Source organism: Caulobacter sp. GW821-FHT09B08 (genome assembly GCF_059418225.1).
In genome coordinates this window covers 1,224,414-1,278,540 of record NZ_JBWKPL010000001.1, presented here as the reverse complement: position 1 = coordinate 1,278,540, position 54,127 = coordinate 1,224,414, and the positions used below count along the sequence as shown (strand labels likewise).

The 54,127-nt window shown below is 69.6% G+C and carries 59 protein-coding genes (1 of these 59 running past the window's edge); 28 read left to right on the top strand and 31 right to left on the bottom strand.

The annotated features are described in order from the left end of the window. Positions 1-38 precede the first annotated feature (38 nt). Positions 39-908: a bifunctional DNA-formamidopyrimidine glycosylase/DNA-(apurinic or apyrimidinic site) lyase gene (mutM, locus tag AC07OA_RS06080; RefSeq protein ID WP_494662859.1), complete on the bottom strand. Its 870-nt coding sequence runs from the start codon at positions 906-908 to the stop codon at positions 39-41. A gap of 143 nt (positions 909-1,051) precedes the next feature. On the opposite strand from mutM, the gene AC07OA_RS06075 reads away from it, so the two are divergent. Together AC07OA_RS06075 and AC07OA_RS06070 are read left to right on the top strand one after the other, a co-directional pair. Beyond that, complete coding sequence (locus AC07OA_RS06075) at positions 1,052-1,810, top strand: class I SAM-dependent methyltransferase (RefSeq protein ID WP_494662858.1); 759 nt, start codon at positions 1,052-1,054, stop codon at positions 1,808-1,810. A 46-nt stretch (positions 1,811-1,856) separates the two neighbouring features. Further along, a complete protein-coding gene (locus tag AC07OA_RS06070) occupies positions 1,857-2,648 on the top strand; it encodes an alpha/beta fold hydrolase (protein WP_494662857.1) in 792 nt (263 codons plus the stop codon). On the opposite strand, the gene AC07OA_RS06065 is transcribed toward AC07OA_RS06070, so the two are convergent. From AC07OA_RS06065 to AC07OA_RS06055, 3 genes are read right to left on the bottom strand one after another with little or no spacing between them, the layout of a single operon-like run. After that, on the bottom strand, positions 2,645-3,184 hold the full coding sequence (locus AC07OA_RS06065; RefSeq protein WP_494662856.1) for a GNAT family N-acetyltransferase: 540 nt from the start codon (positions 3,182-3,184) through the stop codon (positions 2,645-2,647). The two genes, AC07OA_RS06070 and AC07OA_RS06065, sit on opposite strands and share 4 nt — an antisense overlap. A 4-nt stretch (positions 3,185-3,188) precedes the next feature. After that, positions 3,189-3,821, bottom strand: coding sequence for a dihydrofolate reductase family protein (locus AC07OA_RS06060; protein ID WP_494662855.1), 633 nt, complete (start codon positions 3,819-3,821; stop codon positions 3,189-3,191). Positions 3,822-3,866: 45 nt separating this feature from the next. Then, positions 3,867-4,649, bottom strand: coding sequence for a barstar family protein (locus AC07OA_RS06055; protein WP_494662854.1), 783 nt, complete (start codon positions 4,647-4,649; stop codon positions 3,867-3,869). Positions 4,650-5,199: 550 nt separating this feature from the next. On the opposite strand from AC07OA_RS06055, the gene ubiB reads away from it, so the two are divergent. Further along, positions 5,200-6,705 (top strand): 2-polyprenylphenol 6-hydroxylase, encoded by a 1,506-nt coding sequence (gene ubiB, locus AC07OA_RS06050; protein ID WP_494662853.1) that lies wholly within the window; start codon positions 5,200-5,202, stop codon positions 6,703-6,705. Positions 6,706-6,810: 105 nt separating this feature from the next. On the opposite strand, the gene AC07OA_RS06045 is transcribed toward ubiB, so the two are convergent. After that, positions 6,811-7,389: a hypothetical protein gene (locus AC07OA_RS06045; protein WP_494662852.1), complete on the bottom strand. Its 579-nt coding sequence runs from the start codon at positions 7,387-7,389 to the stop codon at positions 6,811-6,813. 179 nt (positions 7,390-7,568) lie between these two features. Between AC07OA_RS06045 and coaBC the strand changes: the two genes are divergently transcribed. From coaBC to AC07OA_RS06025, 4 genes are all read left to right on the top strand, one after another. Beyond that, a complete protein-coding gene (gene coaBC, locus AC07OA_RS06040) occupies positions 7,569-8,762 on the top strand; it encodes a bifunctional phosphopantothenoylcysteine decarboxylase/phosphopantothenate--cysteine ligase CoaBC (protein ID WP_494662851.1) in 1,194 nt (397 codons plus the stop codon). Positions 8,763-8,775: 13 nt separating this feature from the next. Beyond that, positions 8,776-9,234: a dUTP diphosphatase gene (dut, locus tag AC07OA_RS06035; RefSeq protein WP_494662850.1), complete on the top strand. Its 459-nt coding sequence runs from the start codon at positions 8,776-8,778 to the stop codon at positions 9,232-9,234. 58 nt (positions 9,235-9,292) lie between these two features. Beyond that, on the top strand, positions 9,293-9,376 hold the full coding sequence (locus AC07OA_RS06030; protein ID WP_494662929.1) for a hypothetical protein: 84 nt from the start codon (positions 9,293-9,295) through the stop codon (positions 9,374-9,376). Between the two features lie 97 nt (positions 9,377-9,473). Beyond that, the gene (locus AC07OA_RS06025; RefSeq protein WP_494662849.1) at positions 9,474-10,571 is read left to right on the top strand and encodes a 3-deoxy-7-phosphoheptulonate synthase; all 1,098 of its coding nucleotides are present in this window, start codon (positions 9,474-9,476) and stop codon (positions 10,569-10,571) included. 39 nt (positions 10,572-10,610) lie between these two features. Here the strand turns inward: AC07OA_RS06025 and AC07OA_RS06020 are convergent, their stop codons facing one another. Beyond that, positions 10,611-10,727: a hypothetical protein gene (locus AC07OA_RS06020; RefSeq protein WP_494662848.1), complete on the bottom strand. Its 117-nt coding sequence runs from the start codon at positions 10,725-10,727 to the stop codon at positions 10,611-10,613. A 386-nt stretch (positions 10,728-11,113) separates the two neighbouring features. On the opposite strand from AC07OA_RS06020, the gene AC07OA_RS06015 reads away from it, so the two are divergent. From AC07OA_RS06015 to AC07OA_RS06000, 4 genes are all read left to right on the top strand, one after another. Further along, on the top strand, positions 11,114-12,910 hold the full coding sequence (locus tag AC07OA_RS06015) for a methyl-accepting chemotaxis protein (RefSeq protein ID WP_494662847.1): 1,797 nt from the start codon (positions 11,114-11,116) through the stop codon (positions 12,908-12,910). Between the two features lie 141 nt (positions 12,911-13,051). Further along, a complete protein-coding gene (locus AC07OA_RS06010) occupies positions 13,052-14,167 on the top strand; it encodes an HlyD family secretion protein (protein WP_494662846.1) in 1,116 nt (371 codons plus the stop codon). A 24-nt stretch (positions 14,168-14,191) separates the two neighbouring features. Next, positions 14,192-15,796 carry a DHA2 family efflux MFS transporter permease subunit gene (locus AC07OA_RS06005; RefSeq protein WP_494662845.1) on the top strand — a complete coding sequence of 535 codons (1,605 nt, stop codon included), beginning with the start codon at positions 14,192-14,194 and terminating at the stop codon, positions 15,794-15,796. Then, positions 15,796-16,404: a TetR/AcrR family transcriptional regulator gene (locus AC07OA_RS06000; RefSeq protein ID WP_494662844.1), complete on the top strand. Its 609-nt coding sequence runs from the start codon at positions 15,796-15,798 to the stop codon at positions 16,402-16,404. Before AC07OA_RS06005 ends, AC07OA_RS06000 begins: the two co-directional genes overlap by 1 nt. A gap of 53 nt (positions 16,405-16,457) precedes the next feature. Here the strand turns inward: AC07OA_RS06000 and AC07OA_RS05995 are convergent, their stop codons facing one another. The 7 genes from AC07OA_RS05995 to AC07OA_RS05965 form a co-directional block, all read right to left on the bottom strand. Continuing rightward, positions 16,458-17,273 (bottom strand): enoyl-ACP reductase FabI, encoded by an 816-nt coding sequence (locus AC07OA_RS05995; protein ID WP_494662843.1) that lies wholly within the window; start codon positions 17,271-17,273, stop codon positions 16,458-16,460. 62 nt (positions 17,274-17,335) lie between these two features. Beyond that, positions 17,336-19,279 carry an O-linked N-acetylglucosamine transferase, SPINDLY family protein gene (locus AC07OA_RS05990; RefSeq protein ID WP_494662842.1) on the bottom strand — a complete coding sequence of 648 codons (1,944 nt, stop codon included), beginning with the start codon at positions 19,277-19,279 and terminating at the stop codon, positions 17,336-17,338. 10 nt (positions 19,280-19,289) lie between these two features. Next, positions 19,290-20,207, bottom strand: coding sequence for a phytanoyl-CoA dioxygenase family protein (locus tag AC07OA_RS05985; RefSeq protein WP_494662841.1), 918 nt, complete (start codon positions 20,205-20,207; stop codon positions 19,290-19,292). 14 nt (positions 20,208-20,221) lie between these two features. Further along, positions 20,222-21,205 carry a hypothetical protein gene (locus AC07OA_RS05980; RefSeq protein WP_494662840.1) on the bottom strand — a complete coding sequence of 328 codons (984 nt, stop codon included), beginning with the start codon at positions 21,203-21,205 and terminating at the stop codon, positions 20,222-20,224. Between the two features lie 2 nt (positions 21,206-21,207). Next, positions 21,208-22,425: a beta-ketoacyl-ACP synthase I gene (fabB, locus tag AC07OA_RS05975; RefSeq protein WP_494662839.1), complete on the bottom strand. Its 1,218-nt coding sequence runs from the start codon at positions 22,423-22,425 to the stop codon at positions 21,208-21,210. A 66-nt stretch (positions 22,426-22,491) separates the two neighbouring features. Next, positions 22,492-23,007, bottom strand: coding sequence for a 3-hydroxyacyl-[acyl-carrier-protein] dehydratase FabA (gene fabA, locus AC07OA_RS05970; protein WP_494662838.1), 516 nt, complete (start codon positions 23,005-23,007; stop codon positions 22,492-22,494). 101 nt (positions 23,008-23,108) lie between these two features. Continuing rightward, positions 23,109-23,636, bottom strand: a complete 528-nt coding sequence (locus AC07OA_RS05965) for an SH3 domain-containing protein (RefSeq protein WP_494662837.1) — start codon at positions 23,634-23,636, stop codon at positions 23,109-23,111. Positions 23,637-23,738: 102 nt separating this feature from the next. Here AC07OA_RS05965 and AC07OA_RS05960 point away from each other — a divergent pair, with 102 nt between their 5' ends. Further along, a complete protein-coding gene (locus AC07OA_RS05960) occupies positions 23,739-24,725 on the top strand; it encodes a 2-hydroxyacid dehydrogenase (RefSeq protein WP_494662836.1) in 987 nt (328 codons plus the stop codon). Between the two features lie 148 nt (positions 24,726-24,873). Here the strand turns inward: AC07OA_RS05960 and AC07OA_RS05955 are convergent, their stop codons facing one another. The 3 genes from AC07OA_RS05955 to AC07OA_RS05945 all read right to left on the bottom strand — a co-directional run bounded on the left by AC07OA_RS05955 (position 24,874) and on the right by AC07OA_RS05945 (position 26,628). Then, positions 24,874-25,281: a retropepsin-like aspartic protease gene (locus tag AC07OA_RS05955; protein WP_494662928.1), complete on the bottom strand. Its 408-nt coding sequence runs from the start codon at positions 25,279-25,281 to the stop codon at positions 24,874-24,876. Between the two features lie 18 nt (positions 25,282-25,299). Continuing rightward, positions 25,300-25,533, bottom strand: a complete 234-nt coding sequence (locus tag AC07OA_RS05950; RefSeq protein ID WP_494662835.1) for a hypothetical protein — start codon at positions 25,531-25,533, stop codon at positions 25,300-25,302. A gap of 357 nt (positions 25,534-25,890) precedes the next feature. Then, complete coding sequence (locus AC07OA_RS05945; RefSeq protein WP_494662834.1) at positions 25,891-26,628, bottom strand: HesA/MoeB/ThiF family protein; 738 nt, start codon at positions 26,626-26,628, stop codon at positions 25,891-25,893. Positions 26,629-26,647: 19 nt separating this feature from the next. On the opposite strand from AC07OA_RS05945, the gene hslV reads away from it, so the two are divergent. Continuing rightward, on the top strand, positions 26,648-27,244 hold the full coding sequence (hslV, locus tag AC07OA_RS05940) for an ATP-dependent protease subunit HslV (RefSeq protein ID WP_494662833.1): 597 nt from the start codon (positions 26,648-26,650) through the stop codon (positions 27,242-27,244). Next, positions 27,245-28,540, top strand: coding sequence for an ATP-dependent protease ATPase subunit HslU (hslU, locus tag AC07OA_RS05935; protein WP_494662832.1), 1,296 nt, complete (start codon positions 27,245-27,247; stop codon positions 28,538-28,540). Here the strand turns inward: hslU and AC07OA_RS05930 are convergent. From AC07OA_RS05930 to AC07OA_RS05920, 3 genes are read right to left on the bottom strand one after another with little or no spacing between them, the layout of a single operon-like run. Then, positions 28,530-29,609, bottom strand: coding sequence for a DUF2252 family protein (locus AC07OA_RS05930; protein WP_494662831.1), 1,080 nt, complete (start codon positions 29,607-29,609; stop codon positions 28,530-28,532). The two genes, hslU and AC07OA_RS05930, sit on opposite strands and share 11 nt — an antisense overlap. 56 nt (positions 29,610-29,665) lie before the next feature. Then, positions 29,666-30,547: a methylated-DNA--[protein]-cysteine S-methyltransferase gene (locus tag AC07OA_RS05925; RefSeq protein ID WP_494662830.1), complete on the bottom strand. Its 882-nt coding sequence runs from the start codon at positions 30,545-30,547 to the stop codon at positions 29,666-29,668. 52 nt (positions 30,548-30,599) lie between these two features. Then, positions 30,600-31,076 (bottom strand): DUF2244 domain-containing protein, encoded by a 477-nt coding sequence (locus tag AC07OA_RS05920; protein ID WP_494662829.1) that lies wholly within the window; start codon positions 31,074-31,076, stop codon positions 30,600-30,602. 65 nt (positions 31,077-31,141) lie between these two features. On the opposite strand from AC07OA_RS05920, the gene nth reads away from it, so the two are divergent. Then, positions 31,142-31,852, top strand: a complete 711-nt coding sequence (nth, locus tag AC07OA_RS05915; protein WP_494662828.1) for an endonuclease III — start codon at positions 31,142-31,144, stop codon at positions 31,850-31,852. A gap of 141 nt (positions 31,853-31,993) precedes the next feature. Here the strand turns inward: nth and AC07OA_RS05910 are convergent, their stop codons facing one another. Beyond that, positions 31,994-32,845 (bottom strand): ATP-grasp domain-containing protein, encoded by an 852-nt coding sequence (locus AC07OA_RS05910; protein WP_494662827.1) that lies wholly within the window; start codon positions 32,843-32,845, stop codon positions 31,994-31,996. Positions 32,846-32,949: 104 nt separating this feature from the next. On the opposite strand from AC07OA_RS05910, the gene AC07OA_RS05905 reads away from it, so the two are divergent. From AC07OA_RS05905 to AC07OA_RS05880, 6 genes are read left to right on the top strand one after another with little or no spacing between them, the layout of a single operon-like run. After that, complete coding sequence (locus AC07OA_RS05905) at positions 32,950-33,939, top strand: adenosine kinase (RefSeq protein ID WP_494662826.1); 990 nt, start codon at positions 32,950-32,952, stop codon at positions 33,937-33,939. Positions 33,940-33,962: 23 nt separating this feature from the next. Continuing rightward, positions 33,963-34,553: an imidazoleglycerol-phosphate dehydratase HisB gene (hisB, locus tag AC07OA_RS05900; RefSeq protein ID WP_035081145.1), complete on the top strand. Its 591-nt coding sequence runs from the start codon at positions 33,963-33,965 to the stop codon at positions 34,551-34,553. A gap of 13 nt (positions 34,554-34,566) precedes the next feature. Continuing rightward, entirely contained in the window at positions 34,567-35,208 is a 642-nt protein-coding gene (gene hisH, locus AC07OA_RS05895; RefSeq protein WP_494662825.1) for an imidazole glycerol phosphate synthase subunit HisH, read from the top strand. Further along, a complete protein-coding gene (hisA, locus tag AC07OA_RS05890; RefSeq protein WP_494662824.1) occupies positions 35,196-35,930 on the top strand; it encodes a 1-(5-phosphoribosyl)-5-[(5-phosphoribosylamino)methylideneamino]imidazole-4-carboxamide isomerase in 735 nt (244 codons plus the stop codon). Before hisH ends, hisA begins: the two co-directional genes overlap by 13 nt. Next, positions 35,930-36,715, top strand: a complete 786-nt coding sequence (hisF, locus tag AC07OA_RS05885; protein WP_494662823.1) for an imidazole glycerol phosphate synthase subunit HisF — start codon at positions 35,930-35,932, stop codon at positions 36,713-36,715. The genes hisA and hisF overlap by 1 nt, the downstream gene beginning before the upstream one ends. Further along, positions 36,712-37,038, top strand: coding sequence for a phosphoribosyl-ATP diphosphatase (locus AC07OA_RS05880; RefSeq protein WP_494662822.1), 327 nt, complete (start codon positions 36,712-36,714; stop codon positions 37,036-37,038). The genes hisF and AC07OA_RS05880 overlap by 4 nt, the downstream gene beginning before the upstream one ends. 147 nt (positions 37,039-37,185) lie before the next feature. On the opposite strand, the gene AC07OA_RS05875 is transcribed toward AC07OA_RS05880, so the two are convergent. The 3 genes from AC07OA_RS05875 to timA are packed head-to-tail and all read right to left on the bottom strand — an operon-like array spanning position 37,186 to position 39,534. Continuing rightward, positions 37,186-37,761 carry a Smr/MutS family protein gene (locus AC07OA_RS05875; RefSeq protein ID WP_494662821.1) on the bottom strand — a complete coding sequence of 192 codons (576 nt, stop codon included), beginning with the start codon at positions 37,759-37,761 and terminating at the stop codon, positions 37,186-37,188. A 4-nt stretch (positions 37,762-37,765) separates the two neighbouring features. After that, entirely contained in the window at positions 37,766-38,935 is a 1,170-nt protein-coding gene (mltA, locus tag AC07OA_RS05870; RefSeq protein WP_494662820.1) for a murein transglycosylase A, read from the bottom strand. Continuing rightward, positions 38,935-39,534 carry a TIM44-related membrane protein TimA gene (gene timA / locus AC07OA_RS05865; protein ID WP_494662819.1) on the bottom strand — a complete coding sequence of 200 codons (600 nt, stop codon included), beginning with the start codon at positions 39,532-39,534 and terminating at the stop codon, positions 38,935-38,937. The genes mltA and timA overlap by 1 nt, the downstream gene beginning before the upstream one ends. 162 nt (positions 39,535-39,696) lie before the next feature. Between timA and secB the strand changes: the two genes are divergently transcribed. Beyond that, a complete protein-coding gene (gene secB, locus AC07OA_RS05860; protein WP_494662818.1) occupies positions 39,697-40,191 on the top strand; it encodes a protein-export chaperone SecB in 495 nt (164 codons plus the stop codon). A gap of 193 nt (positions 40,192-40,384) precedes the next feature. Here the strand turns inward: secB and AC07OA_RS05855 are convergent, their stop codons facing one another. Then, on the bottom strand, positions 40,385-41,071 hold the full coding sequence (locus AC07OA_RS05855; RefSeq protein ID WP_165916658.1) for a response regulator transcription factor: 687 nt from the start codon (positions 41,069-41,071) through the stop codon (positions 40,385-40,387). 89 nt (positions 41,072-41,160) lie between these two features. On the opposite strand from AC07OA_RS05855, the gene AC07OA_RS05850 reads away from it, so the two are divergent. After that, on the top strand, positions 41,161-41,667 hold the full coding sequence (locus AC07OA_RS05850) for a L,D-transpeptidase family protein (RefSeq protein ID WP_494662927.1): 507 nt from the start codon (positions 41,161-41,163) through the stop codon (positions 41,665-41,667). On the opposite strand, the gene AC07OA_RS05845 is transcribed toward AC07OA_RS05850, so the two are convergent. Beyond that, a complete protein-coding gene (locus tag AC07OA_RS05845; protein WP_494662817.1) occupies positions 41,664-42,308 on the bottom strand; it encodes a YggS family pyridoxal phosphate-dependent enzyme in 645 nt (214 codons plus the stop codon). The genes AC07OA_RS05850 and AC07OA_RS05845 overlap by 4 nt on opposite strands. Here AC07OA_RS05845 and AC07OA_RS05840 point away from each other — a divergent pair. After that, a complete protein-coding gene (locus tag AC07OA_RS05840) occupies positions 42,307-42,936 on the top strand; it encodes a thiamine phosphate synthase (protein ID WP_494662816.1) in 630 nt (209 codons plus the stop codon). The genes AC07OA_RS05845 and AC07OA_RS05840 overlap by 2 nt on opposite strands. A gap of 6 nt (positions 42,937-42,942) precedes the next feature. Here the strand turns inward: AC07OA_RS05840 and AC07OA_RS05835 are convergent, their stop codons facing one another. Further along, a complete protein-coding gene (locus AC07OA_RS05835) occupies positions 42,943-43,380 on the bottom strand; it encodes an NtrZ family periplasmic regulatory protein (protein ID WP_494662815.1) in 438 nt (145 codons plus the stop codon). A gap of 240 nt (positions 43,381-43,620) precedes the next feature. On the opposite strand from AC07OA_RS05835, the gene AC07OA_RS05830 reads away from it, so the two are divergent. From AC07OA_RS05830 to holA, 4 genes are all read left to right on the top strand, one after another. Beyond that, the gene (locus AC07OA_RS05830; protein ID WP_494662814.1) at positions 43,621-44,154 is read left to right on the top strand and encodes a DUF3576 domain-containing protein; all 534 of its coding nucleotides are present in this window, start codon (positions 43,621-43,623) and stop codon (positions 44,152-44,154) included. Between the two features lie 166 nt (positions 44,155-44,320). After that, positions 44,321-46,906 carry a leucine--tRNA ligase gene (gene leuS, locus AC07OA_RS05825; RefSeq protein WP_494662813.1) on the top strand — a complete coding sequence of 862 codons (2,586 nt, stop codon included), beginning with the start codon at positions 44,321-44,323 and terminating at the stop codon, positions 46,904-46,906. 3 nt (positions 46,907-46,909) lie between these two features. Further along, positions 46,910-47,419 carry an LPS assembly lipoprotein LptE gene (gene lptE, locus AC07OA_RS05820; protein WP_494662812.1) on the top strand — a complete coding sequence of 170 codons (510 nt, stop codon included), beginning with the start codon at positions 46,910-46,912 and terminating at the stop codon, positions 47,417-47,419. 31 nt (positions 47,420-47,450) lie between these two features. Further along, positions 47,451-48,503, top strand: a complete 1,053-nt coding sequence (gene holA, locus AC07OA_RS05815) for a DNA polymerase III subunit delta (protein ID WP_494662811.1) — start codon at positions 47,451-47,453, stop codon at positions 48,501-48,503. A 499-nt stretch (positions 48,504-49,002) separates the two neighbouring features. On the opposite strand, the gene AC07OA_RS05810 is transcribed toward holA, so the two are convergent. From AC07OA_RS05810 to mnmE, 5 genes are all read right to left on the bottom strand, one after another. Next, entirely contained in the window at positions 49,003-49,896 is an 894-nt protein-coding gene (locus tag AC07OA_RS05810; protein WP_494662810.1) for a ParB/RepB/Spo0J family partition protein, read from the bottom strand. Between the two features lie 86 nt (positions 49,897-49,982). After that, positions 49,983-50,789, bottom strand: a complete 807-nt coding sequence (locus AC07OA_RS05805) for a ParA family protein (RefSeq protein ID WP_494662809.1) — start codon at positions 50,787-50,789, stop codon at positions 49,983-49,985. Further along, the gene (rsmG, locus tag AC07OA_RS05800) at positions 50,779-51,435 is read right to left on the bottom strand and encodes a 16S rRNA (guanine(527)-N(7))-methyltransferase RsmG (protein WP_494662808.1); all 657 of its coding nucleotides are present in this window, start codon (positions 51,433-51,435) and stop codon (positions 50,779-50,781) included. The genes AC07OA_RS05805 and rsmG overlap by 11 nt, the downstream gene beginning before the upstream one ends. Next, on the bottom strand, positions 51,435-53,291 hold the full coding sequence (mnmG, locus tag AC07OA_RS05795) for a tRNA uridine-5-carboxymethylaminomethyl(34) synthesis enzyme MnmG (protein ID WP_494662807.1): 1,857 nt from the start codon (positions 53,289-53,291) through the stop codon (positions 51,435-51,437). Before mnmG ends, rsmG begins: the two co-directional genes overlap by 1 nt. Positions 53,292-53,472: 181 nt before the next feature. After that, positions 53,473-54,127 carry the final stretch of a tRNA uridine-5-carboxymethylaminomethyl(34) synthesis GTPase MnmE gene (mnmE, locus tag AC07OA_RS05790; protein ID WP_494662806.1) on the bottom strand. Its footprint extends 689 nt past the window's final position, so only the last 655 of its 1,344 coding nucleotides appear in the window; its start codon lies beyond the right edge, outside the window; the stop codon is at positions 53,473-53,475.

The following is a 54,127-nucleotide window of genomic DNA, read 5'->3' as shown; positions in this document are numbered from 1 at the left end:
CTGATACAGTCAAGCTTGCCGGTCCCGTACCCGGCCCTTCAGACCTGGCAGACCGGACAGAAGAAGGTCGAGCGGCCGGCCTGGACCTCGCGGCCGATCACGCCCCTGCAGCCGGGCGTCGGGCAGGACTGGCCCTCGCGGTCGTAGACCCGGAACCGGTGCTGGAAATAGCCCAGGGCCCCGTCGGCCGCCGCGAAGTCCTTGAGGGACGAGCCGCCCACCTCGACCGCCTCGACCAGCACGTCCTTGATCGCCGTGGTCAGCGGCCCCAGCCGCTTGCCGGCGATCATGCCCGACGGCTTGAACGGCGAGATGTGGGCGCGATGCAGGGCTTCGCAGACATAGATGTTGCCCAGGCCCGCCACGGTCTTCTGGTCCAGCAGCAGGGTCTTGGGGCCCTGCTTGCGGCCGTTGAAGGCCTTGACCAGGGTCTTGGCGTCGAAGGCCTCGCTCAGCGGTTCGGGGCCCATGGTCGCGAACCACGGGTGGCGGTCGACCCGGTCGGTGGCGATCAGGTCCATGAAGCCGAAGCGGCGGGGATCGTAATAGGTGACCGTGGCGCCGTCTTCGGTCTCGAAGACCACATGGGCGTGCTTGTCGTCGGGCGTGACCTCGCGGGCAAAGTCGCCGGGACGGACAGCGCGCTCGGACGAGGGCGCGGCGATCTCGAACCTTCCGGTCATGCCCAGGTGCATCACCAGGGTGTCGCCGCGATCCAGCGGGGCCAGCAGGTACTTGGCCCGGCGGTCCAGCCGCAGGATCCTGGCTCCCGTCAGGCGCTGGACGAAACCCTCGGGCAGGGGAAAGCGCAGGTCGGGCCGGTTGGCGCGCACGCGGGACAGGCGCGCGCCGCTCAGCACCGGCTCCAGGCCTCGGCGCACGGTCTCGACTTCGGGCAGTTCGGGCAAGGAAGACCTCGGCTCTGTCTTGGGGCGACAGATATCGGGCATACCGGCGGCCGTTCCTAGGGCGCCGCGCGCAAAACCGGTGACGGACGAACCCTGACGGTTATAAGAGCCGGACGAACCGCCCACCGACCTCGAGCGATGACATGACCAAGGCCTCCGCCACCTTCGGATTCAAGGACGTCGACGCTTCGGCCAAGGCCGGGCTGGTGCGCGGGGTGTTCGACCGGGTCGCCAAGAACTACGACCTGATGAACGACGTGATGAGCGGCGGGGTGCACCGGCTGTGGAAGGACGCGGTCGCCGCGCGCCTGAACCCGCAGCCGGGCGAGATCATCGTCGACTGCGCCGGCGGCACCGGCGACATGGCCCGCCGCTTCGCCAAGATGGCCCGTCAGGCCCAGGAACGCCGGGGCGGCCCGGACGCCGCCGTCCACATCATCGACTACAACGCCGAGATGATCGCCGCCGGCATCGAGAAGGGCGGCGCGCCCGAGATCACCTGGACCGTGGGCGACGCACAGCGCCTGCCGTTGCCCGACGCCTATGCCGACGCCTATGTGATCTCGTTCGGCATCCGCAACGTCACCGACATCGACGCGGCCCTGCGCGAGGCGCGCCGGGTGCTGAAGCCCGGCGGCCGCTTCATCTGCCTGGAATTCTCCAAGCCGGTGACCGAGGCCCTGTCCAAGGCCTATGACGCCTATTCCTTCAAGCTGATCCCGCAGTTCGGCGAGTGGCTGGCCAAGGACCGCGACGCCTATCAGTACCTGGTCGAGAGCATCCGCCGCTTCCCCGACCAGAAGACCTTCGCGGGGATGATGGAAAACGCCGGCTTCAAGCGGGTGACGATCACCAACTTCACCGGCGGCGTGGCGGCCATGCACCAGGGCTGGGCGCTCTAGGAAACCGGCTGGACATGACCCGGGGTCAACGGGCTACGGCGCGGCCATGACCGACCTGCAGATCCACGACCGCCTGATCGAAACGCCCCGGGGCCGCCTCTTCGCGCGTCGCTGGGACAAAGGCGAACCCAGCCCCGGCGCGCCGCTCGTCCTGCTGCACGACAGCACCGGCTCGGTCGAGCAGTGGCGCGACCTGCCCGAACGCCTGGTGGAAGCCACCGGCCGGTCCGTCATCGCCTATGACCGCCTGGGCTTCGGCAGGTCCGATCCGCATCCGGGGCGGCTGAACCCCGATTTCATCCACGACGAGGCCCATTCGGGGCTTGCCTATGTGCGGGAGGCCTTCGGGGTGACGCGCATGGTCCTGCTGGGCCACAGCGTCGGCGGCGGCATGGCCATGGCCTGCGGGGCGGCCTATCCCGAAGCGACCGACGGGGTGATCGCCATCTCGGCCCAGGCCTTTCGCGAAGACCGGACCGTGGCGGGCGTGCAGGCGGCCAGGATCGCTTTCCAGGCCGAGGACCAGGTCGCGCGCGTGGCCCGCTATCACGGCGACAAGGCCCGCTGGGTGCTGGACGCCTGGATCGAGACCTGGCTGGCGCCGTCCTTCGCCGACTGGACTCTGGACGCCGACCTGCGCCGGCTGCGCGCCCCGGTCCTGGCGATCCACGGCGACCAGGACGAATACGGCTCGGTGGCCCATCCCCAGCGGATCGTCCGCGAGGCGGGCGGTCCGGCCGAGCTGGTCATCCTGGAGGGCGGGCGCCACATGCCGCATCGGGAGCAGCCGGATCTGATCCTGAAGCTGGTCGGCGACTTCGTGCGCGGCGCCCCCTAAAGCGCGGGCCGGGTCAGGGCGTAACAGCAGCTCGGCCCGGCGATCTCGCCCAGCTGTGGGCGCGCCTCCCAGTTCTCCAGCGTCGCCTCGTGAACGAGCCCGGCCTTGCGCAGGACGGCGGCCGAGGCGGCGTTATCGGGATGGCAGGTGGCCCAGACGCGGAAGATCCCGGGCTGGGCGATGGTCCAGGCGACCACCGCGCGGGCGGCCTCGCTGGCCAGGCCCCGCCCCCAGAACGCTTCGCCCAGCACATAGCCGAAATCGGCCTTGGGCGGCGACAGCCGTAGCTCCAGGACCCCGGCCAGCTTGCCCGAGGCCGTTTCGATCAGCGCCCAGGGAAAGGCCGAGCCGGACGCCCAGCAGGCCTCGCAGCGCTCGGCGAAGGCCAGGCTCTCGCCCACGTCGCGATGGGTTTCGAAGGTCATGAACCGCGTCGGCGCGGCCTCGCCCGCATAGCGGAAGATGTCTGCCGCATCGGCCCGCTCGACCGGGCGGAGATGCAGTCGCTCGGTGCGAAATGCCTCGGGAGCCCGCATGCGGTCAGCGCGTCAGCACGATGTGGGTCACCAGCTCCATCGGGACCACCTCGGCCACCCGGTAGCCCAGGCCCGGCAGATCGAGATCCGCGAACAGGGACTCGCCGCGCCCCAGGACGACCGGCGCCTGGGCCAGGTGCAGCTCGTCGATGGCGCCCGCCCGCAGATATTGGCGCACCGTAGAGACGCCGCCGCCGATCTTCACGTCCAGGTCGCCCGCCGCGGCCTTGGCCTGGGCCAGGGCGGACTCGATGCCGTCGGTGACGAAATGGAAGGTGGTGCCGCCCTCCATCACGATGGGGTCGCGGGGGTGATGGGTCAGGACGAAGGTCGGCGCGTGATAGGGCGGATCGTCGCCCCACCAGCCCTTCCAGTCGGGTCCGCCCCAGTCGTCGCCGGCCGGGCCGAACATGTTGCGGCCGATGATGAAGGCGCCGAAGCCCTTCATCGCCGCGTCGGCGAATCGGTCGTCGGTCCCGCCGTCCTGGCCGGTCATCGCCCGAAAGGCGCGGGTCGGATAGAACCAGCCGTGCAGGGCCTGGCCGCCCTTGCCCAGCGGATGCTCCAGGCTCTGGTCGAGGCCGGCCCCGAAACCGTCGATCGACACCGCGAACCCCGCCGCGCGCACCTTGCCCATGGGGCCTCCGTTTGAATTCGACGCCTGGACGAACGGCCCGTGGACCTAGGCCATCCGGATAACGATATTCGACAACGGCCGCGCGGCGATGTCTTCCATCATTTCGTGGAGGGAACGCGTTCCGCCAGGTCGCCGCAAAGCCTTGAGCGCGCCGGAATTGAGAAAGACCAGTTGCACCTCTCCGGGCCAACCCGGCCCGCCGCCGCTTACGGCGTCCCAGAAGGCGTCCATGTTTCGCCCGAAGAGGTGTCCGTTTTCGGGTCGAGCAGCGTCGAGGTAGCGCTGCCAGAACGCCTCGACGCTCGCGACACCGGCGCAGTCGACGGTCACCATCGGCATTTCGCTCTTGTCGCGAGCTTGGCTTTCCGCGCGATCATCGTCGGGAACGAGTTTCGCAGAGACGCAGTAGGCCAGGAAATCCGCGCCATAGGCAGGTTCGAGCAGAACCAGCTTGGCTGTTCCCGCCTCAAGTCTGATCAGCTGCCTGTCGCGGAAGGCGTCATACTTCGAGTGATACTCGGCGGCGGCCGATTGGTGCGGCCGCAGGAAGAGCGCCTCCAAATTCGCGAGCATCTCGCCTGCCGACAGGCCGACCTCTTCGAAGTCCGGGCCGGAAGCCACCTGGAGCTCGGAGATGGTGTTCCCTTCCCGGAAGCCGTCCATGCAGAGGGCCTCCACGCCATCGAGTTCCAACGTGAAGCGCCGCCCGTCGACATGCGTCAATCCGAGCAAAGCCCGCCCCTCGCCGACGGCGATCGCCCTCAATTGGCCGTCATGCAGGCCGGTCAGCGGGCCGGTCAGCGGGCCGATTAGGCTGGGTAGCGTCATGCGCCCGACTTGACGGGCCCGCCGGGTCGCCGTCAATGACCGTGACGGGTGGAGAGCGGACGTCGGTCTAGACACTCGCCGTCATCGTTCCTACGCTCCTGCCCAAATGCAAAATAACCCTTGGTTCGCTCGCATCGGCTTCGTGCTCATCCCGATCACCATGCGCGGGTTCTTGTTCGCCTTCGGAATGATCTCCATGGCGGTATATCTTTGCAACGCTGGTGGCGAGTTCCTTGATCTTGGCGATGGTCTTCGCGCCACGATCTTTATTCCACTAGGGTTCCTCGTTGGCCTCGCGTACGTAGTCATCGGCCTATTTAAGTCCCGCCCGTTCCGGCGGTAGATGAGAAGTCTGATCACTAGGTGCGCAACGGGTCGACGCGAACCCTTTCCCGCTAGAAGCAGCGCCTCCGGCCAGCCTTTTCGCATCCCTCGGCCGACCGCCGGGCGAAAGCGGCCTTGACCCGGGCGCGCGGAGCGGGCTTTCAGGCCGGACGATGATCTTCACCGCGACTCCGCTTCGCCGTTCGCCCGCCGAGACCTCCGCCGCATGAGCCGGGTCGCCGCGGGTCTGCGCCTGATCGCCGTCGGTTGGCGCCTGGTCCGGGCCGACGCCCTGATCCCGCGCGAGGTCGAGCCCCTGCTGCCGCCGTCGGCGCGCCTGGCCGGGCGGGCGCTGCGGCTGTTCTCCGGCGGCGCGGCGCGCAAGGGCCGGCCGGGCGAGCGCCTGGCGCGGGTGCTGGAGCGCCAGGGACCGGCCGCCATCAAGATGGGCCAGTTCCTGTCGACCCGGGCCGACATCTTCGGCGCCGACTTCGCCGAGGACCTGTCGCACCTGAAGGACCGCCTGCCGGCCTTCCCGCTGGAGACGGCCAAGGCCGAGATCGAGCGCGGCCTGCAGGCGCCGCTCGACACCCTTTACGCCAGTTTCGACGCCTCCATCGCGGCCGCCTCCCTGGCCCAGGCCCATTCGGCCACCCTGCTGGACGGAACCCGGGTGGCCGTGAAGGTGCTGCGCCCCGGGGTCGAGCGCCAAGTGGCCGACGACACCGCCGCCTTGCGGCTGGCCGCAGACCTGGCCGAACGCCTGGTTCCCGCCGCCCGCCGCCTCAAGCCCCGCGAGTTCGTCGAGGTGGTGATCCGGGCCCTGGACCTGGAACTGGACCTGCGCTTCGAGGCCGCCGGCTGCGCCGAGCTGGGCCAGGCCATGAAGGCCGATCCCTACATGCGCGCGCCGGACGTGGTGTGGGACGGGGTCGGCAAGCGCTTCCTGACCCTGGGTTGGGCGCCGGGCATGGCCCTGTCGGACCCCGCCGCCCTGAAGCAGGAGGGCCTGGACCGCAAGACCCTGGCCGAGAACGTGACGCGCGGCTTCCTGGCCCAGGCCCTGGACCACGGCCTGTTCCACGCCGACCTGCACGAGGGCAACCTGTTCGTCAGCGCCCCGGCCTCCATCGTCGCGGTCGACTACGGCATACTGGGGCGCCTGGGTCCGGGCGAGCGCAAGTACCTGGCCGAGATCCTCTACGGCTTCCTCAATCGCGACTATCCGCGCGTGGCCGCGATCCATTTCGACGCCGGCTACGTGCCCGCCCACCAGGACCGCGACGCCTTCGCCCAGGCCCTGCGGGCGGTGGGCGAGCCGGTGTTCGGCCGCGACGCCTCGGGCGTGTCGATGGGCAAGCTGCTGGCCCAGCTGTTCGAGATCACCGCCCTGTTCGACATGGCCCTGCGCCCCGAGCTCGTCCTCCTCCAGAAGACCATGGTCACCGTCGAGGGCGTGGCCCGCCGCATCGACCCCAGCCACGACCTCTGGGCCGCCGCCGACCCCGTGGTGCGCCGCTGGATCGGCCGCGAGCTGTCGCCCGCCGCCCGCATCCGCGACTTCGCCGAGGAGGCGACGCGGGCGCTGAAGGCCATGGCCCGCCTGGCCGAGGCGCCCCCTGCCCCGGCCGTCGCGGTGGTCGAGACGACGCGCACTCGACCACTGCTGTGGTTCCTGGCGGGCGCGGCGGTGGCGACCCTGGCCTTCGCGGTCGGGGCTTGGCTCGTTTAAGACCCTGTCGGCACGCCGACTGGCTCCTTACCCCCTCACCCTCCCAACCGCTTCGTGGTCGGGCCCCTCCCTCTCCCTATGGGAGAGGGTTTTCTCAGGCGCAGCCTAGCTGTCGCTGCTGCTGGAACCCCGATCCCGCGAGGCGGTGCTTCGCCGGCCGCCGCCGGCCTTCTGCTGGGTCCAATAGGCTTCACCGTCGTCGGGCTTGAACATGGTGCGCGGCGCGCCTGTCTTGGTGACCACCGCGAAGACATTGCCCTTGGGGTCGTAGATCAGGGTGTCGCCATTGGACCGCTGCAGGGTCTGGACGCCCGCCGGCGGGTGGCCGACGAAGGCGTGGACCTTGCGGACATAGTCGTCGACATCGGTGGCGGCGAACTGGTCGCCGAAGCGCTCGAAGCCGCGCTGGGCCGCCTCCTCGGCGGTGCGCGTGCGGTTGGCGGCCCACATCGGCTTGCCGGCGATCTTGGGCACGGGCGCGTCGCGCGGATCGGCCCGCCGCTCGGACCGCGCCGCACCGCCGTCGTAAGATGGCGGATCACGATCCGAAGCCGGCTCGGCCGAGGCGATCCGGTCGCCCTTGGCCGCCTTCACCGCCGAGGCCCCGCCGTCGCAGGCGGCCACGCCGAGGGCCAGGCCCAGGACGGCCACGGCGGAAAGCCAGGACGCGCACCGTATCGTCATGCTCGATCTCCAGGTTTATTTTCTACTTTAACGATTAGGAACGAAAAAAGAACGCCTGTCGAGTCCTCGTTAAGGATTTTCTTCGTGGGGGCTTACGCTGACGGCCGCGTCGCTCTATGCGCCTGGAGACGCGCCAAGGACCTACCCGTCCAGGCGAGGCGCGGGACGGAGACCACACCGTGAGCGACAAGCGGGTTCTTCTGATCGTCGGCGGCGGCGTGGCCGCCTACAAGGCGCTGGAGCTGACGCGCCTGCTGCGCAAGGCCGGCGTCGGCGTGCGGCCGATCCTGACAAAGGCGGGCGCGGAATTCGTCACCGCCCTCTCCCTCTCGGCGCTTGCCGAGGACAAGGTCTATTCGGAGCTGTTCTCGCTGACCGACGAGGCCGAGATGGGCCACATCGAGCTGTCGCGCTCGGCCGACCTGGTCGTGGTGGCGCCCGCCACGGCCGACCTGATCGCCAAGGCGGCCAACGGCCTGGCCGGGGATTTGGCCTCGACCACCCTGCTGGCCACCGACAAGCCCGTGCTGATGGCGCCCGCCATGAACGTGCGGATGTGGCTGCATCCGGCCACCCAGCGCAATATCGCCACCCTTAAGGCCGACGGCGTCGCCTTCGTCGGCCCCGACGAGGGCGCCATGGCCTGCGGCGAGTTCGGCCCGGGGCGCCTGGCCGAGCCGCCGGTGATCTTCGACGCCATCATGGCCGCGCTCGAAGGGCCCGCCGCCAAGCCCCTGGCCGGCAAGCACGCCCTGGTCACCGCCGGCCCGACCTTCGAGGCCATCGACCCGGTGCGCGGCATCACCAACCGCTCCAGCGGGCGGCAGGGCTACGCCATCGCCGGCGCCCTGGCGAAACTGGGCGCGCGGGTCACCCTGGTCAGCGGCCCGGTGTCGCTGGCGACGCCCCTGGGCGTGGACCGGGTGGACGTCGAGAGCGCGCGCGACATGCTGGCCGCCTGCGAGGCGGCCCTGCCGGCCGACGTCGGGGTGTTCGTGGCCGCCGTCGCCGACTGGCGCATCGACGAGGTGTTCGGGACCAAGCTGAAGAAGGACAAGCACGGCCCGCCCGCCCTGACCTTCGTGGAGAACCCCGACATCCTGGCCACCCTGTCGGCCACCGGACCCCGGCGCCCGAAGCTGGTTATCGGCTTCGCGGCCGAGACCAACGACGTCGAGAAACACGCCCGCGCCAAGCTGGCGCGCAAGGGCTGCGACTGGATCATCGCCAACGACGTCACCGAGCCCGGCGTGATGGGCGGCGACGAGAACGCCGTCCTGCTGATCTCCAAGGACAAGACCGAACGCTGGACGCGGGCCGCCAAGGATTCCGTGGCCCACGACCTCGCCCAACGCATCGCCCGATACCTCTAGAAACGAGCCCTTCATGACCACGCCGCACATCCCCGTCGTCCAGCTGGATCACGCCCAGGGCCTGCCCCTGCCCGCCTACGAGACCGACGGCGCGGCCGGCATGGACCTGCGGGCGGCGGTGGCAGAGGACGCGCCCCTGACCCTGAAGCCGGGCTCGCGCTTCATGGTCCCCACGGGCCTGGCCTTCGCCCTGCCCCACGGCTTCGAGGCCCAGGTGCGGCCGCGCTCGGGCCTGGCGGCCAAGGCCGGCGTCACGTGCCTGAACACCCCCGGCACCATCGACAGCGACTATCGCGGCGAGGTGAAGGTGATCCTGATCAATCTGGGCGAGGAAGACTTCGTCATCCGCCGGGGCGACCGCATCGCCCAGCTGGTGATCGCTCCGGTGGTCCAGGCCTCGTGGGGCCTGACCACCAGCCTGGACGAGACCACGCGCGGCGCGGGCGGCTTCGGCTCGACCGGCGGGCGCTGACCGGGATCGGAAAACTCAGGGCGTGACTCGCGAGAAACTTGCCTCTAGGGTCGCGCCCATGATCCTCGCCGCCAGCCAACAGCTGTTTTGGTATTTTAGCTATCCGACGCCTCTGGCGCCGGGAAGGGATCGTTCGGCCTGAAATCAGGCTCCAAGAACACCTTTCACCAGCCGCCAGGGGTTCCCCGGGCGGCTTTTTTGATGGCCGCCGGACCTCCCGACCTTCCAGGAGTTACGCCGTGCCTTCCTCGACCGCCCCCAATATCGTCTCGCTGCCCGTCCCCACCGACGACCTGCGGATAAAACAGCTGCAGACCCTCAGCCCGCCCGCCCAGGTGATCGGCGAGGCGCCGGCCACCTCGTCCATCGCCGAGGTCGTGGGCGACGCCCGCCAAGCCGTGCATGAGGTGCTGAACGGCCGCGACGACCGGCTGGTGGTGGTGATCGGCCCCTGCTCGATCCACGACCCCAAGGCCGCCCTGGAATACGCCCGCCGCCTGGCCGTCGAGCGCGAGCGCCATGCGGGCGAGCTGGAAGTGATCATGCGGGTCTATTTCGAGAAGCCCCGCACCACGGTGGGCTGGAAGGGCCTGATCAACGACCCGGATCTGGACGGCGGCTTCCGCATCAACGAGGGCCTGCGCCTGGCGCGGCGGGTGCTGCTGGACGTCAGCGCCCAGGGCCTGCCGGCGGCCTGCGAGTTCCTGGACGTCACCACCCCGCAATACATCGCCGACCTGGTGGCCTGGGGCGCGATCGGCGCCCGCACCACCGAGAGCCAGATCCACCGCGAGATGGCCTCGGGCCTCTCCTGCCCGGTCGGCTTCAAGAACGGCACCAACGGCGACGTGAAGGTGGCCATCGACGCGGTGACCGCCGCGGCTCAGCCGCACCATTTCCTGGCCGTGACCAAGGAAGGCCGCGCCGCCATCGCCACCACCACGGGCAACGCCGACAGCCACGTGGTGCTGCGCGGCGGCAAGACGCCCAACTACGACGCCGAAAGCGTGGCGGCCGTGGCGCAGGCCCTGACCAAGGCGGGCCTGGCGCCGCGCGTGATGGTGGACGCCAGCCACGCCAACAGCGGCAAGAACCATGAGAACCAGCCGGCCGTCGTGGCCGACATCGCCGCCCAGGTGGCGACCGGCGCCTCGCCCATCATGGGCGTGATGATCGAGAGCAATCTGGTGGCGGGCCGCCAGGACATCGTGCCCGGTCAGCCCCTGACCTACGGTCAGTCGGTCACCGACGCCTGCGTCGACTGGGAAACCTCGGTGCGGATGCTGGACGAACTGGCGGCGTCCGTGCGGGCCGGACGCGAGGCGCGGGCGCGCTAAGGCAAGACTTCGTCGGTCGCTCCTCCAGGGGAGCGGCCGTCAGCCGCCGTGCAGGGCCGGCGACATCGCCAGATAGCCGCCGAAGCCGGCCGCGAAGGCGGCGGCCGCCAGCCACAGGACGGGGCGGAACATGGACAGCGGACCGTGGGCGTTCATCGGGCGTTTCCTGAGCGGCGGCGCGGAACATACGGTTCCACGTCTGGAAATACGCGCGCGCGGCTCCCCCGGTTGCGCCGGCGCGTGAAGATTCTTGCCGCGATTCGCCCTTTACGCGAAGCGGCCCGTCAGGACGCGCTTTCAGGTCGAAACTCGACGCGCCCGAATAACGACGTTCTAGTTTTCAAACAAGCGAAGTACTGTTCTACGACAGTCGCTGCGGCGATCCGCCGCATGAGGAGGAAATCCCTGTCTCGGTAGGCGCTTTCCGCGCCTGTTCGCAACGGTTGGTACGCCTTTACCTGAAGGAAAAGGCGAATGTTCGTTTTGTTAAGGATGTCCGGACCAGAAGTCCCTCGCAACACGTTCGCCAGGGATCGCGGGACATGCTGAACAACCTCAAGGTAGCGCGCAAACTCTTGATCGCTTTCGCGATCCTCGTCGCGGCCGTGGCCACCGCCGGCGCCCTGGTGTGGAGCGGCCTGTCGACCATCCGCCAGGTCACCGCCCTCAACGAGCACAGCTACGCCTATGTGGGCACGGTCGACGAGACCTTGATGGCCCTGGTCGAACAGCAGAACGCCGCGCGCGGCTATGTGGCCAGCCTGGATCCGTCCTTCGTCGAGAAGTACGACAAGCAACAGGCCGCGTACGACAAGCAGTTCAAAGCCCTGATGGACGGGGTGGAGAGCGACGACGAGAAGGCCCGCGCCACCGCCCTGGCCGCCGCCGTCGACACCTTCCGCGCCGAGACCCGCGCCCAGATCGCCGCCGCCGGCGACCCGACCCAGCTGGAAACCACCCGCGCGGGCGTCGCCAAGGCCGGCCGCCTGACCGAGATCCGCAAGGTGCTCAAGGCCGTGCGCGACAACGAGCAGGCCCAGCTGGCCGAGCGCTCCAAGGACCAGGCCAAGGCCTTCGTCGCCGCCAACGCCGCCCTGGCCGTCGGCGGGGCCCTGGCCGTGGGCATCGCCGTCCTGATGGGCTGGCTGCTGACCGGCGCCATCGCCGCGCCCATCGCCGCCATGACCGCCGCCATGCGCCGCCTGGCCGACGGCGACAACACCGTCGCCGTGCCCGCCGTCGGCCGCAAGGACGAGGTGGGCGCCATGGCCGACGCCGTCCTGACTTTCAAGGACGCCGCCATCGAGAAGCTGCGCGTCGAGGGCCAGGCCGCCGAGCAGCGCCAGCAGGCCGAGGACGAGCGCCAGGCCAACGAGGCCGGCCGCGCCGCCGCCGCCCGCGAGCAGTCGGCCGTGGTCGACAGCCTGGGCCAGGCCCTGGAGCACCTGGCGCAGGGCGACCTGACCTATCGCCTGACCCAGACCTTCCCGGCCAGCTATCGCAAGCTGCAGGACGACTTCAACGCCGCCCTCGGCCGCCTGCAGGAGACCATGACGGTGATCACCGGCGCGGTGCAGGGCATCCGCTCGGGCTCGGGCGAGATCAGCCACGCCGCCGACGACCTGTCGCGCCGCACCGAGCAACAGGCCGCCGGCCTGGAAGAGACCGCCGCCGCCCTGGACGAGATCGTCGCCACCGTGCGCCGCACGGCCCAAGGGACCAGCGAGGCCGACCAGGCCGTCAAGGCCGCCCGCGCGGACGCCGAGACCGCCGGCCAAGTGGTCGAGCGCGCCATCAAGGCCATGACCGAGATCGAGTCCTCGTCGCAGCAGGTCAGCCAGATCATCGGCGTCATCGACGAGATCGCCTTCCAGACCAATCTTCTGGCGCTCAACGCCGGGGTCGAGGCCGCCCGTGCGGGCGACGCCGGCCGCGGCTTCGCGGTGGTGGCCCAGGAAGTCCGCGCCCTGGCCCAACGGTCCGCCGAGGCCGCCAAGGAGATCAAGACCCTGATCTCGACCTCCTCCCAGCAGGTGGGCGCGGGGGTGGAGCTGGTCGGCGAGACCGGCGAGGCCCTGCAGCGGATCGCCGCCGGCGTCGTGCAGATCAACCGCACCGTCGGCGAGATCGCCGCCTCGGCCCAGGAACAGGCCGTCGGCCTGCAGCAGATCAACACCGCCGTGAACCAGATGGACCAGGCCACGCAGCAGAACGCGGCCATGGTCGAGGAGAGCACCGCCGCCAGTCACTCGCTGTCCAACGAGGCCTCGGAACTGCAGCGGCTGGTCGGTCGCTTCCGCATCGAGGACGCCCCGTCGCGGAGCGTCCGCGCGGCGTGATGACGCGGCGCCAAGACAAGGTAGGGACTTTGATCGGGCGTTAAGTTGATTTTTGGACGGGTGCGTCCATTTATCCCTTGCCCGGGACGAAACGCCGATATATCGCCCCGGTCCATCGAACTGTTTTCGGGATCGAAGTCCATGGCCGCCGCGTCGAAGAAGAAGCTGGTTCCCCTGATCGTCGGCGGCGTCGCCCTGACGGCGCTGGTCGTGGGCGGCGGGCTGTGGTTCGTCGACAAGCAGCGCTACGAGACCACCGACAACGCCTTCGTCCAAGCCGACACCGTGCAGGTCAGCCCGCAGGTCTCCGGCTATGTGGTCGAAGTGCTGGTGGCCGACAACCAGCGGGTCGAGGCCGGCCAGGTCGTGGCCCGCATCGACCCCGCCCCCGCCCAGGCCAAGCTGGACCAGGCCATCGCCAACGCCCAGGCCCTGGAAGCGGCCATCAAGGGCGTCGACGACAAGGCCGCCCTGGAACAGGCCATGATCGCCCAGCGCGCCGCCGGCGTCGCCTCGGCCCAGGCCGACCAGGGCCGCGCCAAGGCCGACCTGATCCGCTACGACGCCCTGGCCAAGCAGGGCTGGGTCTCGGCCCAGAAGGTCCAGACCACCCAGGCCAGCGCCGCCCAGTCGGCCGCCGCCGTGCAGAGCGCCCAGGCCGCCCTGGAAGCCGAACGCCGCAGCGCCGAGTCGCTGGGCTCGGCCCGCGCCCAGACCGTGGCCCAGGCCGCCGCCGCCCGCGCCGCCGTCGAGCAGGCCCGCATCGACCTGGACCGCACCGTGATCCGCGCCCCCGCCGGCGGCGTGGTCGGCGCCCGGTCCTTGCGCCCCGGCCAGTTGGTCTCGCCGGGCGTGGCCCTGATGTCGATCGTCCCGGTCGGCCAGGGCTATATCGTCGCCAACTTCAAGGAGACCCAAGTGGCCCGCCTGCGCGTGGGCCAGCCGGTCGAGATCCAGGCCGACGCCTTCGGCAAGGCCAAGATCCACGGCAAGGTCGACAGCTTCGCCCCGGCCACCGGCCAGGAGTTCGCCCTGATCCCGGTCGAGAACGCCGTGGGCAACTTCACCAAGATCACCCAGCGCCTGCCGGTGAAGATCGTCGTCGAGAAGTCCCAGCTGGGCGCGGCCCTGCGTCCGGGCCTGTCGGTCGACGTCAAGGTCGACGTGCGCGATCGCTCGGGCCCGACCTTCGCCGAGGCCGGCCAGCCCAACACGCCCCAGTACGCCCAGAAAACCCCGGCGGGCCAGGCGCGCTAAGGCGCGCCGGACAGGATCGTCGCCATGACCGACGCCGCCCTCCCCACCCAAACCCCACTTGGCCAGGCCGCCGCGCCACCCAAGCCTGAAGTCGACTGGACCAAGCTGTTCCTCGGCTTCGGGGCAATGGTCATCGGCCAGTTCATGGCCATCCTGGACATCCAGATCGTGGCGGCCTCCCTGCCGCAGATCCAGGCCGGGGTGGGCGCCAGCGCCGACCAGGTCAGCTGGATCCAGACCGCCTATCTGATCCCCGAGGTCGTGATGATCCCGCTGTCGGGATATCTGTCGCGGCTGTGGGGCACCCAGCGCGTCTACCTGATCTCGTGCGCCGGCTTCATCGTGATGAGCGTGCTGACGGGTCTTAGCTCGTCCATCGACATGATGATCATCACCCGGGCCCTGCAGGGCTTCATCGGCGGGGCCATGATCCCCACGGTGTTCGCCGTGGCCTTCACCGCCTTCCCGCCCGAGCGGCGGGTGACGGCCAGCGTGATCATGGGCCTGATCGTCACCCTGGCCCCGACCGTCGGCCCCACCCTGGGCGGCCACCTGACCGAGGCCCTGTCCTGGCGCTGGCTGTTCTTCATCAACGTGCCCACCGGCATCGTCGTGCTGTTCGGCGTGGCCCGCTGGGGCCAGTTCGACAAGGGCGACCCCAGCCTGGCCAAGGGCTTCGACTGGTTCGGCCTGGCCGTGATGGCCACCTTCCTGATGAGCATGCAGTTCGTGCTGGAGGAAGGCTCCAAGGACGGCTGGTTCGAGGACACCGGCATCCTGTTCCTGACCGTGCTGGCGGTGATCACCGGCGTGGTCTTCGTCTGGCGGTCGCTGACCTACAACAACCCCATCGTCGAGCTGCGCGCCTTCGCCAACCGCAACTTCTCGATCGGCGTGGTGATGACGGCGATGTCGGGGGCCAGCCTGTTCGGCGGCACCTTCCTGATGCCGCAGTTCCTGGGCCGGGTGCGGCACTATTCGGCCTCGGAAGTGGGCACCACCATGGTGGTCTCGGGCCTGTCGATGTTCGCCACCGGCCCTCTGGCCGGGCGGCTGGTGCGAGGCATCGATCCGCGCATTCCGCTGTTCATCGGCTTCATGCTGGCCGGCTGGGGCATGTACATGGCCCATGGCGTGACCAAGGACTGGGGCTTCTGGCAGTTCGCCGGCGTCCAGGCCTGCCGGGGCGTGGGCGTGATGATCGCCATGATCGCCACCCAGCAGGTGACGATGAGCACCCTGCCGCCCAGCATGGTCAAGAACGCCTCGGGCCTGGTGAACCTTGCCCGCAATACCGGCGGGGCCATCGGCCTGGCCCTGCTGGCCACGGCGATCACCAACCAGACGGCCCTCTACTACATGGGCCTGTCGGACGAACTGAGCCAGGGCGACCAGCGCATGGCCGCCATGATGCAGGGCCTGGCCGCGCGCATGACCCAGCTGGGCGTGGCTGACCCCGACGGGGCGGCGCGCAAGGCGATCGGCGGCATGTTGCAGCAGCAGGCGACGGTTCTGGCCTTCGGCGACAGTTTCACCATGTTGGCCATTGGCTGCGTCGGGGCCGCCGTGATCTCCCTTCTGGCCAAGCCGGTGAAGAACGCCCCTCCTCCCCCTTCGGACGCTCACTAATGCCAAGAGTTGCGGGACAGATCGACGTCGCCAAGACCGAGGCCATCCTCGACGCCGCCGTCGAGGTGATCGGCCAGCGCGGCCTCTCCGCGCCCATGGAGGCCATCGCCAAGCGGGCCGAGGTCTCCAAGCAGACGGTCTACAACCACTACGGCTCCAAGGCCGAGCTGGTGCGGGCCCTGATGGCTCGCCGCGTGGCGATGATCACCGCGCCCCTGCGCGATCCGGGCGCCATCGACAATCCGCGCGAGGCCCTGGAGGCCTTCGCCCGCTCGATGCTGGAGACGGTGGCCACCACCAAGGCCTACGCCATCATGCGCGTGGTGATCCAGGGCGCGGGCGAGATGCCCGACGTGGCCCGCGAGGTGTTCGAGGCCGGCCCCCGCCAGACCCGCCGCCAGCTGTCGCTGTTCCTGGCCGAGGAGCACCGGCTGGGCCGACTGAAGGTCGAGGATCCCGACCAGGCGGCCGAGTTCTTCGGCGGCATGGTGCTAAGCCACCACCAGCTGCGCAGCCTCCTGGGTCTGCCGTCGGAAAAGACCCCCGAGGAATTCGCCGCCCTGGCCACCGAGGCGGCCGAACGGTTCATGCGGGCCTACGCGGTCTAAAGAAAAAGGCCCCGCCGGTGAGCGGGGCCTTCATCGTTTTCAGGCTTCGAAACCTAGGCTTCCGCCTCGTCCGGCATGCCCATCATGTGGAAGCCGGCGTCGACGTGGACGACTTCGCCCGTGGTCGATTTGCCCAGGTCCGAGACCAGCCACAGGGCCGCGCCCGCGACGCCTTCCATCGAGGTGTCTTCCTTCATGGCGCTGAACGCCCGGCCCTGGGCGATCATGCCCCGGCCGCCGGCGATGCCCGCCAGGGCCAGGGTGCGCATGGCGCCGGCCGAGATGGCGTTGCAGCGGATGCCCTTGGGACCCAGGTCGCGGGCGATGTAGCGGGTCGCCGCTTCCAGGGCGGCCTTGGCCACGCCCATGGTGTTGTAGTTCGGGATGGTCCGCTCCGACCCCAGATAGGTCATGGTGATCAGCGAACCGCCGTTCGGCATGATCTTGGCCGCGCGCTTGGCGACGTCCACGAAGCTGAAGGCCGAGATGTTCAGGGCCGTCAGGAAGCCCTCGCGGGTAGTGTTGTCGACGAACGAACCCTTCAGCTCGTCCTTGTTGGCGAAGGCGACGGAGTGGACGACGAAGTCGATGGTCCCGAACTTCTCCTCGATGGCGGCGAAGGCCGCGTCCATCGAGGCGTCGTCGGTGACGTCGGCCGGGACCAGGGTGGTGACGCCGATGCTCTCGGCCAGCGGCCGCACGCGGCGCTCCAGGGCCTCGCCCTGGTAGGTGAAGATCATCTCCGCGCCCTGGGCGGCGAGCTGCGAGGCGATACCCCAGGCGATGGAGTTGTGGTTGGCCACGCCCATGACGAGGCCCTTCTTGCCTCGCATCAGCTCGCCCTTGGGGAATGCGTAATCGTCGGCCATTGGTCGGCTCTCCTGGAATCCTTGAGCGCTAGCTAGCAGGAGGTTTCCTCCTGGGAAACCTTTCAGATGTCGAAGCCGGCGGGCGCCAGGCCCGCCTGGGCGCGGCGATGCATGGCCTCGAAGGCCGCCTCCAGGCCCCGGGCGAAGGCGGCGGGATCGAACACCGCCGAGGTTCGAAGGGCCTCGCCCAGACGGGTTTTCAGCGCCGCGAGCGCGGACCGGTCGGTCGCCAGGCGCGCGGCCGTGGCCACATAGGCCCCGACGTCCGGCGCGACCAGTTCGGGCAGGTCCAGAGCGGTCAGCAGGCTGGTCCCGACCCGGCTGGCGAAGCTTCGACCCGGCAGGGTCAGGACCGGAACGCCCATCCGCAGGGCGTCGCTGGCGGTGGTGTGGGCGCCGTAGGGCCAGGTGTCGAGCACCAGATCGGCCAGGGCCTGGCGCGCCAGATGCTCGGCATGGGGCGCGGGCGCGGCGAAGACCAGGCGAGCCGGATCGACGCCCGCCGCCTGGGCCTCGCGCCGCAGATTGGCCGGAACCGCCGAAGCGCCCCCGTAGAGCCACAGCACCGATCCGGGCGCGCGTCGCAGAATCTCCATCCAGGCCGCGAAGGTCTCGGGCGCGATCTTGCCGGGATTGTTCAGGCAGGCGAACACGAAGGCGTCGTTCGGCAGGCCCTCGTCGGCGCGGCTGGCCGTGGCGCTCGCCGGCGCCAGGGCGTCGTTGGGCTGGTAGAGTGGCAGGCGGACCACCGCCTCGCTCCAGTCGGCCTCGGCGCCCGGCGGCAGGGTCACGACGTCGGCGATCACGTAGTCGGCATAGGGCGCGGCCAGGGTTCCAGGATAGCCCAGCCAGCTGACCTGGACGGGCGCCAGGCGTTGAGCCAGCAGGCCCGGCCGACCATCCTGGGTGTGGCCCTTCAGGTCGACGGCGATGTCGACGCCAAGCTCGCGCGCCAGGGCCGCCACGGCGGCGTCGGGCATGCGCCGCACGTCGATCCGCCGATCCAACGCCGCGTCGATCCGCGTCCGCAGCGGGCTCGGCGTATCAGGCCCCCAGGACAGGGCGACGATTTCGAACCGGCTCCGGTCGTGCGCCTCCAGCAGGCCGGCCATCAGGCGGGCGGTGGCGTGGTCGTGCAGGTCGGCCGACAGATAGGCCACGCGGATCCGTTCGCCCGGCGGCCGCTCGGGCCAGGCCTCGACCGCGACCGGCGACGGCGCGGCCAGGGCGGCGCAGGCGCGGTGCAGGGCCGGGTCGTCGAACACCGACAGGGCCGCGAACGGAGCGATGGCCGGATGGCCCGACTCCAGCTCTGCCTGGATCGCCCCGCGCAGGGCCGCGTCGTCCCGCCAGTCGCAGGCCAGGCGGCGGGCGTGCAGCAGGTCGCCCCGGGCGCGGGGATGACGCGGGTCCAGGGCCAGGACCGCCTCCAGATCGCGGGCCGCCGCGTCCGGCCGGTTCAGCACCAGCAGCAGGGCCGCGCGATTGGTCAAGGCCTGGGGATGTTTCGGAGCGGCGGCGCAGGCCGTGTCGTGGGCGGCCAGGGCCTCGTCGAACCGGCCCAGGTCCGACAGGGCCACGCCGCGATTGCATAGGGCGTCGACGAAGTTCGGATCGGCGGCCAGGGCCGCGTCATAGGCCGCCAGGGCCTCGGACGGACGGCCCAGGCGGCGCAGGGCCACGCCCCGGGCGTTGAGCACCACGGGATTGGCCGGATCGTGGATCAGAGCCTGGTCGCAGGCCGTCACCGTTTCGGGGTCGCGTCCCAGGGCGACCAGGGCCGCCGCCCGCGCCGACAGCGCGCCCGTACGGGCCGGGTCCAGAGCCAGGGCCTGGTCGAGCGCCGCCAAGGCCTCATCGGCGCGGCCTAGGATCAGCTCGGCCGCGCCCAGCAGGTGCCAGGCCGGGCCCGAGGCCGGATCGGCGGCGGTCAGCTTGCGGCACAGGGCGGCGGCCTCGGCGGCGCGGCCGGCCTGGAACAGGGCGAGGGCCTCTCGCACGGTCATGGGCGCGGGGTCAGAAGCGCGGCGTCCGGCGCAGCAGGCGGGCCAGCAGGCTGCCGCCCAGCTGGCGGATCGGCACGCGCGCGGGCCGCCCGTTCCGGCGCGGCCAGACCCAGCCGCCGGTCGCGATATTGGCCGGCAGGCGCACATAGGGCCGCTTGGGCGTCGACAGCATCGGCGTGTAGTAGAGGCAATCCTCGAAATAGTAGTGCAGCACCAGCGACTGGCGGGTGGAATCCTTGTCGAGGATCGGCGAGCCGCCGTGGGCCAGGTTGGCCGCCCACACCGCGATCTGGCCCTTCTTCAGCAGGCCGTGGCGCGGCGCGAAGCCGCCCGCCTCCAGGCTCTTCAGCATCGCCGGACCGTAGGTCTCGTTGTAGTTCTTGATCGTCACCCCGCCGTCGGCCCCGGCGTCCTGCATGGTCAGGACCGGCAGGCGGTGACTGCCCGGATAGTAGCGCAGCGGCCCCGAGGCCGGGCTGACGTCCTCGAGAGCCGCCCAGACGCCGCACATGAACAGCGGCGGCTCGGCGTGGAAGTGCAGGGCGTCGGAATGGATGTCCTGCTGGCTGCCGCGCATGAAGCTGAGGCTCTGGAACGGGAACGGCGCGCGGCCATAGGCCAGGGCCAGGGCCTCCAGCAGCACCGGATGGGTGGCCAGTTCGCGGATGGCGGGCGAGCGGCGCCAGGCCTCGTGCACGCGGGTCACGCCCGGGCGGGCGAAGTGGCCGGCGGTCTCGGCGGCGATGCGGTCGCAGAGGGCGGGCATGTCCGGACCCAGGTCCAGAATCGCCAGGCCGTCGCGGGCCAGGTCGCGGGCGAAGGTCTTGAGGGCCTCGGACGCGTCGCTGGCCGCCAGCCGCGCCTCCAGGGCGTCGGATTCCACCCAGGGCGTCTGGGGAAGGTTCTGGGAAGAAGTCTTGTGAAGCATGCCGACCCCGGTTGTCACCGCGATCCTTCGAACACGCGCCACAGCCGGTCAACCATCGGGGCACGAACGGCGTGAAAATCCAGGTGATGGTCGGCGCCGGCGGCGGGGCCGACATAGGCGGGATCGACCACGTCGTCCGGGCCCAGGAACGGCGTCAGCTGGTCGTGGACGCCGAAGCCCAGGGCGGTCGCCGCCTGGGCCAGGGCCTGGCCGAAGCCCGCGTGCAGGGCCGTGCGGGCGGCCAGGTCCGGCAGCTCCAGCCCCGCCAGGCGCGCCGGCAGGTCCGCCTGGTCGTCGGGTCCGTGCAGCTGGACCAGGTGGGCGTTGACATAGCCCGTCCGCCAGGCCGCGTCCGACAGGGTGGGCGGAAACAGCGAGCAGACCCGCACCCGCGCCCGGTCGGCGGGCGCAACGGCCTGCGCCAGGAAATCGGCGTAGCGCGACACGGTCTCGTCGGCGAAGGCCTCGAAGGCGGTGGGGTCGAAATCGCGCCGGCCGCTCTCCAGCCGCTTGAAGACCTGCACGAACTCCAGGTCCACCTGGCCGAACTTGACCAGCACGGGCAGATCGTCGGCCGCGCCCAGGGCCCGGTCGAGGGCGGCGTGCACGCGCGGTCCGGCGCCCGAACGCGCCTCGGCCTGGCCAAGGCCCCGCGCCGAGGCCCCGGTCTCCAGCCACCACAAGGGCAGCAGCCACGCCCCATCCGCCCGCCGCGACCGGCGCGCCAGCAGGCGGCCGTGACTGTCGCCGATCACCGCATAGGGTCGGGCCCCGTCGCGGGCCAGGGCGCGCAAGCGGGTGAGATCGCCCGAGGCGGCGGCGGTCAGGGCCAGCTCGGCCCAGGCCTTTTCAAGAGTCGAGGCCGCGTCCGGCCGGTCGGCGCCGAAGCCGCGTCCGGCGGCGGCCAGGACGGCCCGCGCCGGAGCATCGGGGGTCGCCGACGACCAGAGCGTGCGACCGGCGCCCCGAACCAGGTCCAGAGCCAGCCGGCCGACCAAGCCTAGTCGACCTTGCTGAAGATCAGCGTGCCGTTGGTGCCGCCGAAGCCGAAGCTGTTGGACATCACCGTGGTCAGCGGCTTGTCCGAGAGCTCCAGCAGGATGGGCAGGTCGGCGAACTCGGGGTCGAGGTTCTCGATGTTGGCGCTCTGGGCGGCGAAGCCGTTGTCCAGCATCAGGATCGAATAGATCGCCTCCTGCGCCCCGGCCGCGCCCAGGCTGTGGCCGGTCAGCGACTTGGTCGAGGAGATCAGCGGAGCCTTGTCGCCGAAGACCTCGCGCACCGCGCCCATCTCCTTGCTGTCGCCCACCGGCGTGGAGGTGCCGTGCGGGTTCAGATAGTCGATGGTCCGGCCGCCGGCTTCCGCCATGGCCAGCTTCATGCAGCGCGCCGCGCCCTCGCCCGAGGGGGCGACCATGTCGAAGCCGTCGGAATTGGCCGCGTAGCCGACCAGTTCGCCGTAGATCTTGGCCCCGCGCGCCTTGGCGTGCTCGTACTCTTCCAGGACGACGATGCCGGCGCCGCCGGCGATCACGAAGCCGTCGCGGTCCTTGTCGTAGGCGCGGCTAGCCACGGCCGGACGGTCGTTGAAGTTGCTGCTCATGGCGCCCATGGCGTCGAACAGGTTCGACAGGGTCCAGTCCAGCTCCTCGCAGCCGCCGGCGAAGACGATATCCTGCTTGCCCAGCTGGATCTGCTCGGCGCCCGCGCCGATGCAGTGGGCGCTGGTCGCGCAGGCCGAGCTGATCGAATAGTTGATCCCGCGGATCTTAAACCAGGTCGACAGCACCGCCGACGGGCCCGAGCTCATGGCCTTGGGCACGGCGAACGGGCCGATGCGCTTGGGGCCCTTTTCCTGGGTGGTGGCCGCCGCGTCGACGATCACCCGCGTGGACGGGCCGCCCGAACCGACGATCAGGCCGGTGCGCTCGTTGGAGATGTCGCCCTCTTCCAGGCCCGAATCCGCGATCGCCTGTTCCATGGCGATGTGGGCGTAGGCCGTGCCGGGCGCGAGGAACCGCGCCGCGCGGCGGTCGACCAGGGCTTCCCAGCTGTCGAGCTTGACGTTGGCGTGAACCTGGCAGCGAAAGCCCAGTTCCGCATATTCCGGCGCGGAGACCACGCCGGACTTGGCTTCACGCAGTGAGGCGAGCACCTCATTGGCGTTGTTGCCGATGGACGAGACGATTCCCAGTCCGGTGACGACGACGCGACGCATGAACAATCCTCTTTCTTCCCCACGATCCAGAAGGGGGCGGCTCTAGGCGGCCACCCTACAGGTGGATCACGACGCCATTTGTTCCGGGGTGAACAGACCGACTTTCAGATCCTTGGCCTCATAGATGGGCTTGCCATCGGCCTCCACCACGCCGTCGGCGATACCCATGACCAGCTTGCGCATGATCACGCGCTTCAGGTCGATCTTGTAGGTGACCTTCTTGATGTCCGGGGTGACCTGGCCGGTGAACTTCACCTCGCCCACGCCCAGGGCGCGGCCGCGGCCGGGACCACCCGACCAGCCCAGGAAGAAGCCGACCAGCTGCCACATGGCGTCCAGGCCCAGGCAACCGGGCATGACGGGGTCGCCGATGAAGTGGCAGGCGAAGAACCAGAGGTCCGGATTGATGTCGAATTCAGCCTCGACGTAACCCTTGCCGTACTTGCCGCCCTCGGACTCGATGCGGACGATGCGATCGAACATCAGCATCGGCGGCGCCGGCAGCTGGGCGTTTCCGGGGCCGAACAGTTCGCCGCGGCCGCAGGCCAGGAGTTCTTCGAAGGTGTAGGAACTTTGTTGCATGGCCTCGCCCTAGCACGGCGGCGGGCCGCGCCTCAATGTTACTTTCGGTAACGTCCGTGATCGCCGATCGCTGCCTAGGGCGGAAACGAGGCGAAAAAGACCTATTCCTTGCACTGGATACCGGGGGCCGCGCCCCAGATCTCGCTTTCCGGCGCCCAGCCGGCCTCGCCGTCGGCCTTCAGCCGGCACCAGCCCTTCTCGCAGCGGTCGAGATTGGCGGTCGAGCGCCCGGCCAGATAGGCGGTGACCTTGGCGCTCGCCTTGGGCTGAGCGCGCAGGGCCAGGGGCGTGGCCTGGACCCGCATGGCCGTGCGCCGGCCGTCGACCATGCGCTTGAGCACCCACGACAGATTGCCTTCCGGGTCGCAGATGCGTCGCCATTCGCGGGTCTCGGCCACCACCTGCACCGGCAAGCCCTTGCTGCGATAGGCCCACAGCACCCGGTGCGCCTCGTCGGGACCGACCCGGGCATTGACCTCGCCGTACTTCAGCGAGACGTAGCGCGGCACGTCCATGCCCGACGGCGTGGTCTTGGGCGGCTGAGCCCAGGCGACGCCGCCGCCTAGCACCAGGACCAAGGCCGCCAGCATCGGCGCATCGACCGAACGATGTTTGCGATTCGTCGGCATGTTGCTTGGCCGCATGGGGCCCCTTTGCTACAGATTCCGAACACCCGTCAGGAACGCCCCATTTGGGGAACGCCCACTTGGGGAAGGCTTTTCGAACCGCTCATGTCAGCTCGCAAGCTCAAAGTCATCGTCACCCGCAAACTCCCCGATCCGGTGGAGACGCGGATGTGCGAGCTGTTCGACACTCAGCTGAACGTCACCGACAAACCCTTGACGGCCGATGAACTGGTCGAGGCGATGAACCAGGCCGACGTCCTGGTGCCCACCATCACAGACCGCATCGACAGCCGCCTACTGTCGCGCTCGGGCGACCGCCTCAAGCTGATCGCCAATTTCGGGGCCGGGGTCGACAATATCGACGTCGCCACCGCCAATGCGCGCGGCATCATCGTCACCAACACGCCGGGCGTGCTGACCGAGGACACCGCCGACCTGACCATGACCCTGATCATGGCCGCCTCGCGCCGGGTGGTCGAAGGCGCCGAGGTGGTCAAGGCCGGCGGCTTCCACGGCTGGTCGCCGACCTGGATGCTGGGCCGGCGCCTGTGGGGCAAGCGCCTGGGCATCATCGGCATGGGCCGCATCGGCCAGGCCGTGGCCCGCCGCGCCAAGGCCTTCGGCATGCAGGTGCACTATCACAACCGCAAGCCCGTCGGTCCGCGCATCGCCGAGGAGGTGGGGGCCACCTACTGGGAGAGCCTGGACCAGATGCTGGCCCGGATGGACTTCATCTCGGTCAACTGCCCGCACACCCCGGCCACCTACCATCTGCTGTCGGCCCGCCGGCTGAAGCTGCTGCGGCCCCAGGCCATCCTCGTCAACACCGCGCGCGGCGAGGTGATCGACGAAGGGGCCCTGGCCAACATGCTGGCGCGCGGCGAGATCGCCGGCGCGGGCCTGGACGTCTACGAGCACGAGCCGGCCATCAATCCCAAGCTCCTGAAGCTGCCCAACGTCGTTCTCCTGCCCCACATGGGCTCGGCCACGGTCGAGGGCCGCATCGACATGGGCGAGAAGGTCATCGTCAACGTGAAGACCTTCATGGACGGCCACCGCCCGCCGGACCGCGTGATCCCGGCGATGCTGTGACGACATGCTCGTCGCCGGCGTCGATGGGACAAAGGCAGGTTGGGTCACTGCGCTGTGGGATGGCAAAACTTAATATTGTGATCGTGAACGTGGCGATATCCGCCACCATTCCGCGCCAACGAAAAGGCCACTGACAACGGGTTAATGGCTAACCATCTTCATCGTAGTTCGGGAAGCTCTGAAAGCTCGGAGCCGGTTCTGCATAGTGAAACAGCCCCTCAGGTCCGTTGTAGGTCACGAGGTATCGCTTAAGGAATGAGCGACCAAGTAGGACGCGCGAACTAGGCCGCGTCATGGGAAGAGCGAACACTTCAACCCAATCTCGAAATCCAAGGCCCGGGATAGCCATTTCCGCCATAAATACACTGGCTTCAACGGTAGTGCCGTCCGCCACCTCCATATGCTTCATGTTGATGGCAACCAGCCCAAGGCGCAGCGCGACCCGCTTATCTAAGCAGATCACAGACGCGCCAGTATCTACTATACCCTCAAGCGACTCTGTTGGAGCCCCAGGGTTCGATCCATGCAAAGTAATGTCTATAATTGGGCCCGACACCCAAAGTTCAGCAGGCACTTACCCGTTGATCTGCACGAACGGTGCAGTCTCCACTAGTTCATCCGTATGACGGATCAGAACCTGTTCTTGTATATTATTGGATATTACGTAACGCGCGGCATCGGAAAACTCGGCAAACGTGGACACGAGTCGACTATCGATGACAAGGGCCCAAACTGAACCATACTTACTGCGGATAGTCGGCAGCAATTCATGATACGCTTCAATTTGTTGCGAGAGCGTGGCGGCCATCCTGGTTACACTTTCCGGGCCTATCGACCCATCGTGGCGAATCACTTTAGCAGGATGCCTGGAATCTGTCTTTGCGGGTTAACCCGCGTTAACACATTGTGTACGGCAAGCGCCGACTAACCAAGCTTGTCAGCGCCATACCCTAAGCCACCCACCAGACACACATTGGATATCGTGCCAATGACACGGGCGGGATCAAATTTGCGCCGATCCTGTTGCGCAGGATCGCATAGGCCGGTTCGCCTAGCTTCATGGTCGGAGACTGTATTCGAGCGTTCCATCCTCCGCTCCTAAAGAAACGCACCTGAGAGATAGGCGTGTTTGCTACGTAATACTCGAAATTTGGAGCTAAAAGACTCAGCCTCCACAGCTCGGGCAGGCGGGATCAGCCCCGATCCGCACCGTCCGCGTCTCGGCGGCCAGGGCGTCGTAGATCAGCAGGCGGCCCGCCAGGCTCTGGCCGGCGCCGGTGATCGCCTTGACGGCTTCCAGGGCCATCATCGAGCCGATCACCCCGGCCAGGGCGCCGACCACCCCGACCATCGCGCAGGTCTCGGCGTCGGGCGGTATGTCCGGCACCAGGCAGCGGTAGCACGGTCGGCCGTGGAACACCCCCACCTGGCCGGTCCAGCGACCCAAGGCCCCGGAAACCAAGGGTTTTCCCTCGGCCACGCAGGCGTCGCTGACGGCGAAGCGGGTGGCGAAGTCGTCGGTGCCGTCCAGCACCAAGTCATACCCCGAAACCACCGCCCTGGCGTTGGTCTCGCTCAGCCATACCGGGTGGGTTTCGACGGTCAGGTGCGGATTGAGCGCGGCCAGATGCTCGGCCGCCGCCTCGACCTTGGGCCGGCCGGTGTCGGCGGTGGAAAACAGCACCTGGCGCTGCAGGTTCGACAGCGAGACGGTGTCGGCGTCGACCAGGCCGATGGTCCCGACCCCGGCGGCGGCCAGGTAGAGGGCGGCGGGCGCGCCCAAACCCCCGGCCCCGACCACCAGCACCCGCGCCGCCTTCAGCTTCTGCTGGCCCGGCCCGCCGATCTCGCGCAGCACCAGATGCCGGGCGTAGCGTTCGACCTCGTCTTGCGAGAAGCTCATGGGGAAAACCTCATCGCGCTTGACCCTCAGGCTTGGCCTCGCCACATGCGAAGCCATGCAAAACAGCAATTCCTTCCCCGACTGGCACGGCACGACCATTCTGGCGGTGCGCAAGAACGGACAGACCGTGATCGCCGGCGACGGACAGGTCTCCATGGGCCCAACCGTCGTCAAGGGCAACGCCCGCAAGGTGCGCCGCCTGGCCGGCGGCAAGGTGGTGGCGGGCTTCGCCGGCGCCACGGCCGACGCCTTCACCCTGATCGAGCGGCTGGAAGCCAAGCTGGAACAATACCCCGACCAGCTGGCCCGCGCCTGCGTGGACCTGGCCAAGGACTGGCGCACCGACCGCTACCTGCGCCGCCTGGAAGCCATGCTCCTCGTCGCCGACGCCACCTCGATCTACACCGTGACCGGGGTCGGCGACGTGCTGGAGCCGGGCGAGAGCGACGGCGGTTCGGTGGCGGCCATCGGCTCGGGCGGCAACTACGCCCTGGCCGCGGCCAAGGCCCTGGTCGACCAGGACCTCACCGCCGAGGAAGTCGCCCGCAAGGCGATGGCCATCGCCGCCGAGATCTGCGTCTACACCAACGGCAACCTGACGGTGGAAAGCCTGTAAATGACCGAGTTTTCCCCCCGCGAAATCGTCTCCGAACTGGATCGCTACATCGTCGGCCACGCCGAGGCGAAGAAGGCCGTAGCCGTCGCCCTGCGCAACCGCTGGCGCCGCCGCCGCGTGCCGGCCGACCTGCGCGACGAGGTCACGCCCAAGAACATCCTGCTGATCGGCCCCACGGGCGTGGGCAAGACCGAGATCGCCCGGCGCCTGGCCAAGCTGGCTCAGGCCCCGTTCCTGAAGGTGGAAGCCACCAAGTTCACCGAGGTGGGCTATGTGGGCCGCGACGTCGACCAGATCGTCCGCGACCTGGTCGAAAGCGCCCTGGCCATGGTCCGCGACAAGCGCCGCGCGGGCGTGAAGGCCAAGGCCGAGGCGGCCGCCGAGGAGCGCATCCTGGACGCCCTGACCGGCCCCGGCTCGACCGCCGCCCGTGAGAGCTTCCGCAAGAAGCTGCGCGCCGGCGAGCTGGACGACAAGGAAGTGGAGCTGCAACTGGCCGACACGGGCGGCGGCGGCATGTTCGAGATCCCCGGCCAGCCCGGCGCCTCGGTGCTGAACCTGTCGGAGATGATGAAGTCGTTCGGCGGCGGCCGCACCAAGACCCACAAGACCACCGTCACCGGCGCCTGGGCTCCCCTGATCGCCGAGGAAAGCGACAAGCTGCTGGACCAGGAGGCCCTCACGCAAGAGGCCCTGGAGCTGGCCGAGAACCACGGCATCGTCTTCCTGGACGAGATCGACAAGGTCGCCAGCAGCTCCCAGCGCTCGGGCGCCGACGTCAGCCGCGAGGGGGTGCAGCGCGACCTGCTGCCGTTGATCGAGGGCACGACGGTCTCGACCAAGTACGGGCCGGTGAAGACCGACCACATCCTGTTCATCGCCTCGGGCGCCTTCCACGTGGCCAAGCCCAGCGACCTGCTGCCCGAACTGCAGGGCCGCCTGCCGATCCGCGTGGAGCTGAAGGGCCTGAGCCGTGACGACCTGCGCCGCATCCTCACCGAGCCGGAAGCCAATCTGATCCGCCAGCACCAGGCCCTGATGCTGACGGAAGGGGTCACGCTGGTGTTCGACGACGCGGCCATCGACGCCGTCGCCGACGCGGCCGTGGCGGTCAACGCCTCGGTCGAGAACATCGGCGCTCGCCGCCTGCAGACCATCCTGGAAAAGGTGGTCGAGGAGATCAGCTTCACCGCCGCCGATCGCTCCGGCGAGACGGTGACGGTGGACGCCGACTACGTGGCCAGCCGGATCGGGGCCTTGGCGGCCAACGCCGACCTCAGCCGGTTCATCCTCTAGCGAACGCCTTCTGGTCCGCCTCGACCTGGCCGGCCGCCGCCCTGGCGGCGGTCCGCAGCCAACCGGGCGGCAGGGTCGCCAGATGGGCCGCCAGCGCCGCAAATCGCACGACGTCGCCGGCGTGACAGTTGGCGATCTCGTGGCCCATCGTCTCCAGCATGGCCGGAGCCAGCAGGTCGGCGGCCGAGTCCTTGGCCTCGATCTTGCGGCTGTTGGGCGACAGGCGGCGGATCACCGCGCCGTCCCTCACCCGGTAGTGCGGATCGACGGCGCGGAACCGCCCGTCGGCGATCTCGGCGATCCGTATGGCCGGATCCCCGCCGTGCCGCAGCGTCCAGGCCGAGACGACCACCGCCTTGACCTCGCGCAGCACCGGCCCGCCACGCCAGTCGGCCCGGGCCACGAAGCGCGGCCGCCCCAGGCTGCCCACGCCGGCGCTGCGCGGAAAGACGTCGAAGGCCGTCGCCGGGTCGGGCAAGGCGTCGCGCAGCAGGGTCCGGTACCGGGGCGGGATCGTCGCGGGCCTGAAGGCCCCGAACTTCTCCCAGAAGGCGGCGCGCTCGGCCTCCGGCAGCATCACCGCCTTGCGCAGCCATTTGGGGTCGCGCTCCAGGGCGAAGGGCCGAGGATCGCCCAGGCCCGCCGCATAGCCCCGCAGGATCGCGTCGCAGATGTCGCCCGGGTCCGGCGAACCGCCCGACGCCTTGGCGTCGCGGGCCAGCAGGGCGCTGGTCGCCAACCGCACCAGGTCCAGAGGCCAGGGCATGACGGCCGCGTCGTCGAAGTCGTTGGCGCCCCAGACCAGACGCCCCTCGGCGTCGCGCCAGCAGCCGAAGTTCTCGACGTGGGTGTCGCCGATGGCCAGCACCGGCGGGGCGGCCGCCAGGCCTGGAAGGACCTCGAGGACGGTCTCGGCCCACCGCCAATAGGTGGCGCGCAGGAACGGGAACGGTCCCTTGCGCATCTTGTCGTGCTTTTCGGCCAGGTCGTCCTCGACCAGGTCACCGCCCAGCGCCGCCGCCAGCCAGGCCTCGTAGGCCTTGGTCGACGCCTTGATCGAGATCGACATGCCCTGCCCCCGAGCGACGGCCGTCGCGGCCGCCCGGAAACCATAGCGGGCCGGACCTAGACCGCCAGCCCCGCGCGGGCCCCGACCGCCTCCATGCCCAGCATGGCGGCCTTGCGGGCCAGGCCCCAGTGATAGCCGGTCAGCCGGCCGTCCTTGGCGATGGCCCGATGACAGGGGATCAGCAGCGAGATCGGATTGGCCCCGATGGCCCCGCCGGTGGCCTGGTAGGCGCGCGGGCTGCCCGCCCAAGCGGCGATCTCGCCATAGGTGCTGGTCCGGCCCGGCGGGATGCGCAGCAGGGCCTTCCAGACCTGGACGTTGAACGGCGAGCCGATCAGCACCACCGGCAGGGGCGCGTTTCCGCCGGCGAAGGCGTGCAGCGCCGTGCGGACCGCCGCTTCGTCGTCGCGACGCCACTCAGCGGCGGGGAAACGGCGGTACATGTCCTCGAAGGTCGCCTCGTCGTCGCCGTCCGAGAAGGCCAGGCCCGCCAGGCCGCGCGGGGCCATGACGAACAGGCCCTTGCCGTAGGGCGTGGGCGCCCAGCCCCAGGTCAGGTTCATGCCCTCCCCGCGTCGGCGCACGTCGCCGGGGGTGACCGCCTCCTGGGCGATGAACAGGTCGTGCAGGCGCGAGGGACCGGAGAGACCAGCGTCATAGGCCGCGTCGAGCACGCTGGCCCCCTCCTCCAGCGACCGCCGAGCCTCGGCATGGGCGATGGCGGCGACGAAGGTCTTGGGGCTGACCCCGGCCCAGCGGCTGAAGACGCGCTGGAAGTGGAAGGGCGACAGGCCCACGGCCTGGGCGGCCTCGTCCAGCGACGGCCGCTCCTGCCAGCGGTCGGCCAGCCAGGCCAGGGCCTTGGCCATGCGGTCGTAGTCGGCCGACCGTTCGGTCAGGTGGGCGAAGGCTTCGGAGGGGGCGATGTCGAGGGCCATGGCGGGAAGATAGAGCCGTGCGCGCGCCTCGTCCGCCCGGTTCTTGCGCCCGTCAGGAATAGCGTTCGGCGCGGGCCTCGCCGATGGCCCGGCGCAGGGCCTCGGCGAAGGCCACGCGTTCGTCCGGGCTGAGGGCGCGGCCCAGGGTCAGGCGGCGGCGCGACATCATCAGCCGCACCCGGGCCTCGTGCTCGCCGGGCTGGTCGACGCCCACGCGGGTGAAGGCGGTCGGCGAGGTCCAGATCACCCGCGCGCCCTTTTCGTCCTCGCGGCTGACCGTCACGGCCTCGGCGGTGACCCGCACCCGCTCGGAGCGCTCGGCGGCCCGGAAGCTGGCGCGCAGGGCCAGGCCCACCGCCAGGACGTCCAGCCCCAGGAACGGCAGCACCGGCGGCGCGCCCAGCACCAGCAGGAACACCGCCACCATCAGGTTGAAGGCCACCATCACGCCCATCACCACGTACAGCCCGCGCCGGCTCATCGAGCGGTTGGGCTTGATCACGGCGTCCATATACAGCGGCGCGGTCATGAGGCTGATTTAGGCGCTCGGGCTTGCCTTGGCGAGCTTGCTTGGCGAACCGGGCGCATCACGGCATGGTCGCCGCGATGGCCAAAGCTTCCAAACCGCTCGTCAAGAAACGCCCCGCCGCCAAGCGGATCTCGCCGGCCGAGCGCGAGCGGGCGCAGGTGCTGTTCTCGCGCTTCGAGAGCCTGGACGACCATCCCAAGACCGAGCTGCACTATTCGAACGCCTATACCCTGGTGACCGCCGTGGCCCTGTCGGCCCAGGCCACCGACGTCCAGGTCAACAAGGCCACCGGCCCGCTGTTCGCGGTGGCCGACAGCGCCGCCAAGATGCTGGAGCTGGGGGAAGCCGAGCTCACCCGCTACATCGCCTCGATCGGCCTGTTCCGCACCAAGGCCAAGAACGTCATCGCCGCCGCCCACATCTTGATGGATCGCTACGGCGGCGAGGTGCCGCTGAACCGCGAAGCGCTGGAAAGCCTGCCGGGCGTGGGCCGCAAGACCGCCAGCGTGGTGCTGAACGAGCTGGACATCGAACCGGCCATCGCCGTGGACACCCACGTGTTTCGGGTCTCGCACCGGCTGAAGCTGTCGGCGGGCAAGACGCCGGACGCGGTCGAGGCCGACCTGATGCGGGTGGTGCCGGGGCCTTACCAGACGCGGGCGCACCATTGGCTGATCCTGCACGGGCGGTATGTGTGCGTGGCGCGGAAACCGAAGTGCGAGATTTGCCGGATCTCGGATCTTTGTCCGTCGCGGGAACTGTTTCTAGGGGCTTAGTGGGTTCCCACTTGCCTCCACCTGGCGACTTCGTCGCCTGTCCGCCCCCATAGGGGGCGGAGCCTAGGTCAGCGCGGCGCGGCTCTTCCCCCCTATGGGGGAAGACGACCGCGAAGCGGTCCGTAGGAGGCAAGTGCTGATCTACAGCGCCCGAACCACCGCCTTCGCAAACGCCGCCCCACCGTCATGCGCGTGCGCCAAAAACAGGTCCGGCTCGATGACCTCCAGCTCCATCAGCTGCGGCGTGCCGTCCAGGCCGCGGATCAAATCCACCCGGGCATAGGTCAGCGACCTGCCGACCGCCTTCAGCACCATCTCCGCCGCATGCAGCGCCTCCGGCTCGGGCGCGACGCCGGTCACCTGGCCGCCGAACTGCGGCTGGACCCGGAAATCACCCGCCGCCGCCACCTTTGTCACGGCGTGGCTGAAGGCGCCGTCAAAGAAGAACAGCGACAGCTCGCCCTCCTCGCCCACCGCCGGCAGGAAGGGCTGGATCAGGGCCGGACCCGTCGTGCAGCCAGCCAGGCCGTCGGCATGGCGCAGCTTCACCGTGTCCTGCGAGCCGCCGGAGATCTGCGGCTTGGCCACCAGCACGTCGACGCCGAACACGTCGCGGGCGTGGTCCAGGGCCTCCATCGTCAGCTGGTCCACCGCGTGGGTCGGCACCACCGGCGCGCCCTTGGCGGCCAGTTCGGCGAGATAGGTCTTGGTGGTGTTCCAGCGCAGCACCGAGGCCGGATTGGCCAGGCGCGCGCCGGCCGCCTCCAGGGCGTCCAGCCGGGCGAACCACTCGTCGGCCCGCAGGTGATAGCCCCAGCTGAGCAGCGGCAGCACCACCCTGGCGCCGGCCGTGTCGGCGTCGACCCAGCTGGCGGCCTCGACGTTCAGCCCCTCGGCCCGCAGCGGCGCGGCCAGGCGTTCGAACAGGGGCGACCAGCTGTTGGCGAAACGCGGCTCGTCGGGCGCGGGGGTCAGGATAAGGACGTCGGTCATACTTCTGGCGGTAGAACGCCGTGATGCATCCGGCAAGGCTCGCGTTGCCTTGCCGGCCTCTATCCGGTACTCCGCGCGCGTCGCCACTCTGCAAAAGGCCTTACATGACCGCCCTCTACGACGTCGCCGCCATCGGCAACGCCATCGTCGACGTCATCGCCCAGTGCGACGACGCCTTCCTCGAGCGCGAAGGCCTGGTGAAGGGCTCGATGGCCCTGATCGACGTGGCGCGGGCCTCCAGCCTCTACGACGTCATGGCCCAGGGCATCGAGGCCTCGGGCGGCAGCGCCGGCAACACCGTGGCGGGCGTGGCCAGCTTCGGCGGCAAGGCCGCCTTCATCGGCAAGGTCGCCGACGACCAGCTGGGCCGCGTCTTCACCCACGACATGCGCGCCATCGGCGCCGTCTTCGACACCCCGCCCCTGGCCGAAGGCCCGGCCACGGCCCAGAGCCTGATCAACGTCACCGCCGACGCCCAGCGCACCATGTCGACCTATCTGGGCGCCTGCGTGGAGCTGACCTCGGCCGACGTCGATCCCGCGATCATCGAGGCGGCCCAGTACGCCTATCTGGAAGGCTATCTGTTCGACCCGCTGGAGGCCCGCAAGGCCTTCGCCAAGGCCGCCGCCCTGTCGCACGGCGCCGGGCGAAAGATCGCCATCACGCTTTCCGACAGCTTCGTGGTCGAGCGCCACCGCGACACCCTGCTGGGCTTCGTCGAGACCCAGTGCGACATCGTCTTCGCCAACGCCTCGGAAGTCTGCGCCCTGTTCCAGACCGACGACTTCGACGCGGCCGTCAAGGCCCTGGCCGGCAAGGTCGAGATCGCCGCCGTCACCCGCAGCGAACACGGCTCGGTCGTTGTGCAGGGCGGGCAGGTTCACGAAATCTCGGCCTACCCCGTGGAAAAAGTCGTGGACACCACCGGCGCCGGCGACCAATACGCGGCGGGCTTCCTCTGCGGCCTCTCCCAGGGCCGCCCCCTGCCCGTCTGCGGCAAGCTGGGCTCCCTGGCCGCCGCCGAGGTCATCGCGCACTACGGTCCGCGCCCGCAGGTCAGCCTGCGGGAGCTGGCCGCCCAGAACGGCCTGTAAGGTCACAAGGACTGTAGGACACCATGGCCCGCACCGCTGAAGTGGTCCGCGAGACGAAGGAGACCCAGATCCGGGTCTGGATCGATCTCGACGGGACCGGCGCCTCGACGATCTCCACCGGCATCGGTTTCTACGACCATATGCTGGAGAGCTTCGCGCGCCACGGCGGCTTCGACCTGAAGGTCGAGACCAAGGGCGACCTGCACATCGACATGCACCACACGGTGGAAGACACCGGCATCGTGCTGGGCCAGGCGATCAACAAAGCCCTCGACGGGTTCAAGGGCATTCGCCGCTTCGGCCACGCCTATATCCCGATGGACGAGACCCTGACGCGCTGCGCCATCGACCTGTCCAACCGGCCCTATCTGATCTGGAAGGTCGACTTCAAGCGCCCCAAGGTCGGCGAGATGGACACCGAGCTCTTCAAGGAGTTCCACCACGCGTTCGCCATGAACTGCGGGGCGTGCGTCCACCTGGAGACCCTCTACGGCGACAACACCCACCACGTCGCCGAGAGCGGGTTCAAGGCCCTGGCCCGGGCGCTTCGCCAGGCGGTCGAGATCGACCCCAAGACCGGCGGCCATGCGCCCTCCACCAAGGGCGTGCTGTAGGAAAGTCGATTTCATGCAGACCGTCGCCCTGATCGATTACGGGTCGGGCAACCTGCGCTCGGCCCAGAAGGCCCTGCGCGAGGCGGCCCGCCGCCACGCCCTGGACGCCGACATCGTCGTCACGGCCGATCCCGCGATCGTGGCCGCCGCCGACCGCGTGTTCCTGCCGGGCGTGGGAGCCTTCGCCTCGTGCCGCGCGGGCCTGGACGCCACGGGCGTCTACGAGGCCATGAACGAGGCCGTGCACGGGCGCGGCGTGCCGTTCATGGGCATCTGCGTGGGCCACCAGCTGCTGGCCACCGAAGGCCTGGAGTTCGGCGTCACCCCGGGTCTCGACTGGATTTCCGGCCAGGTGAAGAAGCTCGAGCCCGCCGATCCGGCCCTGACCATCCCGCACATGGGCTGGAACGCCATCGCCTTCGCGCGCGACCACGCCCTCTTCAATGGCGTGCCGGACGGCGCCCACATGTACTACGCCAACTCCTTCGCCCTGACGGCTTCCCACCCGGAAGACGTCGTGGCCACGACCGACCACGGCGGCCCGTTCACGGCCGCTGTGGCCAAGGGCAACGTGGCGGGCGTACAGTTCCACCCCGAAAAATCCCAAGCCGCGGGGCTCGCCCTGCTCGCCAACTTCCTGGAATGGCGCCCATGATCCTCTATCCCGCCATCGACCTGAAGGACGGCCAGTGCGTGCGCCTGCTGCACGGCGACATGGAAAAGGCCACGGTCTTCAACAATTCGCCCGCCGACCAGGCCCAGCGCTTCGTCAAGGACGGCTTTTCGTGGCTGCACGTGGTCGACCTGAACGGCGCCATCGAGGGCAAGTCGGTCAATACCGCCGCCGTGCAGTCGATCCTGGAGTCGATCTCGATCCCGGTGCAGCTGGGCGGCGGCATCCGCACCCTGGAAGGCATCGAGGCCTGGATCGAGGCGGGCGTTTCCCGCGTGATCCTGGGCACCATCGCCGTCCATGACCCGGACCTCGTCCGCAAGGCCGCCCGCCTGTGGCCCGAGCAGATCGCCGTGGCCGTCGACGTGCGCGACGGCAAGGTGGCGGTCGACGGCTGGACCGGCCTGTCGGACCTGGACGCCATCACCCTGGGCAAGCGCTTCGAGGACGTGGGCGTGGCCGCCCTGATCGTCACCGACATCAGCCGCGACGGCGCCCTGACCGGCGTAAACGTCGAGGGCGTGGGCGAACTGGCCGACGCGGTCTCGATCCCGGTCATCGCCTCGGGCGGCGTGGCCTCGGTGGCCGACATCGAGCGGCTGAAGGCCCGCGAGGGCGTCGAGATCGCCGGGGCCATCCTGGGCCGCTCGCTTTATGCCGGCACGATCAAGCCGGCCGAAGCCCTGACCATAGCGGCCGCCTGATGCTGAAGACCCGGATCATTCCTTGCCTGGACGTCAAGGACGGCCGGGTGGTCAAGGGGGTCAATTTCGTGGCCCTGCGCGACGCCGGCGACCCGGTGGAACAGGCCACGGCCTATGACGCGGCCGGCGCCGACGAGCTGATGTTCCTGGACATCACCGCCTCCAGCGAAAAGCGCGGCCTGCTGCTGGACGTGATCTCGCGCACCGCCGAGGTCTGTTTCATGCCCGTCTCGGTGGGCGGCGGCGTGCGCGAGGTGTCCGACATGCGTCGCCTGCTGCTGGCCGGGGCCGACAAGGTCTCGACCAACACCGCCGCCGTGGAAAACCCCGACCTGATCGCCGCCGGCGCCGACGCCTTCGGGGCCCAGTGCGTGGTGGTGGCCATCGACGCCAAGGCCCGCGAGGACGGCTCGGGCGGCTGGAACGTCTGGACCTATGGCGGCCGCAAGGACACCGGCATCGACGTGGTCGACTGGGCCGCCAAGGTGGTGGAACGCGGCGCGGGCGAGATCCTGCTGACCTCGATGGACCGCGACGGGGCCAAGATTGGCTATGATATCCCGCTGCTGAAGGCCGTGACCGGCGCGGTGACCGTGCCGGTGATCGCCTCGGGCGGCGCCGGCAAGACCGAACACCTGGTGGAGGCCGCTCGCGACGGCCACGCCGCCGCCGTCCTGGCCGCCTCGATCTTCCACTTCGGCGAGATTTCCATCGGCGAAGCCAAGCAGGCCATGGCCGACGCGGGCATTCCGGTGCGCCTGGACGGGCTGAAGGGGGCGGCATGAGCCAGCGTCTGTTCGAGGTCCTGGAGCGGCTGGCCGCCACCATCGAGGCCCGCAAGGGTGGCGATCCGTCGGTGTCCTACACCGCCAAGCTGCTGAACGACCCCGCCCTGGCCGCCAAGAAGCTGGGCGAGGAAGCCGTCGAGACGGTGATCGCCGCCGTGGCCCAGGGGCCGGACGCGCTGGCGTCGGAGAGCGCCGACCTGCTGTACCACTGGCTGGCCCTGATGGCGGCCTCGGGGGTTTCGCTGGACGCGGTGGCCGAGAAGCTGGCGGCCCGCGAGGGGACGTCCGGGATCGCCGAGAAGGCTTCGCGGAGCCAATAGCGGCTCACCACTTGCCCCCACCTGGCGGCTTCGCCGCCTGTCCGCCCCCATAGGGGGCGGAGCCACGGTCAGCGCGGCGCAGCTCTTCCCCCTATGGGGGAAGACGACCGCGAAGCGGTCCGTAGGGGGCAAGTGGCGCGTTAGAGCTCAGACCCTACGTTTCAGCGCCACGTACAGCGCCCCCTCGCCCCCGTGCCGCTGGTCGGCCACCGACACCCCGGCGACCATCTCCCTGAGCGCCGGATCAGCCAGCCATTCGGGCGTGCGCTGCTTGAGCACCCCGTGCCCCACCTTGCCCTTGCCGGTAATCACCAGCACGGCGCGATGACCCTCGTCGAAGGCCCGACGGATGAACCCCTCCAGCGTCGCCCGGGCGCGGTCCTGGTCCAGGCCGTGCATGTCGAGCCGCGCCCCGATCGGGTCGTGCTCCTTGGCGATGCGGCGCTTGCGGTTGGGCTCGATGTGGCCCGGCGGCGGCTTGGCGGCCTTGGGCCTGGGGGCGCGGATCTCGTCGGGATGGATGCGCAGCGGCGCGATCGACTCCAGGCGCGTGGGCAGGGCCGCCTCGGCGACGTGGGCCATCAGCTCGGTCTTGGCGGCCGGGCGCGGCTTGGCCTTCACCCGCATCTTCTCCGCCCGTTCGGGCGCGCGGCCCTTCACGGTCGAAGCCACCAGCCGCCAGAGGCGCAGACCGTCGTCGTCGGGCGGCGAGCGCTTGGTCACAGTCTCAGCCCAGCGGAACCAGGCGGTAGAGCCGCAGCTCGTGGCGCACGCGCCCGGCCTCGGCTCCGGCCGCAGCGCCCGTGCCGGTATAGAGATCGGCCCGCACGTCGCCCTTGATCGCCCCGCCGACATCCAGCGCCACCGCCAGGCGGCGATAGGCCGGGAAGGCGCCGGTCAGCTTGGGCGCGCTGGCGTCCAGCCAGTAGAGCCCGCCCATGGGGTGCTTGCTGGGGTCCACGGCGATGGCGCGGCCGGCCGGCAGCGGGATCCCCGCCGCGCCCACCGCTTGGCGGCCGTCGTCGGGCAGGGTCTGGAAGAACACGTAGCGCGGATTCAGCTGCATGATGGCGTCGGCCTCGGGACCGCGATGGTCGGCCAGCCAAGTGCGGATGGCGTCGCCCGAGGTGTTGTTGTCGGGCAGCAGGCCCCGGTCGCGCATGGGCGTGGCGATGCCCACGAAGGGCCGGCCGTTATGGGCCGCGAAGGCCGCCCGCACTCGGCGCCCGTCGGGCAGGACCAGGATGCCCGAGCCCTGGATTTGCAGGAAGAACAGGTCCTCGGGCCGCATCCAGGCCAGGGGACGATCCACCGGCGAGGCCTCGATGGCGGCGCGGTCCAGATACGGCGTCAGCTGGCCGCCCTCGACCTCGCCGGTCACCTTCTTGCCGGCCAGGGCCGGGTCGAACTGGGAAAGATCGACGGTCAGCAGGTCGGCCGGCTTGCCGCGCATCGGGGCGCTGAACTCGGCCGAGCGCGACATGCGCGCCTCGTATTCCGGGGCGAAATAGGCGGTCAGCAGGCCCTGGCCGGCGACCGGCTCGGGACGGAAGTGGGTTTCCAGGAAGCGGCGGGCCTGGCCGTCGTCGGCCGAGCGGTCGGCCCGCGCCTTGCGGCAGACCTCGGCCAGGGCCGGGTCCTTGGCGACGCCGCAGCCTTCGCGGAACGCCTGCAGGGCGCCGAGGTGATCCTCCTGCGCCCAACCGGCCAGGTCGGCGAACGACATGCCGGTCGGCGTCGTGGTCACGGGCGGGATCGGCGTGGTGGTGATCGGCCCGGGACCCGTCGGCGCGGGACCGGGGCCGGCCGGCGTGGGCGACGTGGTGGTGCAGGCCGCCAGCGCCAGCACGGCGAAGGCGGCGACGAAACCCCCTCGCACCACAGATGGGCGAAGCATCACGCCTCCGCGACGTCGACGCGGACCAGGGTCCAGTTCGGGTTCTTGCTCTTCAGGTCGCGCTCGAGCGTCCACAGGTCGGCGGTGCGGCGGTCGTCCACCGCCTCGCCCTCGGCGCTGGTCGAGCGGGTGCGGATCTCGGCCAGGATGCGGACCACCGCCCGGGCCATGTCGCCCTCCACGGTGATGGAGTCCAGATCCGTGCGCGGCGGGGCTAGGAACTCGGCCTTCTCGGTGCGGCCCGCGGCCTCGCGCGCGGCGATGGCGGCCTCGAAATTGGCCATGACGTCGGGCGACAGCAGCGGGCGCAGCGTGTCGCGGTCGCCGGCGGCGAAAGCCTTGACGATCATCTCGTAGGCCTGGCGGGCGCCGCTCAGGAAATGGCCGATGTCGAAGTCCGCCTGGCGGGCGCGCAGGGCGGCCAGGCCCGACAGAGCCTCTCCAGGAACCTCGGGCGCCTTCAGGTCACGCGGCGACGGGCCGGCCGGGACCACCGCCGGGGCGTCCTCGGGCTGGCGCCCGACCCGACGCCCCAGAGTGGCGTAGAGCTGGTAGAGGATGACCGCGGCCAGGGCCGCCAGGATGATCCATTCAAACACGATATATTCCGCTCACTCGGCCAAGTCGCCCCATCACGCCTATATAGGCGATAACGGGCTCGCGCGTCAGGCGCCTGGCGTTGCGCGCCAGCCGCCCGCGTGTTAGCAGCCCGGCTCTCTCCTAGCGGCCAATTTCGACGCCGAATACGGATTTTATCGATCATGACCGACACCACCGCCGCTCCGCCCGCCGCGCAGGACGAAACCGCGCCCGCCGAAAACGGCATCCGCATCATCGCCCAGTTCGTGCGCGACTTCTCGTTCGAGAGCCCCCACGCGCCGGATTCCCTGCGCGCCGGCGGCGCTCCGCCCGCCATCGACATGGGCGTGGAGATGAACGCGCGCGGTCGCCAGGACGGCCTGTTCGAAGTCGACCTGAAGCTCTCGGCCCGCGCCAGCCGCGACGAGCAGCCGGTGTTCCACGTCGAAGTGCTGTACGGCGGCCTGTTCCACATCGCCGGCGTGCCGGAAGCCGATCTGGAAGCCGTTCTGCTGATCGAGTGCCCGCGCTTCCTGTTCCCGTTCGCCCGCCGCCTGATCTCGGACGTCACCACGGAAGGCGGCTTCCCGCCCTTCCTGATCGACCCGATCGACTTCGCCGGCGTCTACGCCGCCCGCAAGGCCCAGGCCGAGGGCGTGGTGGTCGGCAACGCCTGATCACGGGCGGATCGCTGAAAGAAAAAAGCCCCGGTCGCTTCGCGCGGCCGGGGCTTTTTGCTGGGCTAAAGTCTGTCATCCCGGACAAGCGCATAGCGCGAAGATCCGGGACCGACGCGTGAACTCAGAACTTCGGGTCGGTCCCGGATCGGCGGCCCTGCGGGCCTTGTCCGGGATGACAACTGTTTGTAGCTCAGGGCTGCAGCCGATACCCGCCCATCTCGGTGATCAGGATCCGCGCCACGGCCGGGTCGGGCTCGATCTTCTGGCGCAGGCGATAGACGTGGGTCTCCAGGGTGTGGGTGGTGACCCCGGCGTTGTAGCCCCATACCTCGGTCAGCAGCTCCTCGCGCGACACCGGCTTGGAGCCGGCGCGGTAGAGGTACTTCAGGATGTTGGTTTCCTTCTCGGTCAGCCGGACCTTCTTCTGCTTCTCGTCGATCAGCAGCTTGGCCGAAGGGCGGAACTCGTAGGGACCGATGCGGAAGAGCGCGTCCTCCGAGGCCTCGTAGCTGCGCAGCTGGGCGCGGATGCGGGCCAGCAGCACGCCGAACCGGAAGGGCTTGGTGACATAGTCGTTGGCCCCCGACTCCAGGCCCAGGATCGTGTCGCTGTCGCTGGCCGCGGCCGTCAGCATGATCACCGGCGCGGTGACGCCGTTCTTGCGCATCAGGCGGCAGGCCTCGCGGCCGTCCATGTCGGGCAGGTCGACATCCAGCAGGACCAGGTCGGGCTTGAGGTCGCGGGCCATCCGCACGCCCTCGCCGGCCGTGGGAGCCTCGGCGACCGCGAACTCCTCGTGAAGGGCCAGCTGCTCGGCCAGAGCGCCGCGCAGATCATCGTCGTCGTCGACCAGGAGAAGGGTTTTGCGTTGCGCCATGGCGGGGAACATGCACCGCTGCGGCCCCCGGCGCCAAGGGCGCTTTCCGAACCTTGCGCCACAGCGTTGCTGGAGACCCGGTCTTGACGATCTTTCGCGCTCACCCCGACGGTCGGATCGCCTGGGAAGGACACGAGGTCCGCTGCGCCCTGGGCAAGGCCGGGGTGATCGCGGCGGCCGACAAGCGCGAGGGCGACAACAAGAGCCCCGTGGGCGTGTGGCCGATGCGCGAGGTCTGGTACCGGCCCGACGCCTATCCGGACGGCCCAACCACCGCCCTGCCCGTCCGCGCCACGGCCCCGGACGACGGCTGGTGCGACGCCCCGGACGACCCGGCCTACAACCGGCCGGTCAAGCTGCCCTACCCGGCCAGCGCCGAGCGGATGTGGCGCGACGACGCCGTCTACGACTTGGTGGTGATCCTGGGGCACAACGACGATCCGCCGGTCCCGGGCATGGGCTCGGCGATCTTCCTGCACCTGGCCCGCGAGGGCTATCCCGGCACCGAGGGCTGCGTGGCCCTGGCCCGCGCGGATGCCGAGGCCCTGCTGGCGGCGGCCAAGCCTGGCGACGCCGTCGAGATCGCGGCCGACTAGGTCCGGGTGCCGAACAGCGCCGAACCCACGCGCACCGAGGTCGCCCCGCAGGCGATGGCGGTCTCGAAATCGTCGCTCATGCCCATGGAGAGCTTCTCCAGGCCGTTGCGGGCGGCGATGTCGGCCAGCATCCGGAAGTGCGGCGCGGGATCGAGGTCGGCGGGCGGAATACACATCAACCCCTCCACCGGCAGGTCCAGGGCCCGGCAACGGGCGACGAAGGCGTCGGCCTGGCCGGGCGTCACGCCCGCCTTCTGCGGTTCCTCGCCGGTGTTGACCTGGACGAACAGGCGCGGCGCCCTGCCCTGGGCCTGGACCTCGTCGGCCAGCACCCGGGCCAGCTTCTCGCGGTCCAGGCTCTCGATCACGTCGAAGAAGGCGACCGCGTCGCGGGCCTTGTTGGTCTGCAGCGGACCGATCAGGCGCAGTTCGATGTCCGCGCGACGCTCGCTCCAGCGGCCCATGGCCTCCTGGACGCGATTTTCGCCGAACACCCGCTGGCCCGCGTCGAGAACAGGAGCGATATGATCCCAGGGCTGCAGCTTGGACACCGCCACCAGCGTCACCGCGTCGGCGGGACGGCCGGCGGCCAGGGCGGCGGCCTGGATGCGCGAACGGATCGAGGCGTAGACTTCAGACATGGATTGCGGACACCCGATCGACGAGATGGACGCCCTGTCTAGAACGGCGGCGCGCCTTCGCCCATGGCCGGTGCGCGGAAAGCCGCTGCCGAACCTGCTGTTCTTCACCGATCCGGTGCGCACGCCCGACCCGGAAGCCGTCGCCGAGCGCCTGCCCGCCGGGGCGGCCGTGGTGTTCCGAGCGTTCGGGGCGCCGGACGCCGAGGCGCGGGGACTGAGACTGCGCGAGATCACCCGGCGGCGCGGGCTTATGCTGCTGGTGGGGGCGGACGCCGGTCTGGCCCGCGCGGTCGAGGCCGATGGCCTGCACCTGCCCGAGCGGCTGGCGGCGGATCTGCCGGGCCTGCGGGAGAGCCATCCGGACTGGCTGATCACCATCGCCGCCCACGACGAAGCGGCCGCCCGGGCCGGGTCGACGGCCGGCGCCGACGCCCTGGTGGTGTCGCCCGTCTTCCCCAGCGCCAGCCCCTCGGCGGGCGCGCCGCTGGGCGTGGAAGGCCTGAAACGGATCGTCGAGGCGGTGCAGACGCCGGTCTACGCCCTAGGCGGGGTGCGCGCGAACACAGTGGCGCGCTTGGCGGACACGGGAATCGTCGGGATCGCGGCGGTCGAGGCGCTCAGCGCCTAGCAGACCTTAGAATTTGAAGGCGGTTTCCAGCTTCACCCGGGGGGCGGGTTCCTGGATTTCGTTCCGGCGGGCCGCCAGGGCCGGGTTCTGGTCGCCCAGGGCCACGGCGCCGCCGACGCGGATCGACGGGGTGACGCTGTAGTACGCGCCGGCCTGGACGTCCTTGGCTTCCATCTCGCGGCCCACGGGCTGGTCGAGATCGAGCTTGAGGCCCCACTTGCCCTTCTTGTCGTCCCACTTCAGGGACTTCTTCGGGCCTTGCTGGGGGTTGAACGGCGCCATCGAGGGTGCGTTGGCGAAGTCGTTCTTGACGCTGAAATCAGGAACGGTGGTGCGCGCCTTGCTCTGGGCATGGACAGCCGAAGCCGATCCCAGAAGGATCAGCGCCGTGGCGCCCGCCGTGAAGAACCTTGCCGCGAACATGTACTCGAACCCAATCCCCATCCCGCGCCTGATCAAGAGCCTAAACCCTATATAGGAGCGGGGTCCCTGAATATCGAATAAAGGCCCTCATACAACGCGGTCAACCGCAGTTGGATTGCGCCAGACGTCGCAGGAGTCGATTCAAGCGGCGCCTGTGGCGGCTGAGCCACGCGATTCCTGTTTTGACGCAGCGCGACCGTGCTATAGACCGCTTCCGGCCGCGGGGGCGCGCCTGGTCCGCGTGAATGCGCCGGCGATACATTGGAGCGAGGTACTATGGCGTTTGAGCGTGGGTCGGTGTTGCGCGGCGTCGCCGCTGGCGTGCTGGCGCTGACGGTTCTGACCGGTGTTTCGGCGTGCGGCGGCAACAAGGGCGGCGGCCAGTTCACCACCCAGAACGAAGAGCCGGGCTTCAACCCGTTCAAGGGTCGCCTGGGCGGCGGCGGCGGCAAGGCCGCGCCCCAACCGGGTTCGATCGGCGTCAACGGCTTCCTGTGGCGCGCCAGCCTGGACACCCTGGCCTTCATGCCCCTGGCCTCGGCCGACCCGTACGGCGGCGTGATCGTCACCGACTGGTACGTGAACCCGGAAAAGCCGGACGAGCGCTTCAAGGCGACCGTCTACATCCTGGACACCCGCCTGCGGGCCGACGGCCTGAACGTGACGATCTTCAAGCAGATCAACACCGGCGGGACCTGGACCGATACGGCGGCCACCGAACAGACGGCGACCGACATCGAGAACGCCATCCTGACCCGCGCCCGTCAGCTTCGACTTTCCAACATCAAGAACTAGGGTTCTTCCCTGGTTCTGCGCGGGAGCCCTTTGTCCGCGAGACAAATGGCTCCCGTTCGCTTTTTTAGAACCGCGCCCCTTTTTCGGACGCGCCTGGGCCAAAACCGCTTATGACTTCCGCGGATCATGCCTGAGGCGTGAGCCCCCGCACGAACAGTCTGGTTTCATGGCCCGCTACAATCCCAAAGACACCGAGCCGAAGTGGCGCGCCGCCTGGGCGACCGCCAACACCTTCCTGACGCCGATCACGCCCGACGCGCGTCCGAAGTACTACGTGCTCGAGATGTTCCCCTATCCGTCGGGGCGCATCCACATGGGCCATGTGCGCAACTACGCCATGGGCGACGTCGTGGCCCGCTACAAGCGCGCCCAGGGCTTCAACGTGCTGCACCCGATGGGCTGGGACGCCTTCGGCATGCCGGCCGAGAACGCGGCCATGGAGCGCGGCGTCCACCCCAAGGGCTGGACCTACGACAACATCGCCGCCATGCGCGAGCAGCTGAAGGCCCTGGGCCTGTCGGTCGACTGGTCGCGCGAGTTCGCCACCTGTGACCCGGAATATTACGGCAAGCAGCAGGCCTGGTTCCTGCGCCTGCTGAAGCGCGGTCTGGTCTATCGCAAGGAAGCCTCGGTCAACTGGGACCCGGTCGACATGACCGTGCTGGCCAACGAGCAGGTGATCGACGGCAAGGGCTGGCGCTCGGGCGCGACCGTGGAGAAGCGCAAGCTGACCCAGTGGTTCCTGCGCATCACCGACTATGCCGACGCCCTGATCGATGGCCTGAAGACCCTGGATCGCTGGCCCGAGAAGGTCCGCATCATGCAGGAGAACTGGATCGGCCGGTCCAAGGGCCTGCGGTTCACGTTCAAGTTCGACGGTGAGGCGCCGCAAGGCCACGCCGACGGCCTGGAGGTCTACACCACCCGCCCCGACACCCTGTTCGGGGCCAGCTTCGTGGGGATCGCCCCCGAGCACCCGCTGGCCGAGCAGCTGGCGGCGGCCGACCCAGCCGTGGCCGCCTTCGTCGCCGAATGCCGCAAGGGCGGCACGTCGGAAGCCGACATCGAGGGCGCCGAGAAGCTGGGCCGCGACACCGGCCTGCGCGTCGTACACCCGCTGGACCCGACCCAGACCCTGCCGGTGTGGATCGCCAACTTCATCCTGATGGACTACGGCACCGGCGCCATCTTCGCCTGCCCGGCTCACGACCAGCGCGACCTGGACTTCGCCCGCAAGTACGACCTGCCGGTCAAGCCCGTGGTGTTGCCGCCGGGCGAGGACGCCGCGACGTTCGCGGTCGGCAAGGAGGCCTATGTCGGCCCCGGCGCCATCTTCAATTCGAAGTTCCTGGACGGGCTGGACATCGAGGCCGCCAAGACCGAGGCGGTGAACCGCATCGAGGCCATGGACCAGGGCCAGGGCGCGACTGTCTATCGCCTGCGCGACTGGGGCGTTTCGCGCCAGCGCTATTGGGGCTGCCCGATCCCGGTCATCCACTGCGAGGCCTGCGGCCCCGTGGGCGTGCCGGAAGACCAGCTGCCGGTGGTGCTGCCCGACGACGTTTCCTTCGACAAGCCGGGCAACCCGCTGCTGCGCCATCCGACCTGGCGCCACACCACCTGCCCCAGCTGCGGCGGCAAGGCCGAGCGCGAGACCGACACGCTGGACACCTTCGTCGACAGCAGCTGGTACTTCGCCCGCTTCACCGACCCGACCGCCGCCGAGCCGATCAGCAAGGCCGCGGCCGACCACTGGATGCCGGTGGACCAGTATATCGGCGGCGTCGAGCACGCGGTGCTGCACCTGCTGTACGCCCGCTTCATCACCCGCGCCCTGAAGGACGAGGGCCTGGTCTCGGTGGAGGAGCCGTTCGCGGGCCTGTTCACCCAAGGGATGGTCACCCACGAGGCCTACAAGAACGCCGCCGGTGAGTGGGTCGAGCCTTCGGACATCCGCATCACCGTCGAAGGTAACGCCCGTTCGGCCGTCCATGCGACGACGGGCGAGCCGATCACCATCGGCGACATCGAGAAGATGTCGAAGTCCAAGAAGAACGTCGTCGCCCCCGAAGACATCTTCGAGGCCTATGGCGTCGACGCCGCGCGCCTGTTCGTGATGAGCGACAGCCCGCCCGAGCGCGACGTGCAGTGGACCAACAGCGGCGTCGAAGGCTCCTGGCGCTTCACCCACCGGGTCTGGAACGAGTTCGAGAGCCAGCCGGCCGGCGATTTTACCCATGACGAGGCCGACGCGGCCGCCGTGGCCCTGCGCAAGGGCGCCCACCGCCTGATCGGCTTCGTGACCGACTCCATCGAAGGCTTCCGCTTCAACAGCGGCGTGGCGCGCCTGTACGAGTTCCTGAACATGCTGAAGGCCGCGCCGGCCGAAAACGCCACGCATGGCGTCCTGGCCGCCCGCGCCGAGGCGCTGGACATCCTGGCCCGCCTGATCTCGCCCTTCACGCCTCACCTGGCCGAAGAGGCCTGGGCGCACCTGGGCAAGGCCGGCATGGCGGTCGACGCGCCCTGGCCCAAGGCCGACGCGGCCCTGGCGGCCGACGACGAGCGCGTGCTGCCCATCCAGATCAACGGCAAGCGCCGCGGCGAGATCAAGGTCAAGGCCGGCACGGCCGACGCCGAGGTCGAGAAAATCGCTCTGGCGGATCAACACGTCATGGCCCACCTTGAGGGCCTGACCGTTCGCAAGGTGATCGTGGTGAAAGACCGTATCGTCAACATCGTGGCCGGCTGATCCATGAAGCGCTTCTCGCCCTTGAAGGCTCTCCCCGCCGCCCTGATCGCCGTCTCGGCGCTGACCCTGTCGGCCTGCGGCTTCACCCCGCTGTACGGCCCGGAATCGGTCACCCGGGGCCTCGGCTCGATCGACGTGATCGCGCCCGAAGGCCGGGCCGGCTATCTGCTGCGCGAGAAGCTGGACGACGCCCTGGCGCGTGACGTCAACCTGCTGCCGACCCATCGGCTGACCTATACGGTCAAGGAGCAGCGCTACGCCCGCGGCGTGCGCGTCGACAACGTGGCCAACCGCTACGAGCTGATCCTGACGGCCAACTGGAAGCTGATGGACGCCAAGACCGGACAGCCGGTCCGCGCCGGCCAGTCCTCGGCGACCGTCACCTACGACTCCGCCGACCAGCCCTACGCCTCCATCGCCTCGCAGCAGGACAGCCAGGAGCGCGCGGCCACCGAGGTGGCGCGCAAGATCCAGCTGGAACTGGCCGCCTGGCTGGCCGGCAAGGCGGCCTGATCGTCGCCCTCCCCCGTCTAGGCGCCCCGTCATGATCCTGTCGAAGCGACCGGACATCGAACGCTTCCTGAAGGAGCCGGCGGCCGATATCCGCGCCGTGGTCATCTACGGGCGCGACCGTGGCGTGGTGCGCGACCGCGCCGACCAGCTGGTCAAGCGGCTGTTCGAGCGGCCGGACGATCCCTTCGACACGGCCCAGCTGACCGAAAGCGACCTGGAATCCCAGGGTGGCAAGCTGGAGGACGAGCTGTCGGCCCTGTCGATGATGGGCGGCCGGCGCCTGGTGCGCCTGCGCCTGACCGGCGAGAAGGGCGGACCCGACAAACAGGCCGCAGAGGCCCTGACCCGTCACGTCGAGGGCCAGCTGAACCCCGACGCCTTCTTCGTGGTCGAGGCCGGGGCCCTGGGCCGCGATTCCACCCTGCGCAAGGTGGCCGAGAAGGCCGCCGGCGCGGCGGTGATCCCCTGCTACGAGGACGAGGCCGGCGACCTGGCGCGCCTGGCGCGCGAGACCCTGGCCAAGGACAAGGTCAGCCTGAACGGCGAGGCCCTGGACCTGTTCGTCTCGCGCCTGCCCAAGGAACGTGGCGTCGCCCGCGCCGAGGTCGAGCGCCTGGCGCTGTATCTCGGCCCGGGCAGCGGCGTGGTGGCCACGCCCGCCGACCTGACCGACTTCCTGGGCGTCGAGCCCGAGGCCTCGTTGTTCGACGCCGCCTCCGACGCGTTCGGCGGCCGCGTGGGTCCCGCCCAGGCCGGCCTGCGCCGCGCCGCCGCCGAGGGCGAAGGCGGACCGGCGGCCGTGCGCGCGATGGGCTTTCACCTGGGCAAGCTGCGCCGCACCCTGACCCTGCACAAGAACGGCGTCGACCTGGCGGCCGCCGCCAAGGCCTCGGGTATCTTCTGGAAGCAGGAGCGCGAGTTCCTGCGCCAGGCCCGCGCCTGGACCCTGGAACAGCTGCTGACGGTCCAGGCCGAGATCCTGGCGGCCGACAAGGCCTGCAAGACCTCCGGCTCGCCCGACCAGCTGATCTCCGAACGGCTGGCCCTGCAGATCGCCGGCAAGGCGCGACGCCTGGGCCTCTAGGCCGGATCGACGTCCAGCTACGTCATATCTTTTAAGTTACGTCATTCCGGGCCTTGTGCCCGGAACCCCTCTGTCCGCCGCAAGTGCGGGAGGGGCGGGCCGCCAGCGGTCCGCTTGCCCTTCACATGCGGGCTGAACCAGGGGTCCCGGGCACAGGCCCGGGATGACGGCGGTTTGGGGGGTGGGGCTGAGCTTGAACGTCGATTCCGTCCTAGCCCCCGCCTCTCAAGCGAATCACGGGCCTTTCGCCCAGGGACGCGGCGAGGGGAGCGAGTCGGGCGCTTCGTCAAACGATCCGCCGTCCTATCCCCAGGAATTTGTCCGAGAAGGTCCGAAATGGGCCCGACCAAATCTCGCGGTCGAAATCGATATTTCCCTTTGCGGATCAGGCATTTGACGGCGTTTTACCGCTCGCCCAACCTCGATTCTGGCAAACAGCTCGACCGTGGATACGGTCGAGCCTTGCTCCGTGCGCCACAGAGGACCCTCCCCGAGGGCGCTACGCGCCCCGCGTCAGGCGGTTGCAGAGGTCGTCCAGCTGCTCGAGCGTCGCGTAGCGGATCGTCAGGGCGCCCGAGCCGCCGCGGTCGTCGATCTCGACGTCGAGGCCGAGCAGCGACGACAGGTCGGCTTCCAGAGACTGGGTGTCGGTGTCCTTGGTCTTGGGCGCCCGGGCGCCGGTGGGCTTGGCGCGAGCCTCGCCGTCGGCGGTGGGGGCGCGACGGGCCAGGGCCTCGGCGTCGCGGACCGACAGGCCCTTCTCGATGACCTCGCGAGCCAGGGCCGCCGGGTCGGGCACATTGGCGATGGCGCGGGCGTGGCCGGCCGTCATCTCGCCCGAGGTGACGTAGTGCTGCACCGAGTCCGGCAGGGCCAGAAGGCGCAGGGTGTTGGCCACGTGGCTGCGGCTCTTGCCCACGGTCTGGGCGATCATCTCCTGGGTCTGGCCGAACTTCTCGATCAGCACCTTGTAGCTCAACGCCTCTTCGATGGCGTTGAGGTCGGCGCGCTGGACGTTCTCGATGATGCCGATCTCGAGCACGGCCAGGTCGTCCAGCTCGCGGATCATGATCGGGATGGTCTTCAGGCCCGCGCGCTGGGCGGCCCGCCAGCGGCGCTCGCCGGCGACGATCTGGTACTCGCCCGCCGCGCCCGGCGCGGGACGCACCAGGATCGGCTGCAGCACGCCCTTCTCGCGGATCGAGTCCGAAAGTTCTACCAGGTCTTCCTCGCGGAAGGTCCGACGCGGCTGGTCGGGATTGCGTCGCACCAGTTCGATCGGCGCCTCGCGCGAGCCGCCGGCGGTATCACCGGGCGCCTGGGCGGGCGCGGAATCGACCTCGCCGAGCAAGGCCGAGAGCCCCCGACCCAGACCACGACGACCTTCCGACATCCCCGGTTCTCCCACCACGACCGACTCCCTCACGCGCTCGACTCTCAAATTCGACAATGACTTGGATGGTTATCCTCAGGCGCCGATCAGGCGGCCTGGGAGACCCTGGACTTTTCGCGGCTGATCACCTCGCGCGCCAGCCGCAGGTAGGCCTGGCTGCCGGCGCACTTGAGGTCGTAGAGCAGCACGGGCTTACCGAAGGACGGCGCCTCGGAGACCCGGACGTTGCGCGGTATGACCGCGTCATACACCTTGTCGCCGAAGTGCTCGCGCACGTCGCGGGCCACCTGGTCCGAAAGGCTGTTGCGGCGATCGTACATGGTCAGCACCACGCCCTGGATCTCCAGCTTCGGATTGAGGCTGCCGCGCACCCGCTCGATGGTCCGCATCAGCTGGGTCAGGCCCTCCAGGGCGAAGAACTCGCACTGCAGCGGCACGAACACCGCGTCGGCGGCGGTCATGGCGTTGACGGTCAGCACATTCAGCGACGGCGGGCAGTCGATCAGCACATAGGTGTAGGGGCCGTTGGCGCGCAGCGGCTCCAGGGCGTCGCGCAGGCGGTAGGAACGGCGGGCCTGCTGGCCCAGCTCGATCTCCACGCCCGACAGGTCCGCGTCGGCCGGGATCACGTCCAGGCCGGGCAGCTCGGTCTTCACGGCCGCGTCGACCACCGGCGCCTCGCCCATCAGGACGTCGTACAAGGTGGTGCGGCGCTGCAGGCGGGTGATGCCCAGGCCCGTCGAGCAGTTGCCCTGCGGGTCGGCGTCGATCAGCAGCACGCGCTCGCCGCAGGCCGCCAGGGCGGTGCCCAGGTTGATCGCGGTCGTGGTCTTGCCCACCCCGCCCTTCTGGTTGGCGATGGCGAGGACGCGCAGCGGTTGGTCAACGGACACTCTTAAGCCCCTTCACTTGCACGATCTGGCCTCTCGGGTCGCTCCGGGAGGGCCGCAGGTCGGACTCGAATTTCCAATATGTGGCGGCTTCCGCCAGTTCGGACGCGACATCTTGTCCCTTCAGGAACAGGGCGGTCGCGCCGCGCTTGAAGTAGGGCTGGGCATAACCCAGCAGTCTGACCATCGGCGCGCAGGCCCGGGCGGTGACGATCTGGACCTTCAGGTCCAGCTCCTCGGCACGGGCGTTGTGGATCTCGACGGGCAGGTTCAGCTCGTCGGCCACCACCCGCAGGAAGCGGCAGCGCTTGGCCATGCTCTCGACCAGGTGGACCTTGGCCCCCGGCGTGTCCTTCAGCAGGATCGCCAGCACCACGCCCGGCAGGCCCGCGCCGGCGCCCAGGTCGGCCCAGGTCTTGGCGTCGGGCGCCAGGGTCAACAGCTGGGCGCTGTCCCACGCATGGCGGTTCCAGTAGGTTGCGATCGTGGCCGGACCGACCAGGTTCATGACTTCGTTCCACTCGGCCAGCAGGGCCTGGAAGCGGGTCAGGTCGGCCAGCTGAGCGTCGGTGCAGCCCGTCAGCCGCTGGAAGGCGGCGGCGTCGACGGGGTCGAGCTCTTCGACCAGGGGGGCGGCGCTCACGGACATCAAGCGGCCTTCGACCGGCGGACGTGGGCCAGCAGGGCCGTCAGGGCGCCCGGCGTCACGCCTTCGATCCGCGCGGCCTGGCCCAGGGTCAGGGGCTTCACCCGCGCCAGCTTCTCGCGCACCTCGTTCGACAGGCTGCCGACCAGGCCGTAGTCCAGATCGGCCGGCAGGCGCAGATCCTCTTCCTTGCGGAAGGCCTCGGCGTCGTCGCGCTGGCGGTCGAGATAGCCGGCATAGGCCGCCTCGATCTCGATCTGCTCGCGGGCCATCGGGCTCCACGCGGCGATCTCCGGCCATACCGTCGCCAGTCGGTCCAGCGTCACCTCGGGCAGGGCCAGCATGGCCAGGACGTCGCGGCGCTGGCCGTCGTGATTGACCTTGAAGCCGGCGCGATTGGCCTCGGCGGGGGTCAGGGTCACCGAGCGGGCGAAGGCGCGGACGGCGGCCAGCTCGGCCTTCTTGGCGCCCCAGGCCTCGGCGCGGACCGGACCCACCACGCCCAGTCCCAGGCCCTTGTCGGTCAGACGCTGGTCGGCGTTGTCGGCCCGCAGGATCAGGCGGAACTCTGCCCGGCTGGTGAACATGCGATAGGGCTCGGTGACGCCCCGGGTGACCAGGTCGTCGATCATCACCCCGATATAGGCCTCGTCACGTGCGAAGACGGCGGGCTCCCTGCCCTGCACGGCCAGGGCCGCGTTCAGCCCCGCCATCAGACCCTGGGCGCCGGCTTCTTCATAGCCCGTCGTGCCGTTGATCTGGCCGGCCAGGTAGAGCCCCGGCAAGCGCTTGGTCTCCAGCGTCGGGTAGAGCTCGCGCGGATCGACATAGTCATACTCGATCGCATAGCCGTACCGGATGACCTCGACGTTCTCCAGGCCCGGCATGGTGCGCAGGAACAAGAGCTGGGTCTCGGCCGAGACCGAGGTCGAGATGCCGTTCGGATAGACCGTGTCGTCGTCCAGGCCTTCCGGCTCCAGGAACACCTGGTGGCTGGTCTTGTCGGCGAAGCGGACGACCTTGTCCTCGATGGACGGGCAATAGCGCGGGCCGATGCCGGTGGCGCGGCCGCCATAGACCGCCGACTCGCCCAGGCGCTCGGCGATGATCTTGTGGGTCTCGGCCGTGGTGTAGGTGATGCCGCACTGGATCTGCGGCACGTCCACGTGAGACGTCAGGAACGAGAACGGCTCGGGCTGCTCGTCGGCGGCCTGCATCTCCAGGCGATCCCAGGCGATGGTCTTGCCGTCCAGGCGCGCGGGCGTGCCGGTCTTCAGCCGGCCCATGTCGAAGCCCAGGGCGTAGAGCCGGTCCGACAGGCCGATGGACGGCGCGTCGCCGACACGGCCGGCCGAGATGCGGGTCTCGCCCTGGTGGATGACGCCCTTCAGGAAGGTGCCGGTGGTCAGCACCACACGTGAAGCACGATAGACGCCGCCCTCCCCGTCCACGACGCCGGCGACCTTGCCGTCCTCGACGATCAGGTCTTCGGCGGCGGCGGCGATCACGTCGAGGTTCGGATAGGCGAACAGCTCGGCCTGCATGGCCTCGCGATAGAGCTTGCGGTCGATCTGCGAGCGCGGGCCGCGCACGGCGGGCCCCTTGGAGCGGTTCAGCAGACGATACTGGATGCCGGCCTTGTCGCCCATGCGGCCCATCAGGCCGTCCAGGGCGTCGATCTCGCGGACCAGATGGCCCTTGCCCAGGCCGCCAATGGCCGGGTTGCACGACATCTCGCCGACGGTCTCGCGCTTATGGGTCAGCAGCAGGGTGCGCGCGCCGGCCCGCGCCGACGCGGCGGCAGCCTCGCAGCCGGCGTGACCGCCGCCGATGACAATGACATCCCAGGTGTTGGACAAGGTTACGCGCCTCAATGCGAACGCCCCCTTCGCGGCATAGACGTCGCGGCGGGGGCGCAAGCAGTCTTATACGCGCGACTCCCCGAAACGGCGAGTCGGTCGCGGGTGTTTCACGTGAAACACGCCGGGGACATCTGAGGTCGACCTGTGGATACTTCAAGCCGATGTTTCACGTGAAACATCACTTCCCGATGCAGAAGCTTGAAAACACTCGATCGAGCACATCCTCGGGATCGATCCGGCCGGTGATACGCGACAGGGCACGAGCGGCCAGGCGGACGTCTTCCGCCGCAAGCTCCACCTCCAGGCCGACATCGGAAAGGGCGCGCTGAAGGTACGACCGGGCTTCGGTCAGGCTTTCGGCGTGGCGGATCCGAGTAGCGGCCGGGAACTCCGCGCCGGACAAGGCGTCGACAACGTGGGAGGTCAGGGCCGCCCTCGCCTGCTCCGCGCCACCGGGCTTGCGGGCGGCCAGTTCGAGGACCTTCAGGCCCTGGGCCGACAGCGCCTCGCGAAGTTCCTCCAGGCGGAAGCCGTCCACCAGGTCGATCTTGTTGATCATCGCCCAGTCGCCCGGCCGGATCACGGCATCCTCTTCGGCCTGTTTCACGTGAAACATGGAGGCGTCGATCACCCACAGCCGCAGGTCCGCCTCGGCCGCCCAGGCACGAGCTCGCCGGACGCCCTCGGCCTCGATGGCGTCCTCGGTCTCCCGCAGACCGGCGGTGTCGGCCAGCAAGGTCTTGTAGCCGCCGAGCGTCAGGGGAACCTCGATGATGTCTCGCGTGGTGCCCGGCGTGGAGGTAACGATGGCCGCATCGCGCTCGACCAGGGCG

Bases quoted from the DNA above. Each gene is read 5' to 3' on its own strand.
- AC07OA_RS06075 (WP_494662858.1), top strand. From the start codon at position 1,052: ATGACCAAGGCCTCCGCCACCTTCGGATTCAAGGACGTCGACGCTTCG.
- AC07OA_RS06070 (WP_494662857.1), top strand. From the start codon at position 1,857: ATGACCGACCTGCAGATCCACGACCGCCTGATCGAAACGCCCCGGGGC.
- AC07OA_RS06065 (WP_494662856.1), bottom strand. From the start codon at position 3,184: ATGCGGGCTCCCGAGGCATTTCGCACCGAGCGACTGCATCTCCGCCCG.
- AC07OA_RS06060 (WP_494662855.1), bottom strand. From the start codon at position 3,821: ATGGGCAAGGTGCGCGCGGCGGGGTTCGCGGTGTCGATCGACGGTTTC.
- AC07OA_RS06055 (WP_494662854.1), bottom strand. From the start codon at position 4,649: ATGACGCTACCCAGCCTAATCGGCCCGCTGACCGGCCCGCTGACCGGC.
- ubiB (WP_494662853.1), top strand. From the start codon at position 5,200: ATGAGCCGGGTCGCCGCGGGTCTGCGCCTGATCGCCGTCGGTTGGCGC.
- AC07OA_RS06045 (WP_494662852.1), bottom strand. From the start codon at position 7,389: ATGACGATACGGTGCGCGTCCTGGCTTTCCGCCGTGGCCGTCCTGGGC.
- dut (WP_494662850.1), top strand. From the start codon at position 8,776: ATGACCACGCCGCACATCCCCGTCGTCCAGCTGGATCACGCCCAGGGC.
- AC07OA_RS06030 (WP_494662929.1), top strand. From the start codon at position 9,293: ATGATCCTCGCCGCCAGCCAACAGCTGTTTTGGTATTTTAGCTATCCG.
- AC07OA_RS06020 (WP_494662848.1), bottom strand. From the start codon at position 10,727: ATGAACGCCCACGGTCCGCTGTCCATGTTCCGCCCCGTCCTGTGGCTG.
- AC07OA_RS06015 (WP_494662847.1), top strand. From the start codon at position 11,114: ATGCTGAACAACCTCAAGGTAGCGCGCAAACTCTTGATCGCTTTCGCG.
- AC07OA_RS06010 (WP_494662846.1), top strand. From the start codon at position 13,052: ATGGCCGCCGCGTCGAAGAAGAAGCTGGTTCCCCTGATCGTCGGCGGC.
- AC07OA_RS06005 (WP_494662845.1), top strand. From the start codon at position 14,192: ATGACCGACGCCGCCCTCCCCACCCAAACCCCACTTGGCCAGGCCGCC.
- AC07OA_RS06000 (WP_494662844.1), top strand. From the start codon at position 15,796: ATGCCAAGAGTTGCGGGACAGATCGACGTCGCCAAGACCGAGGCCATC.
- AC07OA_RS05995 (WP_494662843.1), bottom strand. From the start codon at position 17,273: ATGGCCGACGATTACGCATTCCCCAAGGGCGAGCTGATGCGAGGCAAG.
- AC07OA_RS05990 (WP_494662842.1), bottom strand. From the start codon at position 19,279: ATGACCGTGCGAGAGGCCCTCGCCCTGTTCCAGGCCGGCCGCGCCGCC.
- AC07OA_RS05985 (WP_494662841.1), bottom strand. From the start codon at position 20,207: ATGCTTCACAAGACTTCTTCCCAGAACCTTCCCCAGACGCCCTGGGTG.
- fabB (WP_494662839.1), bottom strand. From the start codon at position 22,425: ATGCGTCGCGTCGTCGTCACCGGACTGGGAATCGTCTCGTCCATCGGC.
- fabA (WP_494662838.1), bottom strand. From the start codon at position 23,007: ATGCAACAAAGTTCCTACACCTTCGAAGAACTCCTGGCCTGCGGCCGC.
- AC07OA_RS05965 (WP_494662837.1), bottom strand. From the start codon at position 23,636: ATGCCGACGAATCGCAAACATCGTTCGGTCGATGCGCCGATGCTGGCG.
- AC07OA_RS05960 (WP_494662836.1), top strand. From the start codon at position 23,739: ATGTCAGCTCGCAAGCTCAAAGTCATCGTCACCCGCAAACTCCCCGAT.
- AC07OA_RS05950 (WP_494662835.1), bottom strand. From the start codon at position 25,533: ATGGCCGCCACGCTCTCGCAACAAATTGAAGCGTATCATGAATTGCTG.
- AC07OA_RS05945 (WP_494662834.1), bottom strand. From the start codon at position 26,628: ATGAGCTTCTCGCAAGACGAGGTCGAACGCTACGCCCGGCATCTGGTG.
- hslU (WP_494662832.1), top strand. From the start codon at position 27,245: ATGACCGAGTTTTCCCCCCGCGAAATCGTCTCCGAACTGGATCGCTAC.
- AC07OA_RS05930 (WP_494662831.1), bottom strand. From the start codon at position 29,609: ATGTCGATCTCGATCAAGGCGTCGACCAAGGCCTACGAGGCCTGGCTG.
- AC07OA_RS05925 (WP_494662830.1), bottom strand. From the start codon at position 30,547: ATGGCCCTCGACATCGCCCCCTCCGAAGCCTTCGCCCACCTGACCGAA.
- AC07OA_RS05920 (WP_494662829.1), bottom strand. From the start codon at position 31,076: ATGACCGCGCCGCTGTATATGGACGCCGTGATCAAGCCCAACCGCTCG.
- nth (WP_494662828.1), top strand. From the start codon at position 31,142: ATGGTCGCCGCGATGGCCAAAGCTTCCAAACCGCTCGTCAAGAAACGC.
- AC07OA_RS05910 (WP_494662827.1), bottom strand. From the start codon at position 32,845: ATGACCGACGTCCTTATCCTGACCCCCGCGCCCGACGAGCCGCGTTTC.
- AC07OA_RS05905 (WP_494662826.1), top strand. From the start codon at position 32,950: ATGACCGCCCTCTACGACGTCGCCGCCATCGGCAACGCCATCGTCGAC.
- hisB (WP_035081145.1), top strand. From the start codon at position 33,963: ATGGCCCGCACCGCTGAAGTGGTCCGCGAGACGAAGGAGACCCAGATC.
- hisH (WP_494662825.1), top strand. From the start codon at position 34,567: ATGCAGACCGTCGCCCTGATCGATTACGGGTCGGGCAACCTGCGCTCG.
- hisA (WP_494662824.1), top strand. From the start codon at position 35,196: ATGGCGCCCATGATCCTCTATCCCGCCATCGACCTGAAGGACGGCCAG.
- hisF (WP_494662823.1), top strand. From the start codon at position 35,930: ATGCTGAAGACCCGGATCATTCCTTGCCTGGACGTCAAGGACGGCCGG.
- AC07OA_RS05880 (WP_494662822.1), top strand. From the start codon at position 36,712: ATGAGCCAGCGTCTGTTCGAGGTCCTGGAGCGGCTGGCCGCCACCATC.
- mltA (WP_494662820.1), bottom strand. From the start codon at position 38,935: ATGCTTCGCCCATCTGTGGTGCGAGGGGGTTTCGTCGCCGCCTTCGCC.
- secB (WP_494662818.1), top strand. From the start codon at position 39,697: ATGACCGACACCACCGCCGCTCCGCCCGCCGCGCAGGACGAAACCGCG.
- AC07OA_RS05855 (WP_165916658.1), bottom strand. From the start codon at position 41,071: ATGGCGCAACGCAAAACCCTTCTCCTGGTCGACGACGACGATGATCTG.
- AC07OA_RS05840 (WP_494662816.1), top strand. From the start codon at position 42,307: ATGGATTGCGGACACCCGATCGACGAGATGGACGCCCTGTCTAGAACG.
- AC07OA_RS05845 (WP_494662817.1), bottom strand. From the start codon at position 42,308: ATGTCTGAAGTCTACGCCTCGATCCGTTCGCGCATCCAGGCCGCCGCC.
- AC07OA_RS05835 (WP_494662815.1), bottom strand. From the start codon at position 43,380: ATGGGGATTGGGTTCGAGTACATGTTCGCGGCAAGGTTCTTCACGGCG.
- leuS (WP_494662813.1), top strand. From the start codon at position 44,321: ATGGCCCGCTACAATCCCAAAGACACCGAGCCGAAGTGGCGCGCCGCC.
- lptE (WP_494662812.1), top strand. From the start codon at position 46,910: ATGAAGCGCTTCTCGCCCTTGAAGGCTCTCCCCGCCGCCCTGATCGCC.
- holA (WP_494662811.1), top strand. From the start codon at position 47,451: ATGATCCTGTCGAAGCGACCGGACATCGAACGCTTCCTGAAGGAGCCG.
- AC07OA_RS05810 (WP_494662810.1), bottom strand. From the start codon at position 49,896: ATGTCGGAAGGTCGTCGTGGTCTGGGTCGGGGGCTCTCGGCCTTGCTC.
- rsmG (WP_494662808.1), bottom strand. From the start codon at position 51,435: ATGTCCGTGAGCGCCGCCCCCCTGGTCGAAGAGCTCGACCCCGTCGAC.